Here is a 55,573-nt window from a genome sequence, read left to right on the forward strand (position 1 = left end):
GGAGCAACGCCATGATGGAACACACTACCGTGCCTGCTGCCACAAGAGGCGCCACCCCGCATTCGCCGGCCCGACTGCAATACTGGCCGCCCTCCCACGATGTCCACGCCCCCGACAACTGGCCGGACAGCCTCGAATTCGAGAGCGTGGAAGATGCGGTCGCCTTCGCCATGACGCAGGCTCCGGCGGGGCGCGAGGTTGCGTGGTTGCGGACGCCCGACGGCGAAATCCTGAGGGCGGCGCAGATCCGCCGGCTCTGGGAATTGCGCCGGGAAAGCTGAAAGCGCACGGCGAAATGGCTTTTGCGCGGTGTCGGCGTTGCCTTTGAAGGCTTTCTGAGTATAGTGCGCCGCAAAATTCTGGTGCGGGTCCGAGGCCTTTCGGGCCCGCTTTTTGGTGTTGATCCTTATGAAGCTTCGCAATATCGCCATCATCGCCCACGTCGACCACGGCAAGACCACGCTGGTGGACGAGCTGCTGAAGCAGTCCGGCTCCTATCGTGAGAACCAGCGTGTCGCCGAGCGCGTGATGGATTCGAACGATCTCGAAAAGGAGCGCGGCATCACCATCCTCGCCAAGGCCACCTCGGTGGTCTGGAGGGATACCCGGATCAACATCGTCGACACCCCCGGCCATGCCGATTTCGGCGGCGAGGTGGAGCGCATCCTCAACATGGTGGACGGTGCCATCGTGCTGGTCGACGCCGCTGAGGGCCCGATGCCGCAGACCAAATTCGTGGTGGGCAAGGCGCTGAAGGTCGGCCTCAAGCCGATCGTTGCCATCAACAAGGTCGACCGCTCGGACGCCCGCTCGCAGGAAGTCATCAACGAGGTGTTCGACCTGTTCGCCGCGCTGGACGCCACCGACGATCAGCTCGACTTTCCCATCCTCTACGGGTCCGGCCGCAATGGCTGGATGAATACCTCGGCCGACGGTTCGCAGGACGAGGGCATGGCGCCGCTGTTCGATCTCGTGCTCAAGCATGTGCCCGAGCCCACCGTCGATGACGGCCCGTTCCGCATGATCGGCACGCTGCTGGAAGCCAACCCGTTCCTCGGCCGCATGATTACCGGACGCATCACCTCCGGCTCGATCAAGCCGAACCAGTCGATCAAGGTGCTGGCGCAGGACGGCTCGCTGGTCGAACAGGGCCGCGTCTCCAAGATCCTCGCCTTCCGCGGCATCGAGCGTCAGCCGATCGAAGAGGGCGTGCAGGGCGACATCATCGCCATTGCCGGCCTGTCCAAGGGCACCGTGGCCGACACGTTCTGCGACCTTTCGGTGGACACGCCGCTGAAGGCGCAGCCGATCGACCCGCCGACGGTCACCATGACCTTCATCGTCAACGATTCCCCGCTCGCCGGCACCGAGGGCGACAAGGTCACCAGCCGCGTGATTCGCGATCGTCTGCTGCGCGAGGCCGAGGGCAATGTGGCGCTGAAGATCGAGGAATCCGCCGACAAGGATTCGTTCTTCGTCTCCGGCCGCGGCGAACTCCAGCTCGCGGTGCTGATCGAGACCATGCGCCGCGAAGGCTTCGAGATCGCCGTCTCCCGCCCGCGCGTCGTGTTCTCCAAGAGCGAGAGCGGCGAAATCCTCGAGCCGATCGAGGAAGTGCTGATCGACGTTGACGAGGAATATTCCGGCGTCGTCGTTCAGAAGATGAGCGAGCGCCGCGCCGAGATGGTGGAGATGAAGCCCTCCGGCGGCACCCGCCAGCGCCTGGTGTTCTACGCCCCCACCCGCGGCCTGATCGGCTATCAGGGCGAGTTGATGACCGATACGCGCGGCACCGCGATCATGAACCGGCTGTTCCACGCCTATCAGCCGCATCGTGGCGAGATTCCCGGCCGCCGCAACGGCGTGCTGATCTCGAACGAGGCCGGCGAGGCGGTGGCCTATGCGCTGTGGAACCTCGAAGATCGCGGCCCGATGATGATCGAGCCGGGCTGGAAGGTCTATCAGGGCATGATCGTTGGCGAGCACAACCGCGAGAACGATCTCGAGGTGAACGTGCTCAAGGGCAAGAAGCTCACCAATATCCGCACCACCTCCAAGGATGAGGCGGTTCGCCTCACCCCGCCTATCCGCATGACGCTGGAGCGTTCGCTGGCCTGGATTCAGGACGACGAACTGGTCGAGGTGACGCCGAAGTCGATTCGCATCCGCAAGCGCTTCCTCGACCCCAACGAGCGCAAGCGCGAGGAGCGCCGCAAGGAAGCCGAGGGCGTCTGATCCCCCGGCCGAACGGCGTCGGCGTGGCATTGCGGCCACGCCTGCGCTGCGCTTGCGAAACGTGATCGAGGATTCCTCTTGATCCCGTCGTGCGGTTTTGCTCCCATCAGGGGCATGAGCACGCTTCTTATCGAGACGCGCCGGGCTCGCCCGGCAGACGCAGTCGACGTCGCCGATATCCATGATACGGCATGGCGTGCGGCGTATCGTGGCCTTATTCCCGGCGCCGAGCTTGAGAAGATGATCCAGCGGCGCGGTCCGGGCTGGTGGGAGACGGCGCTCAAGCGCGGCTCGCGGGTTCTGGTGCTGACCTTCGGGGATTCCGTGGCCGGCTACGCCAATCTCGGTCGCAACCGCGCCAGGGGGCTGCCCTATGAGGGCGAGATCTACGAACTTTATCTGCGCCCGGAATATCAGGGTCTCGGCTTCGGTCGACGGCTGTTCGCCGATTCCCGCAAGGAACTGACCAATGCCGGCTTCGAGGGCGTGGCGGTGTGGGCGCTCGCGGCGAACGAGCAGGCGCTCGGCTTCTATCGCGCGCTCGGCGGCATGGGCGTCGCCCGCTCTTCGGAAACCTTCGGCGGCAGCACGCTGGAGAAACTGGCTTTCGGCTGGAGCGCCTGAGGCGTAACCTCAGCCGCCCAGAGCCGCGAACCGTGTCGCCAGCGCGGCCGGATCTCCCTTGACCCGGAACGTCTTGAGCCGCGCCGTGACCCTGCTCAGCAACTCGACGCTCGACGGCGCGACGCCCGCCGCCTTGGCGATCAACCCTGCCAGCGCGGCATTGGCCTTGCCGTCCTCCGCCGCCACGCTCACCCGCGCCTTGAGGGCCTGGCATCCATCGGCAAGCTCGACCAGCCCGTCAATGGCGTCGCGCCCGCCGCGCGGCGTGGCCCGCACGGTCAGCACGAGGCCGTCCGGCGCGCGAGTCCAAGCCGGCACCCGGCTCAGGCCAGGATTTCAAAGACGAGGTTGCGGATGAAATACAGCCCGATGATCAGGATCACCGGCGAGACGTCGATGCCGCCGAGATTGGGCAGGATACGGCGAATCGGCGCCAGCACGGGCTCGGTGACGCGCCACAGGAACTCGCCGAGATTGCGCACGAACTGGTTGCTGGGATTGACGACATTGAACGCCACCAGCCACGACAGGATGGCCGAGGCGATGAGAACCCAGACATAGAGCGTGATCAGCGTGTCGAACAACCAGAGAATGGAATACATCGGGAGCCTCGACGGAAACCCCGGCACGATGCCGGCCTTGAAGGATGCTTAATGGCGCCGCTGCGTTGCGGCAACCCTGTTTCGCGCCGCCGGGCCGCGCCCGGCCGAAACCGGGCCGGCCGCCGCGATCCCTCAGCGGCGCAGCAGTGCGCCGAGTTCGGAAATCGCACTGAGCTCCGGCAGCTTGAGCACCATATCGACCAGCCGCCGCGTCTTCTCGTCGCCGAAAAGCGGCGCGATCAAATCTTGCGCCTTAGCGACGACTTCAGCGCGCGGCATAGGATTGTCGGAGGTGCCGCGCACCGCGGTAATGTGTTTGAAAAGCCGACGGCCGTCCGCCAGCTCGATGGTCAGCTTGGCCTCGCGACGCGGCAGCGCCCGGCCCAGTTCCTCGCTCGCGATAAGCTCGACTTTCGAACGCAGCGCCAGCACCTCAGGGTCCTTCATGCGCTCTTCGTCATGGATCGAGGCGAACGTGGCCGTGCGGTCGATCAGCATGATCGCCAGCATGTGCTGGACGCACACACCGGGCATGCCTCGATTATCGACCACCTTGGCCTCGCGGTCGCCGATCTCGACGACGAGGCGCGTGACGTCGGCGGCGGTGAAGGCATGGTCGCGTAGCAAATCTTCGGCGGCGTCCAGCGGGGCCTGGATCGGGGAGCCGACGGTCCATTTCTTGATGTTGGAATGGGCGATCGCGAAATGCGTGCCGAGCCCGTCGACCAGCCCGGCCGGGTCGCAGTCGGGTCCATAGGCGAGGAAATAATTGTCGGCGCCGGCGAAGGGGTCCTCCACGGCGGTGAAGCCAGCATCGACCATCAGCGCGGCGGCTGCGCCATTGCGCGCGGGCATGCCGCCGAACACGAAGGCCTTCACGATGTGGTCGGGGTCGCGCTGCCAGGCCGCAATGCCGGAGGATTGCTGCGCGGCATAGTCCAGCGCCCAGCGCATCTTGCGGTCGTCGAAGCCGGCAAGGCTCGCCGCTGCCGCCGTCGCACCGAACAGGCCGGCGACGCTGTGCGTGCTCTTGTGTTCCTGCGCGAAGAAGCGGCGTATGCCGAGCGTCATGGTCACCCGCGAGCCGACATCGTAGCCGAGCGCCACCGCACGCAGCAAGGCTGCGCCACTGGCTCCCTTCCATTCCCCGATCGCCAGAGCCGCCGGCACCACGGCGCAGCCGGGATGCGACAGCGAAGGCGCATGGGAATCGTCGGTCTCGTCGGCATGGGCCAGCATGCCATTGGTCAGCGCCGCCTCCAGTGGCCCGACCTTGGTCGCATAGCCGGCTACGGAGCATAGGGGTGTGCCGGGCACGGCGTCGAGATAGGCAAAGCCGCGCTCGCCGGCGGGAAGCTCGCCGCCGGAGATCATCGAGGCGAGGGTGTCGAGCGTGTGCAGTATGGCGCGCTCGCTCACGTCCGGCGGGAGCGGCCGCGATGCGGCCTCAGCCATGTAGCGGCTCAATTCGTAGGTAACGGGGCTGACGATCGCGCGTTTGGTGTCGTTGCTCATGGCGTTTCCTCGGGGTGTCTGTCGGCGCCGGGCACGGTGGCGATGGTTTGATCGTCCGTTGTGGCAAGGCAGTGCCCGGTGCGGGGGGGGGGGCGTGCGGTCAGGACACGAGAAAATCCTCGATCCTGCGGGCGTGGGAGATGACGGTCTGTGCGAGATGGGGTGCGGTGTCGGGCAGGAAGCGGAATTGGGGAATGGTGAGCAGAAGCGAACCGAATCCAAAGCCGGCGCGCGTGCGCAGTGGCACGGCAAGCCCAACGGCGCCGGCGAGACGCTCGCCATAGGACAAGGCGAAGCCCTCCCGGCGTATGGCGGTGAGTTGCGCGTGGAGCCGGTCAGGGTCGACCACAGTGGCGTCGGTGATGGGGTTCAGGGCGTGATCGGCAAGGATCTGCCGCGCCTCGGCGTCATCCAGCGCGGCCAGCGCGGCTTTACCGCTGGCGCCGGCGTGGAGCGGTGAGGTCTCGCCCGGGAGTAGCCGGTAGCTCAGCGGGCGTCGCGGCTCCTCCACCGCGACCACCACGAGGCTGGCGCTGCGCCGGTCGATCATGTTGAGGCAGACCGTTTCGCCGGTCGCCTCCATCAGTTCCCGCATCGAGGCGCGCAGGCCCGCGGAGAACCCGTCCCGGCTGGCAACCAACGCCATGGTCATCAGCATTTCCGGGCCGGCGACCACGCCCCGCCCGCCGGGCGGACGGCTGACCCAGCCCAGCACTTCCAGCTCTGTGAGCACGCGATGGGTGGTGGGAATGCTCAGCCCCAGCTCGGCGGCAAGCGTGTTGGCGTGCACCGGGCCATTGGAGCGTGCCACCACGCGGGTGATGGCCAGCCCCTTGCCGAGCGCCGAAAGCTTGGCGTCGGGCTTATATCCCGGCGTGGCGACGTCGGGGTTTGCAGCTTTGGGCATAAATGAACCACATATCCCGGTAAACGAAATCCGCTCTCATAATAATCGCAGTTCGCTGCCGCAGAAGGATGTCGACGCTTGCTCGGCCGGAATTCAGAGCCATAAAATAATAACATATTCCGATAAACGGAATGAAGGCAAAGAGGCCAGCAGGCCCTTACGTAATGCTCTGGGAGGAGCGCCAGTCATGAAGCTGAAATCATTGGCCCGGCTCGGCGCCGTGGCCGCACTTGTCGCAGCCTTTGCCGCCCCCGTCACAGCCGCGGATTATCCCACCCGCCCGATCACCATGATCGTCGGCTCCGGCGCTGGCGGCATCAACGATCTCATCGCTCGCATCCTTGGTGAGCACATGTCCCGCACGCTCGGCCAGCCGGTCGTGGTGGAGAACCAGCCCGGCGGCGGCAGCACGATCGCCATCTCGCAGGTCGCGAAAGCCACGCCCGATGGCTATACGCTACTGGTCAACGGCTCGGTGCACAGCGTGGTTGGCGAGTTGTATCCGAAGTCGGGCATCGACGTTCAGAAGGACCTGGAGAGCGTATCGCTGCTCGCCGGCGTGCCGCTGATCCTCACCGTCGCGAAGGCCCTGCCGATCACCGATTTCGCGTCGCTGGTCGCTTATGCCAAGGAGCATCCCAACCAGCTCACCTTCGGCTCGAACGGCCGCGGCAGCGGTGCCCATCTCGCTGCCGAATTGGTGAAGAGCATGGCCGGCGTGCAGTTCAAGCACATTCCCTACCGTACGACCCCGCAGGCACTGAACGACCTGCTGACCGGGCGCATCTCGATCATGCTCGGCACGGTGACGATGTTCTCCCCGCATATCGATTCGGGCGAGGTCCGCCCGATCGCGGTCAGCACCGGCGAGCGCTCGGCCCTGGTGCCGAACGTACCGACTTTCGATGAGCTCGGCCTCAAGGGCTATGAGGCGTCGAGCTGGACCGCGCTCTACGCCCCCAAGGGCACGCCGCCCGAGATCATCGCCCGGATCAACACCGGCATCGCTGCGGCGCTTGCCGACGAGGAGGTCAAGAAGCGCTTCGTCCAGCTCGGGCTGATCGCGCCTCCCGAACTCGGCCCGAAATACCTGACCAGCTATCTCGACAAGGACATTGCCCGCTGGTCGACGGTGCTGCGCGCCAGCCAGGACTGAGTGGCCAGCTTGAGCGGGGACTGACGGCCGGCGCCCGCGCGGGTGCCGCCCCGGTCTCCTCCTTCACACGACGTTCGGGACGCTTGCCTATGTTCTCGCGGGATTTCCTCGCCGGTCTCATGATGCTGCTCGTGGCCGGCGCCTTGTTCTTCGACGGACGCGGACTTGAATTCGGGACGCCCGAAATGATGGGCCCCGGGTTCTTTCCCTTCCTCGCCGCCGGCGGTCTGGCGCTGCTCTCGACCATACTGATGGTGTCGGGCCTGGCGGCCGGCGCGCCCCGGCTGGAGCCGATGGGCGTGCGCGCGCCGGTCATGGTGATCCTCGCCGGCGTCGCCTTCGCCGTGTTGCTCGATCACGTCGGCGCGCTCGCGGCGACCGTGGCGGTCGTCGTGCTGTGCGCGCTCTCGATCCGCGATTTCCGCTGGAAGGAAGTTGCCCTGGTCGCCATCGGCATGGCGGCGCTGGTCGGCTTCCTCTTCGTCTATTTCCTCCAGCTACCGATGGCGATGTGATGTTCGATCTCCTGATCACCAATTTCTCGATCGGCATCTCGGCGGCCTTCTCGCCCGAGAACCTGCTGCTGTGCTTCGTCGGCGCGCTGCTCGGCACGCTGATCGGCGTTCTGCCCGGCATCGGCTCGGTGGCGACCATCGCCATGCTGCTGCCGATCACTTTCGGCCTGCCGCCGACCTCGGCCATGATCATGCTGGCGGGCATCTATTACGGCGCCCATTACGGCGGCTCGACCACCGCGATCCTGGTCAACCTGCCGGGCGAGGCGTCCTCGGTCATCACCTGTCTCGATGGCTACGCGCTGGCGCGGGCGGGGCGGGCAGGGGAAGCGCTGGCACTGGCGGCGATCGGCTCGTTCATCGCCGGCTGCGTCACAACCTTCGCTATCGCCTTCTTCGGCCCGGCGCTTACCGTCGCCACGCAATGGCTCGGCGCGCCGGACTATTTCGCGCTGATGGTGCTTGGCCTGCTCGCGGTGATCGTGCTGTCGCGCTGCTCGATGCTGAAAGCGTTGATCATGCTGATGGCAGGCTTCCTCCTCAGCATGGTCGGCACTGACCTCATCACCGCCGAGCCGCGCATGACCTTCGGCCTGCCGGAACTCTCCGACGGCATCAGCTTCGTGTCGATGTCGATGGGCCTGTTCGGCGTGTCGGAGATCATCGCCAACTATGCCCATGGCACGGAAGGCCGGATCATCACCCGCAAGATCGAGCGGCTGCTGCCGAGCCGCAAGGTGATGCGCGAGGCCCTGCCCTCCATGCTGCGCGGCACCGGCATCGGCATGTTCCTCGGCATGCTGCCGGGCGGGGGCGGCGTGCTGTCCTCGTTCTGCTCCTATGCGGTGGAGAAGAAGGTCTCCAAGCATCCCGAGCAGTTCGGTCGCGGCGCGGTCGCGGGCGTCGCCGGGCCGGAGGCGGCCAATAATGCCGGCGCGCAGGCGTCGTTCATTCCGCTGCTGAGCCTCGGCATCCCATCCAATGCGGTGATGGCGCTGATGGGCGGGGCGCTGCTGATCCAGGGCATCACGCCCGGCCCGCATGTCATCACCAGCCAGCCCGAGCTGTTCTGGGGCATCGTGGTCAGCATGTGGGTCGGCAATGTGATGCTGCTGATCATCAACCTGCCGCTGATCGGGCTTTGGGTGAAGCTGCTGGCGGTGCCGTACCGGGTGCTGGCGCCGATGATCCTGGTGTTCTGCTGCATCGGCGCGTTCAGCGTGCACAACTCGGTGTTCGACGTCCTGCTGATGATGGCTTTCGGCGTGCTCGGCTATCTGCTGATCAAGCTGGAATACGACCCGACTCCACTGCTGCTCGCTTTCATCCTCGGCCCGCTCATCGAGGAAAATCTGCGCCGGGCACTGCAGCTCTCGGACGGCAGCCCGGCCGTGTTCATCGAAAGCCCGATCAGCGCGGTGCTGCTCAGCCTGTCGGTTCTTCTCATCGTGGTCGCTCTCGCGCTGGACTTCCGGGCCCGCCGCGCGGCGGTGGCAGGCTAGGGGCGGGTCATGGAACTGAACCTTAAGGGCCGCCGCGCCCTCATTACCGGCGCTTCGCGCGGCATCGGTCGCGCCATCGCCGACGCGCTGGCGCGCGAGGGCTGCGATCTCGTACTCGCCGCGCGCTCCGCCGAGGCGCTGGAGGCGGCGCGGACCGAGATCCACGCGCGCCACGGCGTGCGTGTCGAGACCCGCGTGGTCGACCTGTCGCGGCTGGAGGATGTCGAAGCCGTCGGCGAGAGTGCCGGCGATATCGACATACTGGTCAACAATGCCGGCGCCGCCGCCCATGGCCATCTGCTCGATGTACCGGATGCGATGTGGCAGGAGGGCTGGGCGCTCAAGGTGCACGGCACGATCCGCATGTCGCGCGTGATCTATGCCGCGATGAAGGCGCGCGGCGGCGGCGTCATCGTCAACATCATCGGCTATGCCGGCGAGCGCGTGAATGGCCATTTTCTGGTCGGCAGCACCGGCAATGCCTCGCTGATCGCCTTCACCCGCGCGCTCGGCTCGGTCAGCCCGGCCGACAATATCCGCGTGGTGGGCATCAATCCCGGCCCGGTGCTGACCGACCGGCTGCGCACCCGGCTGGAAAAGAGCGCGGCCGAGAAGCTGGGCGACGCCACGCGCTGGCGCGAGCTGACGCGCAGCTACCCGTTCGGCCGTCCGGCGCTGCCCGAGGAAGTGGCCGATGCCGCCTGCTTCCTCGCCTCGCCGCGCGCCGCCTACGTCACCGGCACCACGCTCACCCTCGATGGTGGCCTGACCTATCGGCCGCCCACGGAATGAGGCCCGACGGGCCGCAGCTTCACACGAGACCCGCCTTCATGAGGATGCCGCTATGAATTCTCCTCCCCAGACCCGATCGATGTGGCTGCCCGGTGGGGCCGCCTCGGTGGACGCGCAGGGCCGGCCGGTGCTGGTCGGCGGCGAATGCCGTGCCTGCCACACCCGGATGTTCCCCAAGACCACCGTATGCTGCGCCTGCATGAGCGAGGACGTGGCCGACGCGCCGCTGCCCTCGGAAGGCACGCTCTACAGCTTCACCCAGGTTCATGTCGGCCCGGCGCAATGGAACAAGCCGCTGGTCGTCGGCTATGTCGACCTGCCCGACGGGGTGCGGCTGTTCTCCCACCTGCGCAACTCGGCGGCGCTGGCGATCGGCGGGCCGGTCCACCTCACCCTCGGCCAGGTCGGAACCTCCGCAGAGGGCGAAGCCATTACCACCTTCATGTTCGCAGCCGGGGAGCAGCCGCAATGAGCACCGCTTATGTGATCGGGATCGGCATGGTCCCGTTCGGCAAGTTCCCCCAGCGCACCGTGGTCGACTTGGCATGGCCGGCGGTCAAGGCGGCGATCACCGATTCCGGGATCGATCCGCGCAAGATCGAGGCGGCGTTCTGCGGCACCACCTTCGGCGGCATGATGACCGGCCAGCGCGTGCTCGGCCATATCGGCCTCTCCGGCATCCCCGTCACCAATATCGAGAATGCCTGTTCCTCGTCATCGACCGCGCTGCGGCAGGCGGTGACGGCAGTGCGCGCCGGACAGCATGACGTCGTGCTGGTGCTCGGCGTCGAGAAGCTGACCAAGTTCGGTGGCGGCGTGCTGCCGCTGGAACTGGAGGACTGGGATGTCAGCCAGGGCATGATGATGCCTGCTCTCTACGCCATGCGCGCCCAGCGCTACATGCACGATTACGAACTGACGCCGGAGCAACTCGCTGGAGTCTCGGTGAAGAACCGCAAGAACGGCGCGCTCAATCCCGACGCGCAGATGCGCGAACCGGTGACGGTCGAGCAGGTGCTGGCCTCGCGCCCGGTGGCCGATCCCTTCACCCTGCTGCAATGCTGCCCGACCGGCGACGGCGCGGCGGCGCTGCTGGTGGCGAGCGAGAAGGTCGCGGCCCAGCTCGGGAATCGCGCCATCAAGGTTCTCGCCTCCGACCTGACCTCCGGCCGCTACACGCCCGGCTATCGCGACATGACGATCCCCGAAATCACCGTGCGTGGTGCCCATGAGGCCTATGAGGAAGCCGGTCTCGGCCCCGACGAGATCGACGTCGCCGAGGTGCACGACGCCTTCTCCATCGCTGAACTGCTCTATTACGAGGCCTTCGGTTTTTGCGGGCGCGGCGAGGCCGGGCGGATGATCAGCGAGGGCGAGACCGCGATCGGCGGGCGCATTCCGGTCAACCCGTCCGGCGGGCTGCTGGCCAAGGGGCATCCGATCGGCGCCACCGGCGCGGCGCAGGCGGTGGAGATCGTGCGCCAACTCCGCGGCGAGGCCGGAGCCCGGCAGGTCGAGAGCGCGCGGATCGGGCTGAGCCATGCCACCGGCGGCGGCATCACCGGCTTCGACCATGGCGCTTGCGCCATCCATATCTTCGCGCGGGCCTGAACCATGGCGCGCCCGAAGATGGAACTCGTTCACGACCAGCCGCTCTCGGCCTCGCGGCTCGACGCCAGCGGCACCGTTGCGCGCGCGCTCGCGGTGCTGCGCACCATCGCCGATGCCGGCGGCGAAGTGGGGGTGAAGCAGGTGTCGGACGCGCTTCACCTGCCGATGAGCACCGCTCACCGGCTGCTCGACCTGCTCAGCGCCGAGGGCTATGTCGAGCGCGATCCGGAGCGCCGGCGCTACCGCGCGGGGCTGGAATGGTTGCGGGTGTCGAACCGCATCCTCAGCCAGGAAAGCCTGCCGCGCCTCGCCGCGCCAATTCTCGCCGACCTCGCGCGCGAGAGCGACGAGACCGCGCTGCTGGCGCTGCACCAGCCCGCTTCCGGCGCGATGATCTTCGCGGCCAAGGCCGACAGCCCGCAGCCGCTGCGCTACGAGATCGACATGTATGTGCGCTTGCCGCTGGTGTGGGGCGCGTCGGGTCTGGCGATCCTAGCCTTTCTTGGCGTGCGCGAGCAGCAGGCGGTGATGGGCCAGCCGCAGCGGCGTTCGGCCTCCGACGGCTCTTTTGACGAGGCAAGCGTGCGCGAGCGCCTGACCGAGGTCGCCGCCAGGGGCTATGCGCTGACAAGGGGCGAGAAGGTCGCCGACGCGGTGGGCATCGCCGTGCCGCTGCGCGTCAGCGGTTCGGGCGTCGTCGGCTCGCTCGGCCTGACCATACCCGCGTCCCGCTACGAACCCCTGCACAAGGAAGTCTACGTCGCCAGCCTGAAGGCGGCGGCGTCCCGGCTGCTGGCGCGCGCCGGCTGACACGATTGAAACCCGCGACCGCGCCCGGCCCCAGGGCCGGGCGGTCCAGAAGCGAGAACGAGGCGCAAGGATGAAGGACGCACCGCTGGCGGGCATCAAGGTGCTCGACTTCACACAATTTCTCTCCGGCCCATACTGCACGCAAATCCTGGCCGATCTGGGCGCCGAGGTGATCAAGGCCGAAGCGCCGGAGGGCGATCTTGCCCGGCATATCCCGCCGCATTTCGTCGGGCGCGACAGCGTGTATTTCATCGCGGTCAACCGCTCGAAGAAAAGCCTGGCCGTCGACCTCAAGACGGCCGCCGGGCGCGAGGTCCTGAACGCGCTGGCGGCGTCCTGCGACGTGATCGTGGAGAACTTCCGCCCCGGCGTGGTCGCCAAGCTCGGCATCGACCAGGAGCGCCTGCGCGCCGAGCGGCCCGAACTGGTCTGGTGCTCGATCAGCGGCTTCGGGCAGGACGGGCCGTATCGCGACAAGCCGGCCTACGACATGATCGTGCAGGCCCTGTCCGGCGGCATGAGCCTGACCGGCGAGCCGAAAGGCCGCGCGGTGCGCTCGGGCATCCCGATCGGCGACATCGCCGCCGGCATGTACGCCGCCATCGGCATTCTCGGGGCGCTGTTCCGTCGCGAGCGGACCACGCGCGGCGACGCCATCGACATCGCCATGCTGGATTGCCAAGCGGCGATGCTCTCCTATCAGGGCGCCTATTTCCTGCATTCCGGGCATGTGCCCGGCCGGCAGGGCAGCGGGCACGATTCGATTCCGACCTATCGCTCCTTCACCGCCGCTGACGGCCAAGAGGTGGTCATCACCGCCAATACCGAGCGCATGTGGCAGGGGCTGTGCCGGGTGCTGGGGCTCTCCGAACTGACCGAGGACCCGCGCTTTCGCACCAATCGCGAGCGCTTCGTCCATCGCGAGGCGCTGTGGGCACTGCTGGAGCCGGCCTTCGCCAGCGCCACGGCCGCCGAATGGGTGACACGGCTGGAGGGTGAAGCGGTGCCGGCCAGCGTGGTGAAGACGCTCGACGCGGTGATGGACGACCCGCAGATCCTCCATCGCGGCATGATCCGCATAATTGAGGACGGCGGGCGCTCCGTCCGGGTGATGGGCGATCCGCTCCGCTTCGCCGAGGCGCAAAGCCCCGAGCCGGGCTACCCGCCGCAGCTCGGCGAGCACACGCATGAGGTGCTCAAGGGCATTCTCGGTCTGAGCGATGCCGCCATCGACCGCCTGGTGGATAGCCGCGCGGTGGCACTGTCCCACGCCACGCCGGTCGAGGCCTGAACCATGCGCGCGGTGTGGTATTGCCGGCAGGGCCCGGCCCGCGAGGTGCTGGAGTATGGCGAGACCGACCCGCCAACACCCGGGTCGGGCGACGTTCTGGTCCGTGTCAATGCATCCGGGGTCAACCCGTCCGATGTGAAGCAGCGCGCCGGCGCGCCAGGCCGGGTGCAGCCCTATCCCCGCATCATCCCGCACAGCGACGGGGCGGGGATCATCGTCGGCGTCGGGCCTGGCGTGGCGGATGAGCGCGTCGGACAAAGGGTCCTCCTGTACCGGGCGCAGCAGGAGCGCGCCTTCGGCACCGCCGCACAGTTCGTCGCCCTGCCGCAGGAATTCGCCGTCGAGATGCCGGCCGGCCTGTCCTTCGTCGAGGCCGCGACCGTCGGCGTGCCCGGCGTCACCGCCGCCCATGCGGTTGGCGGTTATGGCGACATTGCCGGGCGCAACGTGCTGATCACCGGGGCAGGCGGGGCGGTGGGGTCCTATGCCGTCGCGCTGGCGGCACTCGCCGGGGCGAACGTGTTCGCCCTGGTGCGCGCCCCGTCCCGCCGCGAGCGCGTGCGCGCGATCGGCGCGTGCCATATCCTCGCCGATAGCGGGGCGGAAGCGGCGACGGAGCTGGCGCGGGCGACCGGCGGTCGGGGCATCGATCTGTCCATCGATGTCGATTTCTCCGCTCTCGGCGGGTTCCTGGTCGCGGTGGCGGCGTCCGAGGGCACCATCGTCACCTATGGCTCGGCGCGAAACGAGGCACAGGTGCCGATTCGCGATGTCCGGCAGAAGGGGCTGGCGATCCACGGCTTCAACGTCTACCGCCTGTCTCCGGCGCGCAATGCGGCGGCGCTGGAGCGGGTGACGAGATTGTTGACGCAGACCGAGTTCCGCCCGGCGATCGGGTGCGTGCTACCGCTGGAGCGCTGCCCCGAAGCGCATGAGGCGGTCGAGGCTGGCAGTCACGGCAAGGTCGTGCTGGAACTGAAGGATTAAGCGCGCGAGCGCTTCCGCGAGGCCCGGCATTGGCGGATTCGCGGCAGTCGCAACAGGATGTGGGCGGCCCTTTAAGGCGCCTTGACAGCAAGGCCGCCGCCCTCGTACAAGGCGCGGCCTGAAGCGTGGGGCCGTAGCTCAGTTGGGAGAGCGCTGCAATCGCACTGCAGAGGTCAGGGGTTCAAATCCCCTCGGCTCCACCAAGCTTCCGGCACGAAATATCCCAAATGCATAGGTTCAAGCCTCCCGGAACGCGCAAAGGCGCAGGCCGCGCGATGCGTGTCCACGTAAGCAGGTTCAGGCGTCGCGTCGGACTTCAGATGTCCGAGGGCTTCTGCATGGTCTCGACCATTTCCCTGAGATCGCGCAGCATGGCGGGGACCTTGGAGCCGAGGGCCGTGCCCGGCGGTTCGTTCTCGGTCTGCACCAACCGGTGGCGCGCGGCGACGATGTGCCGGCGCATGAGGATTTCCGCCATCTGGCCATCGCCCTCGGCGATCGCCTCGATGATGCGGATGTGGTCGCGATAGGCCGGAACCTGGTCTGGCCCGGTGGTGCGGTAGCGGCACAGGCGGATCAGCGAATAGAGGTCGCCGCACAGCAGTCGCTTGAGCAGATAGGACTTTGCGCCCTTGGCGATGCGGTAATGGATGTCCTCGTCGCCGAAAGCCTGCGGATAGATTGTGCCCTCGTGATTGGCGAGGTCGAGATGCTCCTGCAGCAGCGTCTTGAGGGCCGCGCGCTCTTCCTCGGTCATCCGCTCGGCGGCGAGCCGCGCGGCCAGCCCTTCCAGCACTTCGCGAATCTCGTAGATCTCGGCAAGGTCCATGGTGGAGAGTTGCACCACGCGCACCCCCAGATGCGGCAGGCGCACCACGAGGCCGCCGCCTTCGAGCCGGCGTAGCGCCTCGCGCAGCGGCCCCCGGCTGACGCCGAACCGGGCCGCCAGAGTTTCCTCGCCGAGCTTGGTTCCCATCGACAGCTTGCCGCTGACGATCTCGAACTCCAACTCGCGAAAGATGCGGTCGGCCCGCGTCATGCTCTCGGTCGTCAACATGCGTATCGTGTCCGAAACTGCCTCCCTCAGTATAGAGTCCTGCTCGGATCGATGAAACCGCCCCTTGGGCGGTTGTGCATGCGTCGTCACGTGACGAGGTTCCGCGGAGTGCCAGCCCAAAACATTTCAATGTTTTCAACGAGCTGGTTTGCGAGGCTCTGGATCGCTTCGCGGCTCGACCACGCGACATGGGGCGTCAGGATGACATTCTCTCGCTCGAGCAGCCGCATCATGACATGCGCGCGCGGAGGCGGTTCCACCGTTGCCACGTCGAAGCCGGCGCCTGCCACCTGGCCCGCCTCCAGCGCCTCGGCGAGCGCTTCCTCGTCGACCAGCCCGCCGCGCGCGGTGTTGATGATCAGCGGTCGGCGCTCCATCAGCGCGAATTCCGCGCGCCCGACCATGTTGCGCGTCGAGGGCATCAAGGGGGCGTGCAGGGTTAGGACGTCGCTGCGGCGCAGCACCTCCTCGAACGGCGTGTAGAGCGGGCCCATGCCCTCGACGCCCTTATAGGCGGAGAACAGCGGCGTCATGCCGAAGGCGCGCCCGATGGTCGCCACCGCCTGACCTATCACGCCGTCGCCAATGATGCCGAGCACCGAGCCGGACAGGTCGTGGACCGGATAGTCGAAATAGGAAAACTGGTTGGTCTCGATCCAGCGGCCGCTCGCCACCGAGGCGCGATAGGGAATGAGGCTTCGGCGCAGCGCCAGAATCAGCGCGAAAGTGTGCTCGGGAACGGTGTTGGCGGCGTAATTGCGGATGTTCGACACCTTGATGCCTGCCACCCGGCACGCCTCGACATCGGCAATATCGTAGCCGGTCGCGGCAATCGCGATGAAGGACAGGTTCGGCGCACGTGCGATGACGTCGGCACGGAGCGGCACCTTGTTGGTCACCACGATATGCGCGCCCGCAATGCGCTCGGCGACCTGATCGGCCGAGGTCGCCGCGTAGACCTTCAGTTCGTGATCGAATCCGGGAGCAGGGACGCAAATGTCGTCGGGCAGCGTTTCCCGATCGAGGAAGACAATCAGCGGCTTTTCGGGGCGTGACACGGCGGGCTCCAAAAAAGGCGCGGCGGAAAGAGAGGCAAGCCGCCGCGCGAGGCTCCTGGGATGCGGGTCGGCTGCGTCAGTTCACGGCTTCGCCGAGCTCGGCGAGCTTTTCGCGGCCGTCGATCATGTCCTGCAGTGTGCCGAAGGCGTTCATGTAGTGGCCCTCGAAGCCGAGCTGGTCCAGCCGGCGGAACAGATGAGGGAAGTCGAAATCGCCCTTGCCGGGAAGGAGGTGCTCCTCCTTGCCGTTGCGCCAGCAATCGGCGAGGCGGACCTCGTCGCAGCGGCGGATGTCGAAGGCTTCGAGGAAGGCATCCACCCCGTCTTCCACGATGTGGGCATGATTGGCGGTGAAGGCCCACCGCAGCTTCGGCGAGTCGAGACGGTCGAAATAATACCGGGCCTCCTCGACATTATGCGCGAGGTAGTGGACCTCGGCGTCGTCGGGCTCCCAGTTCATATTTTCGAGCAGCAGTGTGAGGTCGATCTTCTCGGCATAGTCGACAAGGCGCTTGATACGCTCCAGGCCGGCTTCCATGCGCAGCTTCACGTCGGAGGTGAAGTGGTAGCCGGCATGGATCACCATCCATTCGCCGCCGAGCTTCTTGCAGGCGTCCATATGTCCTGTGAGGTAGCGCTCCACGCCGTCGCGCACATGGGGGGCGTATTCGGCCATGTTGACGGCCGACATGGTGTGGATGCCGACATGGATGCCATGAGCGTCGCAGACGTCGCGAATGCCCCTGATGCGCTCGGGTGTCAGGGTTTCGATGGCGTTGGGCGCCACGTCGATCTTGAGGTCCAGGTACTTGATGCCGTGCGCGACCGCAGCCGCTAGCCCGTCCTCGATCTTGTTGCGCTGGCCGAGGTCGACGCCGATGCGATCCCGCAAGCTCATGTTCCGTCTCCCGAATTGGGCCGAGGGGTGCTCCTGCCGGCCCATTGTTGACAATGCCGCGGCGAAAAGAGCACCGGAAATTCGATATGTCAACAATCTCATCGTGAAATGACCAATAACGAACCTGAAATAGACGATATGATTGAAATTTGCCCGGCATCGTAAAAATCATTGTTGACAATAAAGTATCGTCGGGAGAGGGTAAGCGTGAGGAAACGATGCGCACGGCGGGAAACGCCGGCGCGGTCATGCGGAGCAGAAAGCGGCTCAGTTCGCTTCGGCCCGGGAGGGACTATGAAGGTCGGTTTCGTCGGCCTCGGCGCCATGGGTGCGCCGATGGCGAACAATCTTATTGCCGCGGGTTATCCCATCTTCGTGCACTCGCGGCGCCGTGCATCGGCCGAGGCGATGCTCGCCAAGGGCGCCGTCTGGAGCGAGGCCCCGCGCGAACTCGCCGCGCAATGCGACGTGGTGCTGGGCAGCCTGCCCGATCCTCCTACGGTGGAGGCGGTCATGGCCGGCGGGGACGGCCTGCTCGCCGGGCTGCGGCCCGGAAGCTGCTTCATCGACCTCTCGACCAATTCACCGACTGTCGTGCGCCGCCTGTTCGACACGCTGGCGGATCGGGGCGTCGACATGCTTGACGCGCCGGTCAGCGGAGGGCCTAAGGGCGCGGCCTCGCGCAAGCTCGCCATCTGGACCAGCGGCAGCCGCACCGCGTTCGACGCCAGCCTGCCGGTGCTGGAGGCCATGGGCGACCAGGTGCGCTTTCTGGGCGCCATCGGAAGCGCCACCGTCGCCAAGTTGGTCCACAACTGCGCGAACTACACGATGAACATTGTGCTCGCCGAGGTGTTCTCGCTCGGCGTCAAGGCTGGCGTGCCGCCGCTCGACCTGTTCGCGGCGGTGCGACAGGGGTCGCTCGGCCGCCAGAGTACCATTGACCGCCTTGCCGACCAGTTCCTCCCGGCCCGCTTCGAGACGCCTTCCTTCGCGTTGAACCTCGCGCACAAGGATGTCGCGCTCGCCACGGAACTCGCGCGCGAACTCGGCGTGCCGATGCGGCTCGCCAATCTCGCCTTCGCCGAAATGACCGAAGCGCTCAATCGCGGCTGGGGTGCCGATGATTCCCGATCCCCCATGAGGCTGCAGACCGAGCGTGCGGGGGTCACCATCCAGGTGCCGCAGGAAGAACTGCAGGTGCTGAGGGAGAAGGAACCGCTGAACCGGGGCTAAGCGCCGGACAGTGAAAAAGACCGGCAAGAAACAATAGCCGGGTTTAGAGGAGGAAGAAGCAATGACGACCAAGACGCTCTGCAAGACGACGTGGAAGTTGGCGGCGCTGGCCTCGTTTGCCGCCGTGGCGATGAACGGTGCGGCGCTCGCCCAGGACAAGATTCCCTACCCGGTCTCCACCAGCACCATGGTAATGCAATCAAGTCCCGGTTCCGGTGGCGACCTGTTTCTGCGTGCGGTCGCTGATGCCGCCAACCGGCATATCGCTGCAAACTTCGCGGTTGAAAACGTGACGGGCGGTTCGGGCGCCAAGGCTATGGCGCTGCTCGGCAAGAGCCGGGGCGACGGCAGCATGCTGATGGGCGTGTCGCCGACCTATGTGAACACGTCCCTGCTGAGCAAGCCGCCGGTCGGCTATAGCGATTTGCAGCCGATCGTTCGCCTGTTTCTGGACTCGGTGATCGTGGTGGTGCGCGAGGACAGTCCCTACAAGACCCTCAAGGATGTCGTCGAGGCGGCGAAGAAGGCGCCGAATTCGGTCAAGGTGGCGGTGGGTGAGCCCGGCGGGCTGGAAACCCAGACCATGATCGAACTGATGCAGAAGACTGGCACCACGATCACGGTCATCAGCCATGACGGCGGCGGCGATGCCCTCCTGAGCGTGCTGAACGGTACCGCGGACTTCGCCATCGGCGAAGCGGCAGAACTGCGCGGCCAGCTCGATGCCAGGCAGATCCGCCCCATCGCTGCCTATACCGAGAAGCGCATCAACGGCTTCCCCGACCTGCCGACCGCCCGCGAGCAGGGCATCGACATGGTGGTCCAGAAGTTCCGCGGCATCATCGGCCCTAGGAATGTCTCCCCCGAAGTCATCAAGGCGTGGGAAGACGCGGTACCGAAGATGCTCGCCGACCCTGCGTTCAAGAAGTGGTACGAAGAGGGTGCGCTGATCCCCGCCTTCCAGAACCACACGGATTTCGAGGCGTTCATCAACAATTTCGGCACTCAGCAGAAAGAATTCTTCCTGGCCAACAACCTGATCAAGGGGTGACGAGATAGCCAAGGGAGGATGACGACATGCCCACGCAGATCATATCTGGCGTTGTACTTGTCGCATTGGCCGGAATCTACTGGTTCCAGGCCGATGTCATACCCAAGAGCCCGATGAGCGGCAGCGTCGGAGCTGACGGACTTCCGAAATTGCTGGCGTTCGCTCTGGGTGGGCTGTCGCTTCTCCTGATCGCGCAGGGCGTGCTGTCCCGCTCGTCCAGCCCGCCGGCCGACATCTTCGAGGAGACCGAGGCCGACCGGGTCACCGAGCGGCGCGGTCATCTGATGGCAGCAGCCCTGCTGGTGGTGACGATCCTCTACACCGTGCTGCTGCCCTATGTCGGCTACACGGTGGCCATGGGGCTGCTGCTGATCACGGTCGGCGTCTTCTACAATCGCCGGCTGACCCTCGGCATCGGAATGTTCGCCGTCATCGGCGCCGTCGTTTTCCATCTCATTTTCATCACGCTGCTCGGGGTGCGGATGCCGGAAGGGATCTGGCCCGATCTCTTCGCCGCTCTCCACACGTCGCGGCCGTGATCCGTCGGGAATTGGATCGAGCATGACCAATCTTTATTATGTTTGGGAGGGGATGACCTCCCCCTCCATTCTGCTCGCCGCAGTCGCCGGCGTGCTGTGGGGCATGTGCGGCGGCGCGCTGCCGGGCATCTCCACCGCCATCGCCATGTCGCTGGTCCTGCCCTTTACCTACGGCATGGAGCCGTCGGCGGCGCTGGTACTGCTCGGCGCCATCTACATCGGCTCCGAATATGGCGGTTCGATCCCGGCGATCCTGATCCGCACGCCCGCCTCGGGCTCGTCAGCGGCGACGGTGGTCGACGGCTACGCCATGCAGTGCCAGGGACGCGGCGGCGAGGCGCTCGGCCTCTCGCTGGTTGGCGGCACGATCGGCGGGTTCGTCGGCCTGCTGCTGCTCAGCGTGCTGACGCAGCAATTGTCCAAGGTCGCGCTCTGGTTCACGCCGCCGGCCTATTTCGCGCTCGGCATTCTCGGCATCAGCGTGATCGCCTCGCTCTCCGAGGGGCAGGTGATCAAGGGCCTGATCGCCGGTGTGCTCGGCCTCATGGTCGCGACCATCGGCACCGATCCGGTTTCCGGGGTGATGCGCTTCACCTTCGGCTTTCCCGAGTTGATGGGCGGCGTCCCGGTGATCATCGTCATGATGGGCGTGTTCGCCGTGACCGAATTGCTGATGCAGGCCCGAGAACGCGACTATCCCGAGGACATCACGGAACGCTCCTCGCGGCTGAAGCTGCCAAGCCTCAAGAAGCTGTGGCAACTGCGCGTGCCGCAGATCATCGCCATCATCTTCGGCACCATCGAAGGCCTGACGCCGGGCGGCGGCGGCTCCATCGCGGCCTTCATCTCCTATAATGAGGCCAAGCGCTGGTCGAAAGAGCCCGAGAAGTTCGGCAAGGGTTCCGAGGAAGGCGTGATCGCGCCGGAGACCGCGAACAATGTGGTGGCGCTCACCGCGCTGATCCCGACGCTCAGCTTCGGCATTCCGGGCACGGCCACGGCGGCGATCCTGCTCGCGGCGCTGCTGATCCACGGCCTGCATCCGGGTCCGAACCTGTTCTCGGCTCACCCCGATGTGGTGTACCAGCTGTTCGGCGGCTTGTTCGTCGCCAATCTTGGCATGTTCGTCTTCGGCCTGGTCATCCTCAGCCCGATCATCTGGCTGGTAAACCGCCCGCGCGCCTATCTGCGCGCCGGCATTTTCGGCCTCATCTTCTCGGGGATCTATTCGGTCAACGGCAGCGAGTTCGACCTCTATCTCGTGCTGGCGATCGGCGTGATCGGCTATCTGCTGAGGGCCTTGCGGTTTCCGTTCCTGCCCTTCGTGCTGGCCGTGGTGCTGGGCTACATGATCGAGGCCAATTACCGGCGCTCGCTGCTCATCACCAATGGCGACCACATGGTGTTCTTCCAGAACCCCATCAGCCTCGGGCTGCTCACCATCTCGGCGATCTTCATCCTCCATCCCCTCTACCGGCAGTTCCGGCAGCGTCGCGACGGCTCGCAGGTCTCGCGCCCTCAGGAATCGTGACTTAACGAAAGGAAGTAACCAACATGATCCCCGCGATTTCCAAGAAGAAGTTCATCATCCTCGCCCGGGTGAACGAGTACAAGATGCGGGACAAGAACCCGAATATACCGTTCACACCCGACGAGATCGCCGATGCGGCGGTGGAGTGCGAGGCCGCGGGCGCGGCGATCATTCACTTCCACGCCCGCAATCCCGATGGCGGCAGATGCTACGATCCCGAAGTCTACCTCGATATCGTCCGCAAGATCCGCGAGCGTACCGACCTGATCATCGACTCGACGCTGGGCCAGAACACGATCAAGGGCGACGAGGCGCGCTCGGCACATATCGTGAAGATGGGCGAGGACCCCAATGCCCGCGCCGACATGGCGGCGATCGACGTAGGCAGCACCAATCTCGACGTCTACGACTATGACCGCAAGCAGTTCGAGACCACCGATCATACCTATGTGAACACGGTGAAGACCACCATGTTCCTGGCCGAGCGCATGCACGAGAACGGCATCCGCCCGCATCTGTCGTGCTGGACAATCCCGTTCCTGCGTCAGACCGATGCGCTGCTCGACATGGGGGTGTTCAAGGAGCCGGGCTTCATCCAGCTCTGCTTCTGCGAAGGCGGCATCGTCGGCGGCCATCGCTGCACTACGGACGAGGCGATGGCCTATATCCGCGCCATGCCGACGAGCAAGCAGGTCGAATGGACCTGCAACTGCAAGGAGGGCAACCTGCTGCCCGCCGCGACGCTTGCCATGGAACTGGGTGGCCACATCTCGATCGGCATCGGCGATTATGAATATCCCGAGCTCGGCTACCCGACCAATGGCCAGTTGGTGAAGTTCTTCGCCGACCTCGCGCGTGGCTATGGCCGCCCGATCGCGACGCCGGCGGAAGCCCGGCAAATGCTGGGTCTGCCCGCGCGGGAGAAGCGCGTCACACAAGCTGCCTGAGGGCCTACTGCCGGAGTGCGCGGCGCTCCGGCTTTTTTCTTCAAAGAGCCATCGCCCGGATCACACGATCGGAGGTCGGGCGCGGCACCATGAACACGGTGTCGCTGATGATCAGCGGCCCTGGTGGGCATCTGTTCTGCCGATGCCGAGTGAGCGCGACCCCTCCGGCTCGCGCTCTCGGGTGCGCGCCAGAGCGCGCGCAGTTCCATGAACAGCCATGGCAGAGATTGGCAAGGTAGTTCAGGTCGCCATCGGCGAAGGAGCGCCGCATCCATGGCCGGGACACAGCGCACAGCTCTTCGCAAGAGCGGCAGGAATTGCAGGTCGTCATTAGCCGGTCGGCTTCGGTGAGCGCATTAGTGGCGTGCATTGTCGGCGGCCTCCCGTCCCGCGATCCGGCCGGAGACGCTGCCGATGGTCACGCCGATGCCGGCGGCGTAGCCCCTGCCGAGCACGTTGCCGGCCGTGATCTCGCCGGCGGCGAACATGTTCTGTCCCGGCTCGCCTCCGGCCATGAACATCTGGGCTCTCGGTTCACCCGCGTGCCCAGATAGGTGAAGGTGATGCCTCGCCGCACCGAATAGGCGTAGAACGGGTTCTGCTCCATACGCCGCGCCCAATGGTTCTTGGGCGGTGACACCCCCGCGATCCGGCATTCGTCGAGGATATTGTCGTTGAAGGTGCCGGCTGCATGGCGGCGTTGAAGCCGTCCACGGTCGCGCGCAGCTTCGCCGGATCGAGGTTCAGCTTGCCCGCCAGTTCCTTGATGCCGGCGCCGGTGACCGGCGGGAACTGCCAGACCACCCCAGATGGCATAGCGCGTGGGCCAGATGTCCTCGCCCTCATTGGAGAAGCGCTCGCAGTTCTGGTTCACGACGATGCCGAACACCACGCGGTCCAGGTGGGCGATGATGCCGCCATTGAATTTCGGCGCGCGGGCATCGGCACGGCGTGGCACTGCGCCGGGTCGCCGATCGTATCGACGCCGGCGCCCATCAGCATTTTCAGCACCGTGCCGCGATTATAGGGGGCGCGTGGATCAGGAAGTTTTCGGCGATGTCGCCCCAGCCTTCCTTCAGCCATTCGATATTGGCCTCGAAGCCTCCGGCGGCTGCGACCAGCGCGCCGGCCGCGACGCGCATCGTACCCTTCCTGATGGACGGGGGCTACGCGGAAGCGACCGTTCTGGACATCGAGTTCTACGCCGAGACCCTCCGCCGTGCGGTAGAGCGCGTTGAGCATGGCGTGCCCGCCGCCAAGGACGAACGAGTTGGTGCGCCCGAGGCTGAGCGTGCCGCCGAGAGAGGCTGGAAGCGCACGTCCTGTTCCACGATCCAGTGCGGCATCTCCTTGGATTCGTGGATCAGATCATGTGGCGCGCCAACTCCTCATTGGTCTGGCCGCCGATGACGCGCAGCAGATCGTCGAAGAACGCCTCCTCGCTGTCGGGGCCGGTGAGGATCTCGGTCGCCGTGCTGGGCGCACAGCGCATGTTGCGGGTGTGACGAGTATGGCGGCGCACAGTGCGGCTTTGCCCCCGGCAATCGCCAGCGCGTCGTAGGGCCCGCCCGCTCCGCGCCGGGAATGAACGACCGACACCTCTCGCTTCCCTTGGCCGAGACGAAGCGACGTCAGTGCCGCGCTCATTCGGGTGGCGTCATGGCGCTGGTGCTGCTCGGCCTGCGTCCGGCGCTGAACCGGCCCGGGGCCGCCCGCCGTAGCGCGTTCCTGAACGATGTCTTCGCCGGCTACCGTTATATCGCCCATACGCCGCCGGTGGCGACCATCTTCTTGATGGTGCTGGCGTTCTCGCTGCTCGGCCGCCCCTTCACCGAGCTGTTCCCCGCCATTGCCGGCAAGATGCTCGGCGGAGGGCCGGCCATGCTGTCGCTGCTGATGAGTGCGCAGGGCATCGGCGCGCTGGCGGGCGGGGCGTGGATGCTGCGCCGGCGCCCGATTCCCGCGCTGGCCCGCGTCACCTATGGCGCGGGCATCGGCATGGCGCTGGCGCTGGTCGGATTCTGCCTCGCCGGAAGTGGCCAGCTCGCCATCGTCCTGATCGCACTGGCGGGCCTTGGCCATGTGATGTGCAATATCGGCATGCAGTCGCTGGCGCAGCTCTTCGCCGTGCGGGAATTCCGCGGCCGGACCATGGCGCTGTACGGGCTGATCTTCCGGATCGGACCGGCCGCGAGCGCGGCGCTGATCGGCATGCTGGCGGAATGGCTGGGGCTGGCACCGTTGATCGGCGCGGCGGCGGTGGCCTGCGCGCTGTGCCTGATCGCCGTCGCCATCACCCGGCGCGGAGTGTTCACGCGCGAGCCGACCGCCACGGTCGCGCCGCCTTCGCGCTCGGCAGATTAGCCGCAGGACGAGCGTGCGGCCGGCGCGGCGCAGCAGGCGGGTGCCGGCGCCGCGAGCGCCTCCCGGTGCCGGGGCTTGCAGATGGCCGCGCGCGGCACCAGACGAAGCGTCACGCGCTCGTCCCCGATCTCCAGCCGGCCGGCATCGAACACCTGCATCGCCGCACCGGGTGGGCCGACCTCGAAGGTCAGCCGCGCCTCGGGATCGAGTGCGATGCGCCGGCCGACCTGATCGAGGATCGCGCGGAACTTTCCAACGCTCATGAAGGCCGTCTCTCCCCCGGGCGCGAGGTCCTCGACCTGCAGCACGGTTTCGCGCCATGAATCGGGATTGCCGCCGCAGTCCAGCGTGACGAAGCTGCCGGCCTTGACCTCGGTCAGGTGATAGCCGGGCCGAATGATGCGCCCGCCATATTCCATGACCAGCGCCTTGCCGTCATGCGGCGCCAGCGCGGCCAGGATGCCGCCGGTGGAGGCGTCGCCGTTAAAAAAATCCATATGGGAGGGGCTGGCGTTCGGCTGCATGATCGATTATCCATTGTCTCAATAAGTCTTGAGATATTGAGGTATCCATGAACGAAGCGCAAGCCCTCGATGCCTTCGCGGCGCTCTCGCAGGAAACCCGCCTGCGGATCGTGCGGCTTCTGGTGACCGCCGGCCCCGAAGGGCTGCCCGCCGGCGTCATCGGCGAGGCGATGGGCGGGGCCTCGTCCTCGCGCATGTCGTTTCACCTCGGCCAGCTTGAACAGGCCGGCCTTGTGGCCTCCCGCCGAGACGGGCGCTCGGTCATCTACAACGCCGCTTATCCCGCGCTGTCCGGCCTCATCGAATTCCTGATGCGCGACTGCTGCCAGGGGCATCCGGAGGTGTGCACTCCGGCCGTCACCGCGCTTTCCTCCTGCTGCCCGCCCACCAAAGGAACCGCCAATGCCTGAGGCCAGCCCCGCCGATCGCGTCTACAACGTGCTGTTCCTCTGCACCGGCAACTCCGCCCGTTCGATCCTCGCCGAGAGCATCCTGAGGCGGGACGGGCAGGGCCGGTTTCGCGCCTTCTCCGCCGGCAGCCAGCCCAAGGGCATCGTGAACCCCTTCGCGTTGAAGGTGCTGAAGGCGTGCGACTACCCGGCCGAGGACTTGCGCTCCAAGAGCTGGGAGGAGTTCGCGCAGCCCGGTGCCCCGGTCATGGACTTCGTGTTCACTGTCTGCGACAGCGCTGCCGGCGAAATCTGCCCGGTCTGGCCGGGGCAGCCGATGACCGCGCATTGGGGCATCGAGGATCCCGCGGCGGTCGAGGGCATGGACATCCAGAAGGAAGCCGCCTTCACCGATGCGTTCCGCTATCTCAAGAACCGGATCGCCGTGTTCGCGGCGCTGCCAATCACCAGCCTCGACCGCATGACGCTGGGCGCCCGGCTGGCCGAGATCGGGCAGCTCCACGGCACCACGAAGCCGCGCCCGAGCGCCGCATGAGGCCGCAGATGGACGTCAGCATCTATCACAACCCGGCTTGCGGCACCTCGCGCAACACGCTGGCGCTGCTGCGCCATGCCGGCGCCGACCCGCGGGTGATCGAGTATCTGACGACGCCGCCCTCGCGCGCCGAGCTGGACGATCTGGCCCGCCGTATCGGCCTGCCGCTGCATGACCTCATCCGGCAGAAGGGCACGCCCTATGCGGAGCTGGGCCTCGGCGCGCCGGGGATCGACGAGGAACGGCTCCATGCCGCCATCGCCGCGCATCCCATCCTGATCAACCGGCCGATCGTGGTAGCGCCCGGCGGCGTGAAGCTGTGCCGACCCTCGGATGTCGTGCTCGACCTGCTGCCCGTCGCGCCTCCGGACGGGCTGCTCAAGGAGGAGGGCGTGCCGTTCCTGAAGGACACGCGCCTTGCGGGCAACGATGCCGGCCTGCGTGCCGCGCTGGAGGCGGAGGGGCTGCCGGTGGACGATCTCGGCGAGCCGTGGGCGGCGCTGTTCCGCTATGACACGCTCGAGGGCGAGAGCGTCGGCTATGGCGGCTTCGAACTGCACGGACCCGACGCGCTGGTGCGCTCGGTGGTGGTCTCGCCGGGCGCGCGCGGCGCCGGCATCGGCCGCAACATCGTGCCGCTGCTGCTGTTTCGCGCTTATGAGGCCGGCGCGCGCCGGGCCTTCCTGCTCACCACCTCGGCCGCGCCGTTCTTCGGCAAGCTCGGCTTCCGCGACATGGCGCGCGACGCGGCGCCGAATGCGATCCGCGCCAGCCGCCAGTTCGCGGCGCTGTGCCCGGCGAGTGCTTCCCTCATGACCCGCAAGCTCGGCTTTTAAACCCATGAACAGCTTCGAACGTTATCTCACCCTCTGGGTCGCGCTGTGCATCGTGGTCGGCATCGCGCTCGGCCATGTCCTGCCCGGCGCGTTCCAGGCGATCGGCGCGATCGAGGTGGCGAAGGTCAACCTCCCGGTCGCGGTGCTGATCTGGCTGATGGTCATTCCAATGCTGCTCAGGATCGACTTCGCCGCGCTGGGCGAGGTCGGCCGCCACTGGCGCGGCATCGGCGTCACCCTGTTCGTGAACTGGGCGGTGAAGCCGTTCTCCATGGCGTTGCTGGGTTGGCTGTTCATTGGCTGGCTGTTCCGTCCGCTGCTGCCGGCCGACCAGATCGACAGCTATATCGCCGGGCTGATCATCCTCGCCGCCGCGCCCTGCACCGCCATGGTGTTCGTCTGGTCGAACCTGACCAAGGGCGAGCCGCATTTCACCCTGAGCCAGGTGGCACTCAACGACGCGATCATGGTGGTGGCCTTCGCGCCCATCGTCGGTCTGTTGCTGGGCCTGTCCGCCATCACCGTGCCATGGGGCACGCTGGTGCTGTCGGTGGTGCTCTACATCGTGATCCCGGTGATCGTCGCACAATTGCTGCGCCGCCGCCTGCTGGCGCGCGGGGGGCAGCCGGCGCTCGACCGGCTGCTGGCCCGGCTCGGGCCGGCCTCGCTGGTGGCGCTGCTGGCGACGCTGGTGCTGCTGTTCGGCTTTCAGGGCGAGGCGATCCTGGCGCAGCCCATGGTGATCGCGCTGCTGGCCGTGCCGATCCTGATCCAGGTCTATTTCAATGCCGGGCTCGCCTATCTGCTGAACCGGGCGAGCGGGGAGGCGCATTGCGTCGCCGGCCCGTCCGCGCTGATCGGGGCGTCCAACTTCTTCGAGCTGGCAGTCGCCGCCGCCATCAGCCTGTTCGGTTTCCACTCCGGCGCGGCGCTGGCCACCGTCGTCGGCGTGCTGATCGAGGTGCCGGTGATGCTCTCCGTGGTGTGGATCGTGAACCGATCCAAGGGGTGGTACGAGCGCGGCGGTACGGCGAAGGTGCCGACCAAGGTGTCCGGGTAGGGCCCGCGGGCGGGCCTGAGCCGCCTCGCGCCGCCGGGTGCCGCACCGATGGGCTGATCGGCCGGGTCGACACTGAGCGGTTCGCCGTGCTGTCGGACGCGGTGTTCGACCAGATGGAGCCGGACGGCCGGTGATGTGCGGCGGGAGCCTCCCGAGGGCGAGGCCTCCGCCGCGGCTCAGCCGGCCGGGACGGGCTCTGTCGCGGGGTGCGCGGTGGAGGCGCTGCCCGGCCGGATGCGGAACCAGATGGCGTAGAGCGCCGGCAGAAACACGAGGATGAGCACGGTTCCCGCCGCCGTGCCGCCGATCAGCGTGTAGGCGAGCGATCCCCAGAACACCGACAGGGTGAGCGGGGCGAAGGCCAGCACCGCCGCCAGCGCGGTGAGCACCACGGGCCGCGCCCGCTGCACCGTCGCCTCCACCACGGCCTCATAGGGGCTCAGTCCGGCGTCCTCGTTGACGTGGATCTGGTCGATCAGGATCAGGGTGTTGCGCATCAATATGCCGGACAGGCCGATCAGCCCGAGTATGCCATTGAAGCCGAACGGCACCTGGAACGCCAGCAGCATCGGCACGACGCCGACCAGACCCAACGGCGCGGTGAGGAACACCATGAACATGGCCGAGAACGAGCGGACTTGCAGGATGATCACCAGCAAAGTGAGCCCGATCATGATCGGGAAAATCGGCGCCAGCGCATCGTTCGCCTTCTTCGATTCCTCGGCATTGCCGCCGATCTCGATCCGGTAGCCGGGCGGGAGCGCGGCGATCACCGGCTGGAGCGCGGTCCAGATGGCGGCGGTGACCTGCGGCGGCTGAAGCTCCTCATTATAGTCCGCCTGCACGCTGATGGTGGGGATACGGTTGCGCCGGCGCAGCACCGGGTCCTCGGGGCGTACCTCGACATGGCCGATCTGGCTGAGCGGGATCGGCTGGCCGTCGCTGTTCACCAGTGTGAGGTCGTCCAGTCGGCTGAGGTCGGGCTTTTCGCCGAGATCGCTGCGGGCCACGAGATCGACGGTGCGGATATCCTCGCGGACCTGACTGATGGTCACGCCGCGCAGCAGCACCTGCAATTGTTCGGCGGCATCGGTCGTGGTCAGGCCGATCGCCTGCAGCCGGTCCTGGTCCAGCACGAAATGCGCGGTCGGCACCCTCTCGCCCCAGTCGCGGTTGACCATGCGGGTATTGGGATCGGCGCGCATCACCGCTTCCACCTTGTCGGCGATGGTGCCGAGCGTGGCGGCATCCGGCCCCATCACCCGGAACACCACCGGGAAATGCGAATAGGGGCCGAAGGTGAGCTGGGTGACACGCACGCGCGCTTCCGGCGCGAGGCCGTCGGCAACCGCCTGACGGGTGCGCAGCTTGAGGATGTCGCGTGCTTCCTGGCTGCCCGTGAGCACGATGATCTTGGCGAAGGAAGGGTCCGGAAGCTCCGGGTTGTAGGCGAGCCAGAAGCGCGGGGCGCCGGCGCCGACATAGCTGGTCACCACCTCCGATTCCGGCTGCTGGCGCAGCCAGTCCTCGACGCGGCGGGCGACGATCCCGGTGGCGTTGATGCCGGTGCCTTCCGGCATCTGCACCTCGACGAACACCTCGCGGCGGTCGGATGTCGGGAAGAATTGCTGCTTGAGGGCGCCCATGCCGGCGAGGGATGCCAGGAAGATCACGAACACGGCGGCGGCGACGAAGAACTTGCGCCGGATCGACCAGCTCACCAGCCGCCGGAAGCGGTTGTAGTTCGGCGTGTTGTAGATGTGCTCATAGGCGCCGCCCTCGATCTTCTTGATCTCCGGCAGCAGCTTCACGCCGAGATAGGGCGTGAAATAGACCGCCACCACCCAGGAGGTGATGAGCGAGAAGCCGGTGATCCAGAAGATGTTGCCGGCATATTCGCCGGCGGTGGAGCGGGCGAAGCCGACCGGCAGGAAGCCGATGATGGTCACCACCGTGCCCGCCAGCATCGGCGCGGCGGTGTGCGACCAGGCATAGGAGGCGGCCTCGACGCGGCTCCATCCCTCCTCCAGCTTCACCACCATGATCTCGATGGCGATGATCGCATCGTCCACCAAGAGGCCGAGCGACAGGATCAGCGCGCCGAGCGTGATGCGGTCGAGCATGCGGCCGGTCACCATCATGATCACGAGGACGGCTGCGAGGGTGAGGGGTACGGCGGCGGCGACCACGATGCCGACGCGCCAGCCGAGGCTGAGGAGGGAGACCAGCATCACCACGCCGAGCGCCACGAAGAACTTCAGCGTGAACTCGCCGATGGCCTCCTCGATATTGATCGCCTGATCGGTGACCTTCGAGAGGGTCACGCCCACGGGAAGGTCGTCGCCGAGCGTCTTCTCCGCCTGCGCCAGCGCCTCGCCCAAATCGAGACCGTTCCAACGCTCTTTCATCACCACATTGATGATCAACGCCTCCTGCCCGTCATTGCGGATCAGGAAGCTCGGCGGGTCCTCATAGCCGCGCTCGACGGTCGCGATGTCCGAGAGCTTGATAACGCGGCCATTGGAGACGATCGGCGTCTCGCGGATCTTCGCGAGGTCGTCCAGCGCCCCGTCGAGCCGCAGGAACACTTCGGGGCCGGCGGTCTCCACCGAGCCGGCCGGCACCACGGCGTTCTGCCGCTGGAGCGCCGCGAAGACGTCGTTCGGGCTGACGCCGAGTGTGGCGAGACGCGAATAGGAGAAGTTGACGAAAATCCGCTCCGGCCGCTCGCCGAGCAGGGTGACCTTCTTGACGCCCGGGACATGCAGCAGGCGCTGGCGGATGGTCTCGGCGTGGCGCACCAATTGGCGCTGCGGCAGGCCGGCGCCCTTCAGCGCGTAGACCGCGAACACGACGTCGGAGTACTCGTCATTGACGAAGGGGCCGATCGTGCCCTGGGGCAACTTGCTCTTGAGGTCTCCCAGCTCCAGCTTCTTGCGCGCCTCGTAGAACTGGCCCGGCACCGCGTCGGGCGGGGTGGAGTCGCCGAGGAACACCGTGGTGAGCGCGAGGCCGGGGCGCGCCAGCGTCTCCACGCGATCGTAATAATCCAGCTCCTGCATCCGCTTCTCGATCGGGTCGGCGACGAGGTCCTGCATCTCCTGCGCGGTGGCGCCCGGCCAGATCGCGGTCACGGTCAGCGCCTTGACGGTGAAGGGCGGATCCTCGGCGCGCCCGAGCCAGAGATACGCCACCAGCCCGGCGACGATGATGGCGATGATCAGGAACAGCGTGATGCTGCCCTGGCGGACCGCGATGGCGGACAGGTTGAACCGGTTCACTGCATGGCCGCCTTCTGTTCGGCGACGCGGATTTCCTCGTCGGCATGCAGGAAATGCCCGCCTGTGGCGACGATGGTCTCGCCCGCGGTGACGCCGGAAGACAGGGTGACACGCTCGGCGCCGAGCTTGCGGACCTCGACGGCGCGGCGCTCCAGCCTGCCGCCCTCCAGCACGACCCAGACAAAGAAGCCGCCGCCCTCGTCGTTCAGTGCGGCGATCGGGATCGAGGTGAGGGCGGCCGGGTCGCCGAGCGGGACATTGATGGTGATGGTGGCGCCGAGCGGGGCGCGAGCGGCGTCGCCCTCCAGCACATAGCGTGCGTCATAGGTCCGGGTGCGCGGGTCGGCGGAATCCGAAAGCTGGCGCAGTCGGGCGCTGGCTGTGACGTCGCCACCATAGAGGCTGGCCCGCGCCACCGAGCCGATGACGGGGCGAACCGATTCCGGCAGGCTGACCGATGCCTCGCGCGCCCCGGCATGGGCGAGCCGCACCACGGCCTGACCGGCCGACACCACCTGTCCGGGCTCGGCCAGCGTTTCCACGATCACGCCGTCCTGGTCTGCCAGCAATTGCGCATAGGAACTCTGGTTGCGCGCCACCTGCGCCTCGGCCTTGGCAGCCTCGAGATTGGCGTTGGCTGTGTCGAGCGCGGCGCGCGCCTGTTCGTAGCGCTGCTGGGTCGCCCAGCCATTGGCGCGCAATTCGCGATAGCGCACCTCGTCGGCCGCCGCCTGCGTGCGCAGCGCCTCCGCCGCCGCGACCGCGCGCTCCTGCGCGGCGATCTGGAGGTCGAGATCGGTGCGGTCGATGCGCAGCAGCGGCTGGCCGGCCGCGACGGTCTGTCCGGTATCGACCAGCCGCTCGGTGATCTTGCCCGGCACCCGGAAGCCGAGATTGCTCTCGACACGGGCGGCGATCACGCCGGTGAAGGCGCGCAGCGGCGGCTCGGCCGGCTGGACGTTCGCGGTCTGGACCAGGCGGGGCGCCTGACGAGGATCGGCCTGAACCTCCGGCTTGCAGCCGGCGGCAAGGAGGGCCGCGAGCGCCGCCGCGGCGAAGGCGATGCGTTGGGAGGCGATCATGGGTCCCTCGGTAAATTTAGGGGTGCATTTTTAAATTATGATTATAATATAAAGAGACGGACGACATTTGCGCAAGGCGGAAAATGATGATCGTCATTTTAAATGATCGTCCCGTCGATGCCCGGGGCGCCGTCAGGACCGCCGGGTCGCGCCTGCGCCGGCCGCTGTTTCGGCATGGAAAGATCCCGGTCATTTGATATTATGATCATAATTAAACATCGCGGCGCAGGCTGCCGCCGCAGAAGGAGCGCAACATGCCTCTCAGCAAGGAACACAAGGCGGAGACGCGCGAGCGCATTCTGGAGAAGGCCAGTGCGCTGTTCCGGCGCGACGGCATTGATGGAGTGAGCGTGCCGGCGCTGATGAAGGAGGCCGGCCTTACCCATGGCGGCTTCTACGCGCATTTTGGGTCGAAGGACGAACTGGTCGCCGAGATCATCGAGCGCGCGCTCGGCGAGACCTCTAACTATCTGGACGCGGCGGCGCGGCAGTCGGACACGCCGGTCGCCGCCATTGTCGATACCTATGTCGCCGCCTCGCATCGCGACCATCCCGAGATCGGCTGCGCCGTCGCGGCGCTTGGCGCGGAGGCGGCGCGGGGCGCGCCGGTGGTTCGCGCGGCACTGGCCCGGGGCGTGCGCCGCGCGGCCGAGCGCCTCGGCAAGACGATGGGGCTGGACGGCGCCGACGAGGACGAGGCGCTCGCGCTCTATTCGAGCCTGATCGGCGCGATCGTGCTGGCGCGTGCCTGCGGCGACGATCCCGAACTCTCCAACCGCATCATCGACATCTGCCGGAAGCGGCTCAAGGCGAACTAAGGGCGGGCGACGCCACTATTCCACGAACATCTCGTCGTGCGTCCGGCGGATCGAGGCGGGGGTAAATCCGCACTCGGTCACCGGCCGCGTCGCCCTCGTCACCGGCTCGTCCGGGAGGGCGCATCTGGCGATATCCCTCCACGGCGCGGCGCGCCCCTCGGAGGGGATGCCCGATCAGACGTAGCAGGGGCCGTCGATCAGCGGGTAGCGGGCGAGGAAGGCCTCATTGACCTCAATCCCGATGCCGGGAAACTCGAGCGGCATGACGCAGCCCTCCGCATCAATCTTGAAGGCGTCGCGGCCCATCTCGTCGCGGAACGGGTTATGGCGGGTCAGATCGGCCTCGAAAAAGCCCGGCTGGTCGACGGAAGCGAGCAGGTGGACGCTGGCGGCCATGTTGAGGCCGGTGAGCGAGGTGTGCGGGTTCAGGCTGAGCTTCCAGCCCGAGGCCATGGCGGCGATGCGCAGCGTCTCGGTGATGCCGCCGGCCTTCGACAGGTCGGGCTGGATGAAGCCGACCGCGCCATCCTCGATGAGCGGAACGAAATCGAACCGCGTGAAATGGTTTTCGCCCGCTGCCAGCGGCACGCGCGCAAAGCCCGCCGCTTCGCGGTACAGCCGTCGATCGTGCGGGGGGAACGGCTCCTCCAGCCAGTCGACGCCCATTTCCTCGAAGGCAGGCATTGCGCGGCGGGCATCGGCGAGGGTGTAGCCGGTATTGGCGTCGACCAGAATGGTCGCGTCATCGCCGAGCGCGGCGCGCACCGCGGTCACGCGCGCAATGTCGCGTGCCGGGTTGTCGCCGACCCGCAGCTTGAGCGCGCGGTAGCCCTGCTCGACATAGCCCTGCGCCTCCTCCACCAGGGCCGCGGCGGGCTGGAAGCCGAGCGTGATGCCGCCGGCATAGGCCTTGATCGGCTTGGCTCGCCCGCCGAGCAGGCGATGCAGCGGCCATCCGGTCGCCTTGCCGCGAATGTCCCACAGCGCCATGTCGAGCCCGCTCAGCGCCATCGAGGCCGCTGCGCCCATGCCGTGGCTCGCGAGTTGCATGCGGTAGACGCGCTCCCAGATGCCCACGACATCGAGCGCGTCCATGCCGGTGACGAGTTCGGCCAGCGTGGTGTCGATGAGCCGTGCGATGGCGCCGGGCGCGCGGCCGTGATGAGCCTCGCCCCAGCCGGTCAGCCCTTCGTCGGTCTCGACCTTCACCAGCACGGCGTCGCGCTTCACCGCGCGGCCGATGCCGAGCCTAACGTTCTGGCCCTCGGGCACCCGGAAGGAGATCGGGAAGGCGGAGATGTGGCGTATGCGCATGGAAGACCTGATCACTTCGAGAGACGGATGGGATTGCGCGGCGGTTGGCCCGCCAGCACGCGCTGCATTTCGTCGACGGCGGCCAGACTGAGATCGCGCACGACGCTAGGCACCGAGCCGGCGCAATGGGGCGTGAGCAGCAGATGGGGGCAGTCCCGCAACGGACTGTCCGCCGGCAGCGGCTGCACGTCGTAGACATCGGTGGAGGCGCCGGCGATGCGCCCTTGCGTCAGTGCCTCGATCAGGGCCGCGGTATCGACCACCGGCCCGCGCGCCACATTGATGAGCACGCCGGTCGGCTTCATCCGCTGCAGCCGGTCCCGCGAGACCAGGCCCAGCGTTTCCGCGTTCAGCGGGCAGCTGAGGACTATGTGGTCGCTGGCGGCGAACAGCGCGTCGAGGTCGATGGCGTCCACCCCCTCGGGCAGCGGGCGCGCGCGCTGCGGCGAAACCACCTTCATGCCGAAGCCGTTGGCAATTCGCGCCACCTGCACGCCGACGCTGCCAAGGCCGACAATGCCGAGCGTGGTGCCCTCCAGCAGCGAGAAGCCACCGGACAGCGCGCGCGCCTCGTCCCAGCTGCTCTGGCGCAACCGCGCGTCGAGCGCGGCGACCGGCCGGCGCAGATGCTGGAGGCAGGCAATGGCGAATTCCGCGACCGCGCGGGCATTGATGCCCGGCACATTGGCGACGGTGACGCCGGCGGCATGGGCGCCGTCCAGCGGAATCATGTCGACGCCCGCGCCATGGCGCACGGCGGCCTTGACCCGCGGCGCACGGGCGAAGATGTCGTCCGGCAGGTTGCGGCGCACGATGATGCCGTCGGTTTCGGCGGCGAGCCGGTACAGCGTCGCGTGGTCGGCGTCCGGCAGCAGCACCGGCTCGGCGAAGCCGCGCAGCAGGATTTCCGCGTCCGGATGGATCGGATCGGTGAGAAGTACCCGGTGCATGACGATCCAGTCCTTTCAGATGACGGGGTTTTCAAGGACGCCCAGCCCTTCGACATGCGCGCGCATCACAGTGCCGCGCTTCAGCCAGGCGGGTGGGATGTGGGCAATGGCGACGCCGGCCGGCGTGCCGGTGGCGATCATGTCGCCGGGGCGCAGGTCGTGGAGCCGCGAGACCCGCGCGATGAGCTCGGCCACGCCGAACAGCATGTCGTCGGTCGAGCCGCGCTGGCGTTCGAGGCCGTCGACATGCAGCGTGACCTCGAGCCGCTCGGGGTCGGCAATGTCGTCGGCGCTGGCCAGGAACGGCCCCAGCGGCCCGAAGGTCGCGAAATTCTTGCCGCGCCGGAAATTTCCGTCGGCGCGGACGCATTCGGTTGCCGTCACGTCGTTGAAGATCGTGTAGCCGGCGACGTGTTCGAGGGCGTGGCCGGCATCGAGGCCGGAGGCCGGTCGGCCGATGATCACCGCCAGCTCCGCCTCATAGGTGATGCCCCCGGCCTCCGGCGGCAGCACCACGGGCTCGCCGGGCGCGATCACGGTGCGGGTTTCCTTCAGGAACATCACGGGTTCCGCCGGTAGCGGCAGGCCGCGCTCGGCGATCGCCCGGCGATAATTATAGGCTGCCGCGAAGATGCGGTGCGGGCGCAGCGGCGCGTGCAGCTTCACCTCGGTGAGCAGAAGCCACGCCTCGGCGGGAAGGTCGGTGGCGGCGATCTTGGCGGCGATCCGGGCCGCAATGTCCGCAAGCCCCGCCTCGACGAACTCCATGACATCGGCGGGAGTGTCGCCCCGCGCGGCGGCGACGGCCAGATGGCCGAGGTCGAGCACCCGCGCGCCGTCCCGGCTCAGCATGCCGGCGCGCGTGACGCCGACATGCTCGAAAGTGACGAACCGCATCGGCTTACTCCGCCGAGGACAGCGCGCCTTCGCCATCCGGCTCCTGCGGAGGCCGGCGGCGCAGGCCGTTCAGCACGAACCAGACTACCAGCGCCAGCGCGAGGGCGAGCAGGCAACCGCTGATCGGCGAGAGGATGAAGATGCTGAAGTCCCCGCCGCCGAGCAGGAGCGCGCGGCGGAAGTTCTCCTCCATCATCGGGCCGAGAATGAAGGCGATCAGCAGCGGCGCGGGCGGAAAGCCGAGCAGGCGCATGCCGTAGCCGAACAGGCCGAACGCCAGGATGAGCCAGATATCGAACACGGACAGGTTCATGCTGTAGGCGCCGATCGCCATGAACATGACGATCATCGGGTAGAGGAAGCGGTAGGGGATTTGCAGCAGGCGCACCCAGACCCCGATCATCGGAATGTTGAGCACCAGCAGCATCACGTTGCCGATCCAGAAGCTGGCCACCAGCCCCCAGAAGATATCCGGGTGCTTGACGATGAAATTGGGGCCGGGCGCGATGCCGTGGATCATCAGGGCCCCCATCATCACCGCCATGGTGGCGCTGCCGGGAACGCCGAGCGCCAGCGTCGGGATGAAGGCGGTCTGCACCGCGGCATTGTTGGCGGCCTCGGGCGAGGCGATGCCCTCGACGGCGCCTTTGCCGAAGCGGCTCGGATCGCGCGCCACGCGCTTTTCCAGCGCATAGGACACGAAGGAGGCCAGCGCCGGCCCGACGCCGGGCAGCGGTCCAGCGAGGCAGCCGATCATGGTGCCGCGCAGGGTGGGAAACACCGAGCGGCGGACCTCGTTGCGGTTCGGGATCATCGACGACAGGCGAATCTTGCCGGCGATCATCTGGCCCTTGGGAGTGAGCACGGAATCGATGATCTCGGTCACGCCGAACACGCCCATGGCGAGGGTCACGATGCTCACGCCGTCGAACAGGTCGCTCAGATTCAGCGTGTAGCGCATGACGCCGGAATTGATGTCGGTGCCGACGAAGCCGAGCAGCAGGCCCATCACCACCATGCCGATGCCTTTCAGCGGCGAGTCGGACGAGATGGACGCGGCGGCGAGCAGGCCCAGCACCATGACCGAAACATATTCCGCCGGCCCGAAGGCCAGCCCGACGGCGAGCACCAGCGGCGTCAGCAGCGTCAGGATGATGATGCCGATCGAGCCGCCGACGAAGGAGGCAATGGTGGTGACGAACAGCGCGACCCCGGCCTTGCCCTGCCGCGCCAGCGGATAGCCATCGAGGCACGTCACCGCGCTCGCGGTTCCCCCGGGCAGGTTGATGAGGATTGAGGTGATCGAGCCGCCATATTCGGCGCCGTAATAGACGCCGGCCAGCATGATCAGCGCCGTGGTTGGATCGAGATAGAAGGTGACCGGCAGCAGCATCGAGATCGACGCCAGCGGACCGATGCCCGGCAGCACGCCGACAAAGGTGCCCAGCGTCACGCCGAGCAGGCAGTAGCTGAGATTTTCCAGCGTCGCGGCGTGGATGAACCCTTGCAGGATCAGATCCATGACAGCACTCCCGCGAAGGACGGCACCGGAACCGACAGGCCGACGATGAAGATGAGCCAGGCCAGCACCGTACCCGCCACCGCGAGGCCGAGCACGGCGCCCAGCCGGTTCTCGGGATTGCCGACCGCGGAAATCGCGATCAGCAGCACGGTCGCCGGCAGCAGGCCGAGCGAGGTGACGGTGAGGCCGAAGGCGATGAGCCCGGCGCTCACGGTGAGTGCCGGGCGCCAGGCGACGCGGGGCAGGGGGGCCTCGAAGCGCAGGCCGGAAGCGATGAGGGCGATCCCGATTAGGACGCCGAGGCTGGAAACCACCAGAGGGAAATAGCCCGGCCCCATGCGGCGGGAGGTGCCGATCTCATAGCCGAAGGAAAACCAGAGGAAGAAGGCCGACACGAGGATCACGACGGACCCTCCGACCGTATCGCGAACATTCATCCGCATGAGGAGCAACTCCTTGAGCGACAGGCTGGGCGGGCGCGTGCGGGGCGATCCGCCGTGAGGACAGAACCGGGTCGGCTCCCGCCGAGGCGAGGCCGGCCCGGTTACCCGCGATCAGTCGATGGTGGCGCCGGACGCCTTGATCACCGGCTGCCAAAGGTTCTTCTGGTCGACGATGAAGGCTCCGAACTCCTCCGGCGTGGTGATCCAGGCGGTGGCATCGAGCGGATCGAGCAGGTTGGCGGTCGCCTTGCTCTCCAGCACGGCGTTGATCTCGCGGTTCAGCTTGTCGATGATCGGCTTGGGCGTGCCCGCCGGCGCCGAGATGCCGAACCAGACGCTCATCGTCATGTCGAGGCCGGCTTCCTTGAAGGTCGGCACGTTCGGCAGCAGCTTGCTGCGTTCGGCGCCGGTGACGGCGATCGGCTTGAAGTCGCCGCTTTCGATGGCCGAGATCAGGTTCGGGATATTGCCGAACTGCATGCTGACGCGGCCGGCAAGCACATCGGTCTGCGCGGCGCCGGCGCTCTTATAGGGAATATGGACCGCCTCGATTCCTGCTTTTTGCTTGAGAAGCTCGCCGGAGATGTGCGGGCTGGTGCCGTTGCCCGACGAGGCGAAGGTCAGCTTGCCGGGGTTCTGCTTGGCATAGGCGATCAGCTCGGCGAGGTTGTTGACCGGCAGGTTCTTGTTGACGACCAGAACATTGTTGACCTGGGCGGTGCCGGCGACCGGGGCGAGGTCCTTGAGTACGTCGAAGTTCATCCGGGCGTAAAGCGCCGGATTGATCGCCAGAATGCTCAGATTGACGGCGGTGATCACGTAGCCGTCGGGCGGCGACTTGGCGACATAGTCACCGGCGATGTTGCCATTGGCGCCCGCCCGGTTTTCCGCCACCACGGGCTGGCCAAGGCGCTCGGACAGCCCGTTCGCGACATGCCGCGCCACGACGTCGTTGAAGCCGCCCGGCGGGAACGGGATGATCAGCCGGATCGGTTTGGTCGGGTAGCTGTCCTGCGCCTGCGCCATGGTGAGCGGGGTGCAGAACGCGGCGAGGGCCAGAGTAGCGGCCAGCGCCGCCTTCACCTTGGTCATGTGTCTTCTCCCTAGGTCTCTTTTTCTTCTGGTAGCGTGAACTCAGATGTAGGCCGGACCCGAAATCGCCGGGAACCGGGCGAAGGCGGTCTCGTCGATCTCGATGCCGAAGCCGTTTCCGGGGGGCGGCACGACGAACCCTTCCTGGTCGACTTGGATCGGGGCGCTGCCGAGAAGATCGCGCAGGTCGTTGGTCTCGGCCGCGTCGGCTTCAAAATAGCCGCCATTATCGATCGAGCAGAGCAGATGGATCGCCGCCGAATGGTTAAGGGTGGTGATCGAGGAGTGCGGGTTGACCTTGAACTTCCAGGTAGACAGCAGATGCGAGATGCGCAGCACCTCGGTCGGCCCGCCGGACTTGGAGAGGTCGGGCTGCATGACGGTGACGGAGCCGTCCTCGATCAGGCGATTGAATTCAAAGCGGCCATAATGGTTCTCGCCGGCGGCGAGGGGCGTGCGCACGATGGCCTTGGCCTCGCGATAGCTGCGGTAATCCTGCGCCGGGAACGGCTCCTCGAACCAGGTGACGCGGTTTTCGGCCAGCACCGGGGCGGCGTAGCGCACGTCGTCCAGCGAATAGCTCGAATTCGCGTCGACCATGATCGCGATGTCCGGGTATTTCTCGCGCACCGCGCACAGGCGCTTGAGGTCCATGTGGCGCGCATCGCCGAAGCGCAGCTTCACGGCCCGGTAGCCCTTCTCATAGAGCGCGGTGATCTCCTCCATATATTCCGGCAGTTCCTTGAAGCCGAGGCTGACGCCGCCGGCATAGGCTGGAACCTTCTTGGCCGTGCCGCCCATCAGCGCGTAGACCGGCACGCCCAGATATTTGGCGCGCGCATCCCAGAGCGCCATGTCGATGCCGCTGAGCGCGATATAGGAGCCGGCCCCGAGCCCATGCGTCGCGATCTGGCCGCGATAGCAGGCGTCCCAGACCGCGACCGTGGATGCCGCGCTGTGGCCCTCGGCGAGGAAGCTCATCGTGGTGTTGACGAGCGTGGCGACCGTGGTGGGCGAACGGCCGTGATGGGCCTCGCCATAACCGACGACGCCGCATTCCGTGGTGACCTTGACGATCACGCAGTCCCGCTTGATCGGGCGCCCGATGCCGCGGCGGATCACATGCTTTTCGGGAAGCCTATAGGAAAGCGGAATCGCTTCGATCGTGTGGATCTTGAGATCCTTGAACATGTCCCGGTCCTGTTCCACCGGCGCGATCTGGGCTGACGAACGAGTCACAAGTCTTCTCCATGCGTGGAACGGCATGGTGCCGTCACGCTCTTCTGGTGCTGCGAATGAACTGGCGTTGACGGTTGGCTATCCGGCCGGCCGCACTGCGCGGTGTGCGAGAGGCCTCATGGCGTGAGCCATGCCCTTATCGCGGCTGACCGTTTCTCCCCGACATCCTTGTTGTTGAGGGAAATGATAGTGACAAAGATCATTCCTACAAATGAATAGTCGGGGGGCGTCCATAACTACAGTTATGGGCCGACCGGATTTCCGCCCGAGCGCTCCAACTCCTTGCGCATGTGGTCGATGAAGGAGGTTCCAAGCCGCGACAGGCGCTCCGCGCGATAGATGGCGTGAAGCCGGATCGACACCCTCGGCGCGAAGCGCAGCCGTTTCACTCCCGGATAATCCTGCAGGCGCAGGAAGGCGCCCGGCAGCAGCGCGATACCCACCCCCGCCTCCACCAGCGACATGGCGATCGAGGGATGGTTGCATTCCACGCCGATATGGAAGGTCGAGCCCGACTGCTCGAACGCGGTCGCCACGCGCGCGGCCCAAGGCGAGGTCAGGTTGAAGGAGATCAGCCGCTCACCGGCGATGTCGCGCGGGGTGATTTCCGGGCGGTTCGCCAACGGCGAGGTTGCGGGGACCGCACAAATCACCTCGACCTCCACGAGGTCCAGCGCATGCAGGGAGGCGTCAGGTATCGGTCCGTAGAGCACGCCGAGATCGACCTGGTTGCGCGCGACCCGCGCCACCACTTCATGGGAGGTCAATATCTTGAGTGAAAAGTTCACCTGCGGGCGCTCGGCCAGAAAATCGGAGATCGGGTCCGGCAGGAAGGTGGTGGCGAGGCTGGGCAGCACCCCGACCTGCAGCCGCCCGGTATGGCCGCGCTGGAGGTCCTGAACCGCGCGCTGCATCTGTTCCACGGTGTCGAAGATGCTCTCCGACAGCGCGAACAGGTCCTCGGCCTCGCGTGTCGGAAACAGCTTGCCGCCGCGCCGCTTGAACAGCGCCATGCCGATGAGGTCCTCGGTGTGCTGCAATATCTTGCTCACCGCCGGCTGCGAGAGTCCCAGAAACTTCGCCGCCCCGGTGACCGTCCCGGTACGCATTACCGCCCAGAACACCTCCATCTGGCGAACATTCATCACGCTCACGGGCGAACCATCCGTTTTCTGGACATTGCGGGGCATGAGGATAGGGCGACACGGCCGGCATGGCCAATACGCCCTGCCATATCCGGGGGTTATACTGGGCCCTGCATTTGGAATTGGACACCCGCGGGCCGGACGTGTTTGTGCACGGAACCACTTTAGACCTGTCCGCCACTGATGGTTCAAGTCCTTGCACGCCCCAACACCCGGCCGGAGTCAGTTCCTCACCGTCTTTCCGGCCATCATGCTCCCGATGTTCCTCGGCATCGTCGACCAGACGATCGTCGCCACGGCGTTGCCGAGCATCGGCCAGGACCTCGGAAGCGTTGAACGGCTTTCCTGGATCATGGTGGCCTATCTGGTGGCCATCACGATCTCGGCACCCGTGTTCGGTCTTCTGGGCGATTCGTTCGGGCGCAAGCGGCTGCTTCTGGTGGCGCTCGGCTCCGTGTCCTTCTTCTCCGTCCTGTGCGCCTTCGCCACCAGCGTGGAGATGCTGGCGCTCGGGCGCTTCGCGCAGGGGCTGGGCGGCGGCGGGCTGATGACGCTCTCGCACGCCCTGATCGGCGAATCCGTGCCGCCCCGCCAGCGCGGCCACTTCCAGAGCTACACGGCCTCGGTGGCGGTGACCGCGAGCACCATCGGCCCCGTGCTCGGCGGCGTGCTGGCCGAGGGCTTCGGATGGCAGGCGGTGTTCCTGGTCAACCTGCCGGTGGCGGCGGCGGCGGCTTTTCTGGTCGGTCGCCTGCCGGCGCATCGCGCGCCCGCCGAGAATTTCCGTTTCGACTATGCCGGGGTGATCCTGTTCGCGCTCACCGTCACCAGCGCGCTGATCGCGATGGAACAGCTACAGGATCTCGCCTCGCTGTCGATCCCGCGTTTCATGACGCTGATCGGCGTGTCGCTGGTGCTCCTGCCGCTGCTGATCTGGCGGGAGCAGCGGGCGAGCCAGCCGCTGCTGCCCCTCACCCTGCTCGGTACCCCGGCGATCTGGCGCAGCGATGCGCTGGCCTTCCTGCATGGGGCCTGCATGGTGTCCCTGATCACGTTCATCCCGATCTATCTGTGCGTCGTGCACGGCACCTCGGCGGCGAAAGCGGGACTGGTGATGCTGCCCATGACCGCGTGCATCGGCCTGGGCTCGATTCTTACCGGGCGACTGGTGAGCGAGACCGGGCGCACCGCTATCTTTCCCTCGATCGGGCTGACGCTGGCGGCGCTGAGCATGCTGACCTTCGCCTGGCTGTCGCCGAGCCTGTCCACCCTGGCCGCCTCTATCATGCTCGGCGTCACCTCCTTCTTCATGGGCAGCGTGATGGCGGTGGTTCAGATCACCGTGCAATGGGCGGCGGGTACGCATCATCTGGGGCGGGCGGCGGCGTCGGTGCAGCTGTCGCGCTCGCTCGGCGCCGCCTTCGGCACCGCATTGATCGGCACCGTGATCTTCATGATAATCAATCTCGCCGGCAGCGATGCCGCCAGCATGCTGAGCGATCTGCTGGGGCGCGAGGAAGCGGCGCTGGCGGCGGTCACGCCGGCGATCCGGGCGGACATCGCCCAGGCGTTCCGCGCCGGTTTCCTGCTGATCGGCGCCCTGGCGGCGCTGGCGGCGGCGCTGGCCTGCACGTTGCCGCTGCGGCGGGTCTGACGCCGTCGGGCGACGCGAGAAACGCCACCGGGGCGCGCACCTCTTCCCATGGCTCGAAACAAAGCATGGCATTCGGCTGCTTCCGGCGATCCCTTAAGGTCGGCCCCGGATCGCCTTTTCATGACCTCGTGCTGTCGCCGGAGCCCGCCATGTCCCGTTTGAAGGATGTCGTCATCGAGGCCCATGGAGGGCTGCCGCTGTGGGAGCAGTTCGAGCAGGTGCCGGCGGTGCTGGTTCAGGGGGGCGCATTGTGGGGCCTGAAGGGGCATCCGCAGACGCCGGAGCACACAACCGTCACCGTCGGCCTGAAGCAGCTGTGGGCGTCCCACGCCCCCTGTCGGGCCAGCCGGCCGCGTTGCGCTGGAAGGCGATGACGGTACGGTCCTTGATGAGCTTGCCGAGCCGAGGCGGAGCTTTGACGGCCATGCGCTCCAGACCCCGTGGACCGAGCTGCAACTTGCCTATTTCGCCGGTTGCGCGATGTGGACCTCTCACCATGCCGTTCCTGCTCGCCTGGCCGGGCATGGAATCCGAGGACTGGAGCCCTGGCCGACCGACACCGGCGACTGGCGTCGCCTCGCGGTCCGCTTCCCGGCGAGCATCGCCGCGCACAGCACCTTCCAAACGCTCTACTTCGACGGCGACGGCCTGCTGAGGCATCACGACTACAATGTGGAGATCGCCGGAAGCACGCCCGGCGCGCATTTCGTCAGTGATTATGTCGAGGTCTCGGGCATCCGCTTTCCGACCCGGCGGCGCATCTTCGCCCGGCAGCCGGATGGCAGTTTCAGCCCCGAGCCGCTGGTCGTGTTGATCGACCTTTCCAACCTTCGGCTTGGCTAGCGCGTCGCGCTATCGGGTCGCGAGGGGGGCGGCGTCGCTTCGGACCGATCGGGGTATCTCGCCAATGCATGCGGCTGAAGGCGAGCCGCATCCGCTCCCTGTTCTCGACCCCCACCTCGCGCGCGATTTCCTCGATCGGCAGGCGAGACTGCTCCAGCATCGATTTCGCCGCTTCCGCACGCCGCATCTCGACGGCCTTGGCGGGCGTGGTGCCCGTCTCGTCCCTGAACAACCGGGCGAACTGGCGAGGACTGAGGCTCGCCGCATCGGCAGTTCCTCGAAGCCTGGTCCTCAGATTTGCGCGGGCGTGATTCATGGCCCGCTGCACCCTGTCCTCGCGCGCGTTGGAGTCGAGAAGAGCGGAATGCTGGGATTGTCCGCCCGACCGGCGATGATACATCACCATGCTTTTCGCGACCGTGCGCGCCAGTTCATTGCCGTGATCACGCTCGATCATGCCGATGACGAGGTCGATTCCCGCTGTCATCCCGGCCGAGGTCCAGATCGTGCCGTCCTCGATGAATATCTTGTCCATATCGACACGGCAGCTCGGGAAACGCTCCTGCAGCGCCTTCGCATAACGCCAGTGCGTGGTTGCCCGCCGGCCGCTCAAAAACCCCGCATCTCCCAGGACGAAGGCGCCGAGGCAAATGGCGGCGACCCGTCGGGCATTTTCGTCGGAGGACCGCAGCAGTCTGACCAGACCCGGCGATGCGGTCGGTATCTCCAGTCCGGCGCCGACGATCAATGTATCGTAGACATCGGCATAGAGCCCCTTCGTGAGTGCCGACATGCCGGATGAGGACATGATCGGTCCTCCCTCCTCCGACAGCACGTCGAGCTGATAGATGGTTTCGCCCATCCTCTTATTGGCCACTTCGAACGCCGCGAACGCCACGAGCCCGATGACCTGAAAGTCCGGGCAGACACCAGACCGATCTTCATGCTCCCTTCTCTTCATGCCCGCGGCCGAAGATGGTTGCGTTCCGGGCTTGTCACCACCCGCGTGGCGGGAATGATGACATCTATGTCCTGCAGGCACGAGGCGCGCTGCTAGTCATCCTGCAATCCCGCGCAGCACGGCGGGATCTCGCATGAAATCCGCCATCGTCAATGATTTCAGCGACATCCTCCTGATTGAAGCTATCGAGATCGGCAACGCGCTCGGAGGGCGCGGAATGACCCATCGCATGTGAAGAGCGGTGTGCGGGCACGCCGCATCACCTCGTCCTGAAGCCCTTACGTCCTCGACCGTGCGGATCGAAAACTTCTGGGTCAATTTACATTGGAATGATCTGAAATCACGGCATCATGACGTTGTCGGTCTCATGCGCCGGGCTACGCCTCGGGCGGCCAATCTTGAGGACGTCGCTTCAGTATGACGCTCCCCCGTGGGGCGACTGGCCGTCACTTCCCCGATGAATAGCGTCTTCGGCGCGCCTTACATTCCTTGAAGAGGGCTCTATGACAGACCTCACCATCAATGGTTCCCGCCGCAGCGTCGATGTCCCGGATGAGACCCCGCTGCTGTGGGTGCTGCGCGACGTGCTGGGCATGACCGGTACCAAGTTCGGCTGCGGTATCGCCCAGTGCGGGGCGTGCACCGTGCATCTCGATGGCGTGGCGGTGCGCTCGTGCCAGCTTGCCGTCGGCGATGTGGGCACGCAGGCAATCACCACTATCGAGGGCGTCGGTGCCACCCCGGAGGGCGCGAAGGTCCAGAAAGCCTGGCTCGACCTCGAAGTGATCCAGTGCGGCTACTGCCAGCCGGGGCAGATCATGTCGGCGGCGGCGCTGCTCGCGGCCAATCCCGCCCCGAACGATGCCGCCATCGATGCGGCGATGGCCGGCAATCTGTGCCGCTGCGGCACGTATGTACGCATCCGCGAGGGGATCAAGCATGCTGCGCGATCTTGAGGACAATCACGGCCCGGCGCTGTCGCGGCGCGCCCTGCTGCGCGGCGGCGCGGCGGTTCTCGGCGGGCTGATGATCGGCATCGAACTGCCGGTGCGTCGCGCCCGGGCCGACGAGCCGGCTTCCACCGGCGCGCCGCTCAATGCCTTCGTGCATGTGCCGCCCGAGGGGCGCGTCGAGCTGATCATGCCGTCGGTCGAGATGGGGCAGGGCGCCTATACCTCGCAGGCCATGTGCCTTGCGGAGGAACTCGACATCGGCCTTGACCAGATCATCGCGATCCATGCCCCGCCGGACCAGCCGAAATACGGCAACCCGCTCTTCGTGGTGCAGGCCACCGGCGGGTCGACCACCACAATGGCGTGGACCGAGCCGCTGCGCAAAGCCGGCGCGACGGCGCGGGCGATGCTGGTGGCCGCTGCCGCCGCCGAATGGGGCGTCGATCCGGCCACGCTGACCACGGAAAAGGGCATGGTCTCGGACCCCGGCAGCGGGCGGACGCTCGCCTACGGCGCGCTCGCCGACCGGGCGGCCACCGTGCCGCCGGCGGCGGAGGTCACGCTCAAGGATCCCGCGCAGTTCCGTCTCATCGGGACGCCGGCTCACCGCATCGACACGCCGGACAAAGCCGTCGGCAAGACGGTCTATGGCATAGACGTCATCCGTCCGGGCATGAAATTCGCGGCGCTCATGGCCTCGCCGGTGATCGGCGGCACCGTGGCCCGTGTCGACGACGCGCCGGCCCTCGCCCAGCCCGGCGTGCGGCAGGTGGTGGTGCTGGACGATCTGGTCGCGGTGGTCGCCGACAACACATGGGCGGCCCAGCAGGGGCTCGCCGCGCTGGTCGTCGACTGGACGGCCGGCCCGCATGCCGGGCTCGATCAGGCGCAGCTCTGGGCCGACATCGAGAAGGCCTCGCAGGGCCCCGGCGTCGTCGCGCAGAAGGAGGGCGAGGCTCTGGCCGCGCTGAATGGCGGCACGCTGTTCGAGGCGAGCTATGAACTGCCCTTCCTCGCCCATACGCCGATGGAGCCGCTGAACTGCACCGTGCATGTGCATGACGGGCAATGCGAGATCTGGGTCGGCACCCAGGTGCCGGGCTTCTGCCAGATGGGCGCCGCCAAGGCGCTAGGCATCGATCCGTCAAAGGTGAGCGTCAACAACCACATCATCGGCGGCGGATTCGGCCGACGGCTGGAGGCGGATTACGCCAAGATCGCCGCCCGCATCGCCGCGAAGGTCGACGGGCCGGTGAAGGTCACTTGGTCGCGCGAGGAGGATATCAAGCAGGATATCCTGCGCCCGCTCTATCACGACCGGCTGAAGGCGCGCGTCGAGAACGGCAAGGTGACGGCGTGGCATCATCGCGTGACCGGCGCCTCGATCCTCGCGCGCTGGCTGCCGCCCGCGTTCAAGAACGGCATCGACGGCGACGCCGTCGACGGGGCGGTGGATTCGCCCTACGGCTTCGACAGCGTGCTCGTCGAATATATTCGCCACGAATCCCCGGTTCCGGTCGGCTTCTGGCGGGGTGTCGGGCCGAACAGCAGCGTGTTCTCGGCCGAGAGCTTCCTCGACCTGATCGCGAAGCAGACCGGCGTCGATCCGGTCGACTTCCGGCGCGGCATGCTGGACAAGACGCCGCGCGCGCTCGCCGTGCTGAACGCGGCGGCTGCGAAGGCGCGCTGGGGCACGCCGGCGCCGGCCTCGCCGTCTGGTGCGCGGGTCGGGCGGGGCGTCGCGCTGATGCACGCTTTCGGCAGTTTCCTCGCCTGCGTCGCCGATGTGGCGATCGCCGATAGCGGCGATGTGCGCGTGACCCGCGTGGTCATCGCCGCCGATGTCGGGCGCGTCATCAATCCCGATATCGTGGTCGCGCAGATCCAGGGCGGCGCGACCTTCGGCATCACCACCGTGCTGCACGACGCCATCACCATCGAGGGCGGCAGCATCCAGCAGAGCAACTTTCATGACTATCGGCTGATCCGCATCGACGAGATGCCGGCTATCGAGGTGGAGATCATCGGCAGCACGGAAAAGCCCGGCGGCATCGGCGAGCCGGGCACGGTGATCGTGCAGCCGGCGGTCGCGAACGCCATCTTCGCCGCGACGGGCGTGCAGCTGACGCGGATGCCGGTCGACCCGGCCCGCATTGCCAAGGCGGTGTGAACCATGCGCGCGAAAACACTGGTCTTCTCGGTGGCGGGTGCCGCTGTCGTCATTGGCGTCGTCGCTCTCGGCGTGGTTGGCTGGATGGTGCTCCAGCCCGGCCCCTACGGCTTCGCCGGTGGCGACCCGGTGGCCCTGGCCGACTACAAGGGTGCCTCGCCGACCGGCCTCCCGGTCGAGCTTGCGAGTGCGGACCCGGCGACGACGCGCGAATACATCGCCCGCATGGGCGACTGCGAAGCCTGCCACACGGCCAAGGGCGGCCAGCCCTTCGCTGGCGGTCGGCCTTTCGTGCTGCCCTTCGGCACCATCTACACGCCGAACATCACGCCCGATCCCGAGACCGGCATCGGCACGTGGACCGACGCGCAGTTCCTTGATGCCGTCCATCGCGGCATCGCGCCGGATGGCTCGCGCTATTACCCGGCCTTCCCCTATCCCTCCTACACCCTCATGACCGACGAGGACGTGCTGGCCATCAAGGCGCATCTGTTCGCGCTGAAGCCGGTGAGGCAGGAAAACAAGCCGAACACCTTCGCCTTTCCCTTCAACCAGCGCTGGCTGATGGCGATCTGGGCGACGCTGTTCAATCCGGATGAACGCTTCCGGCCGGTGCCGGAGCAGAGCCCGGAATGGAATCGCGGGGCCTATCTGGTCGAGGCCACCGGCCATTGCGGGGAGTGTCACACCCCGCGCAACCTGATGCAGGCGCTCGACCAGCGCCGGAAATTCGGCGGCGGCGTCGCCGAAGGCTGGAGCGCCTACAACATCAGCGCCGACAAGGTCAGCGGCGTTGGCGACTGGTCGGCCGAGCAACTCGCCGCCTATCTCGCCGCCGGCCATGCGAAGGGGCGGGGAGCGGCCTCCGGCCCGATGGGCGAGGCGGTCGAGCTCAGCCTGTCGCACCTGACGCCCTCGGATATCGCCGCGATCGTCACCTATCTGAGGAGCGTGCCCCCGGTTGCCGGCGACCTGCCGGCGCTGGCGGGCGCCGCCCCGGCCACGCCGGTTCTCGCCAGCCTCGACAACCCGGTCGGTCAGCGCGTGTTTCAGGGCAATTGCGCGAGCTGCCATGACTGGACCGGCGCCGGCGCGGTCCGAAGCGAAGCGCAACTCACCGGCGTGCGCGGCGTCAACGATCCGAGCGGCACCAATGTCGCGCTGATGGTGCTGCACGGTTCCGGCCCGACCTGGCCCGGCCACCCCTACATGCCCGGCTTCGGCCACGCCTATTCCAACGCGGAAGTGGCCGCCGTCGCCAATTACGTCACCGCCCGCTTCGGTGCCGCGCCCTCTGGACTCACCGCCGCCGACATCGCAAGGCTACGGGAGATGGAGTGAGCAGGCTGGAGGCCGCCCATCCAGTGCCGCCTGCGGCCGCAGGTTCCGACCGCAGCGAGAGAGACGCCATGCCAACCCCACCCGCAGCCAGCCCCCGCATTCCTCTCGTGCCCGCCTCCTATTTCGGCATGGTTCTCGGTCTCGCCGGGCTCGGCGGGACGTGGCGCGCCGCCCATCTTGCCTGGGGCTTGCCCTCCCTCGTCGGCGAGGTGATCCTGCTGATCGCCGGGCTGGTCTGGGTCGTGGTCACCGCGCTCTATGCGTTGAAATGGATCGTGGCGCGGGAGGCGGCGCTGGTCGAGGCCGCCCATCCGATCCAGTGCTGCTTCATCGGCCTCGCGGGCGTGGCGACGATGCTGGTGGCCGGCGGGCTTATTCCCTATTCCCATGGTGCGGCCCTCGCGCTTTACATCGCGGGCGCTGTGTTCACGCTCGGCTTCGCCATCTGGCGCACCGGCGGGTTGTGGCTCGGTGAGCGCGACCACAGCCACACGACGGCGGTGCTCTATCTGCCGACGGTTGCCGGCAGTTTTGTCATCGGCACGGTGGGCGGCGCTCTGGGGCTCGCCGATCTCGGCCAGTTTTTCTTCGGCATGGGCTTCTTCGGCTGGCTCGCCATCGAATCCGTGCTGCTCCACCGGATGCTGACCGCGCCGAACATGGCGAGCGCGCTGCGGCCGACCCTCGGCATTCAGCTGGCGCCGCCCGTGGTGGGCGCGGTGTCGCTGATTGCGGTGGCCCCGCAGGCGCCGTTCCTGTTCGCCCATGCCATGATCGGCTATGGCGTGATGCAGGCGCTCATCATCCTGCGGCTGTTGCCGTGGATCCTGCGCGAGCCTTTCGCGCCGTCCTACTGGGCCTTCACCTTCGGCGTGACCGCTCTGGCCACCGCGCCGATCCGCCTCATCGCGCTCGGCGACGATGGCACGGTCCGCTATCTCGCCCCGGTGCTGTTCGTCTTCGCCAATGCCGTCGTGCTGATCGTGGCTCTGGGCACGCTCCACCGATTGGCCAACGGCCGTCTGCTGACCGCGCCGGCCCCGTCACCACTGCCGGCGCCACCCGCCCGCGCCGACGGCTGACGCCGGCCCGATCTCATCGCCATCCCCGCCCGCTCTGGCCGGGGGAGGTGGAGACGTACTGGATCGCCCTGCGGACCAGTTCCGGGAGCGTGGCGGCGTCGAGTTTCACCTTCAGCTGCGAGCAGGTATTGGCGACCGTCTTGTAGCTCAGGCCCAGTTCCTCGGCGATCTGGGTGTAATCCCGGCCCTCGGCCAGCAGCGAAAGGGTCTGCAACTCGCGGGGCGTGACATCCCCCAGCGGGGTGTCGCCGCGGGCATTCAGCATCGCCACCTGAACCGCGAGGTCGGGGCTGATATAAGGGTGGCCGCGCCTTATCCGGTCGAAGGCTTCCAGCAGGGCGCCCGGCGCGGTGTCCTTCAGCACATAGCCATTGGCCCCGGCCTCCAGCGCGCGGCTGGCGATCACCGGATCGCCATGCATGGAGAACACCAGGATCGGCATCCGCGAGCTCTGGGCGCGCAGGCGGCGCACCAGCAACAGCCCGCTCAGCCCGTTGCCCTGCAGGGACAGGTCGATGATCACCACATCGGGCTTCTCGCGGCGGAACAGGCGATAGCCCGCCAGCACCGTTCCCGCCTCCAGCACGCGCTCGACGCCGGCATCCTCCAGCAGGCGGCGGCATCCCTGCAGCACGATGGGATGGTCATCGATGACAAGGACGCTGGTCATCAGGCGGAGGCCCTTTTCCGGTTGGTCGCGCCGGCGTCGCCGGCAGGGGTGGGAATGCTGATCGAAACCCGGGTCCCGCGGGGCTGGTTCGGCGTGATACGCCAGTTGCCACCCAGCACGCTGATGCGTTCCTCAATGCCGATGAGGCCGTAACCCGGCAGCGCGCCGGGTTCAAAGCCGGAGCCGTCATCGGCAATGAGCAGGGCGATGCGCCCGTCCTCGCTCTTCGCTTCTATCGAGATGTTCCGCGCACCGCCATGGCGCAGGGCATTGGTCGCCGCCTCCTGAATGCAGCGATAGACCGTGAGGTCGATGCAATCGCCATAGCGCTCCACCAGGCCCTCGGTGGAAAGCTGGAACTGCCGGTCGGGGGCGTGGCTCTCAAAATCGGCGACAAGGTCGGCGATCACCGCGGCCAGCGGCACATGGCCGAGCGCCATGGGCCGGATGCGGCGCAGCAGGCGACGGTTCAGCCCCTGGATGCGATCGATGATCTCGACCATGGTCGCGCTCCGCTCCCCGATGCGGCGGGCGAGTTCCGGCTCGGCCCGCGCGGAGAGGCGGACCAGCGATTCCAGATTGGCGCGCAGGCCGAACACGCAGGGTCCGAGTTCGTCGTGCAACTCCGAGGCGATCTCGCGGCGCTCGTCGTCCTGCACCCGGATCAGCCGCTCGTTGAGCTGCGCGTTGTCGTCGCGCGCCAGCTTCAAGGCCGCTCCGAGCGCGTTGAAACGATCGGTTATCATGGCGAGTTCGCGCACGCTCGGCGTCGGCAGCCGATGCTCGAAGCGCCCGGCCTCCAGTTCGGAGAGCCCGGCGGACAGCGTCTTCAGCGGCATGAGCAACCGCCCCAGCACGACATAGAGCGCGGCAAGGATGGCGAGGTTGACGGCGACCGCCAGCAAGGCGAGCGCCGACATGTCCTCCCAGACCTCCTCGATCTCGTCGGAGGCCTCGCCCGCCACCACGACCCGGCCAAGCATCCGGCCATCCGCGACCACGGGAAAGGCGCGCTCGGGCCGCGCCACGGTGATGAGGGCGGTGAACCAGCCCGGCACCTCCCGTTCATCCGCCGCGTGTTCCCCCTCGTCGGCTGTGGAGGGGACATCGATCACCCGGCCATCGGCGGATTCGATGCGCAGGCGCACATGGCGCACACCCCCGAGATGCAGCGGCAGCCGAGCGAGAGCATCGGAGCCCGCGCCCTCCGAGGTGACGCGCTCCACCCGGTCCTGCACCAGACGCTCGGCGACGGCGAGCGAGGACAGGATTTCGGCTTCCGTGGCGCGCCGGGCATTGGCGATCACCACCACCAGGGCGACCAGCGCGGCGCACAGATTGATCGCGATCACCGCCGTCATCACCTGCCAGCGCAGCGAGCGGTGGCGCGGGAATCCCGAAGCCGGTCCCGGTACGAAGGCCATCACGGCGCGCCTCCCGGTTGCGCTTCGGCCTTCAAGGCGGCGAAGCTCGCCTCGCGGGAGAGGCCCTGGGCGCGCAGATTGTAATAGTGCTGGCACAGATCGCTGAAGCCGGCCCGCGCGCCCTTTCCGGCAAAGGCGGCAAAGCCCGCGATGATCTCTTCGGCGCTCTCCTTGATCCCGATCTCGCCGAGCATGGCTTCGAGTTGCACCGCGCGATTGGCGATCATCCGGTCCGTTTCGCCGAAGCGTTCATCGGCATCGGCAAGGCGCGCGTGCCAGCCGGCGACGGCGGGTGCGTCGGGCGAGAGATCGTGCCCTGAATCCCGGCTTGCGAGCCACAGCCCGGGCGGTGTTCCGTCGGTCGGCTGCAGCCAGGTCTTGCGGGCGATCTCATTGCTGGCCGACGCCGTGACGCGCTCGCGCGATTCCGGCTGCGCCTCGTCGGAGCAGCCGGCGAGGGCAAAAGCGGCGACCGCTCCAAGGACGGCGCCGGCAAGGCGAGGCGATCTGGCGTTCATTTATACTTATGATGTTCTTATAAATATTACTTGAGCGATCCTCATCTTTTACCTCGATGTCGGCCAGTCGCGCGATTCCGAGACGCGTGAGGAATCGAAGCGGCGGCGGTCGGTAAGGTTCAAGACTTTGGAATGGAAACATTTTTGCGAGGCGGCGGCAAGCGTTCCGGCCCGCTTCGGCGAAAACGCTCCTGACTCAGGGAAAAGTTCCCGGCCAGAATTTCCATCTTGCCTAAAGACACGAATGAACTTCGACGCGAACAATAACATCAGGATCGAACGAAATAATTAGAAGATCATAAGAAATTCACTTCCCCTTAGAAACAACGCCCAGCGGAAACGCCATACCCGCGGGGCGGGAAGAAGTGGATCGAAGAAATCCGTCCTCGCTCGCGGCAACGCGCCGGAGAAAGAGGCGGAACGGCCTGGGAAATGGAAACGCGAGGGAAGTCCAATGAGTCGACTGCACTCTTCAGTGTCGGCACTCTCCGTCGTCGCCGCTCTGGCGGCCGCTGTCAGCTTCGGCGCTTCGGTGCCTGCGGCTGCGAACGACAAATTGGTCGAGCTGTCGAAGAATACCGACAACTGGCCGATGACCGGCAAGAACTACAGCGCCAACAATTACAGCGAGGCCAATCAGGTCACCAAGGAGAACGTCAAGAACCTCAAGGCCGCCTGGTCGTTCTCCACCGGCGTGCTGAGCGGGCATGAAGGCACTCCGCTGGTCGTCGACGGCGTGATGTATATTCACTCGCCGTTCCCGAACACGACCTTCGCCGTCGGTCTCGACGATCCCGGCAAGATCCTGTGGCAGCACAAGCCCAAGCAGAACCCGACCGCCCGCGCGGTGGCCTGTTGCGACGTGGTCAATCGCGGCCTCGCCTATTGGCCCGGCAATGACAAGGTCGGCCCGCTGATCCTCAAGACCCAGCTCGACGGCAATGTCGTGGCGCTCAACGCCAAGACCGGCGAGGAGTACTGGAAGCTGGAGAATTCCGACATCAAGGTCGGCTCCACCCTCACCATCGCGCCTTACGTGGTGAAGGACACCGTGCTGATCGGCTCCTCGGGCGCCGAACTCGGCGTGCGCGGCTATGTCACCGCCTACGACATCCCGACCGGCGCCCAGAAGTGGCGCGCCTATGCCACCGGCCCGGATGAGGAAGTGCGGCTCAGCGACGACTTCAACAGTGCCAACCCGCATTACGGCCAGAAGGGCCTCGGCCAGGCGACCTGGGAAGGCGAGGCCTGGAAGATCGGCGGCGGCACCAACTGGGGCTGGTACGCCTTCGATCCGGGCACCAACCTGTTCTATTACGGCTCGGGCAACCCGGCGCCGTGGAACGAGACCATGCGGCCGGGCGACAACAAGTGGACCATGACCATCTGGGGTCGCGACATCGACACCGGCATGGCCAAGTTCGGCTACCAGAAGACCCCGCACGACGAATGGGACTATGCCGGCGTCAACGTCATGATGCTGTCCGAGCAGCAGGACAAGGAAGGGAAGATGCGCAAGCTTCTCACCCATCCCGACCGCAACGGCATCGTCTACACGCTCGATCGCGAGAATGGCGACCT

Annotated in this window: 53 protein-coding genes, 1 tRNA gene and 2 pseudogenes (1 of these 56 running past the window's edge); 32 read left to right on the forward strand and 24 right to left on the reverse strand. The window is 66.8% G+C overall.

Translation table 11 applies throughout. The features are described 5' to 3' along the window. Positions 1 to 11: 11 nt before the first annotated feature. The 3 genes from MKI84_RS13810 to MKI84_RS13820 all read left to right on the forward strand — a co-directional run bounded on the left by MKI84_RS13810 (position 12) and on the right by MKI84_RS13820 (position 2,859). Positions 12 to 281 carry a hypothetical protein gene (locus tag MKI84_RS13810; RefSeq protein ID WP_241620368.1) on the forward strand — a complete coding sequence of 90 codons (270 nt, stop codon included), beginning with the start codon at positions 12 to 14 and terminating at the stop codon, positions 279 to 281. Positions 282 to 408: 127 nt separating this feature from the next. Continuing rightward, complete coding sequence (gene typA / locus MKI84_RS13815) at positions 409 to 2,235, forward strand: translational GTPase TypA (protein WP_241620370.1); 1,827 nt, start codon at positions 409 to 411, stop codon at positions 2,233 to 2,235. Positions 2,236 to 2,349: 114 nt separating this feature from the next. Further along, complete coding sequence (locus tag MKI84_RS13820; RefSeq protein WP_241620372.1) at positions 2,350 to 2,859, forward strand: GNAT family N-acetyltransferase; 510 nt, start codon at positions 2,350 to 2,352, stop codon at positions 2,857 to 2,859. A gap of 9 nt (positions 2,860 to 2,868) precedes the next feature. On the opposite strand, the gene MKI84_RS13825 is transcribed toward MKI84_RS13820, so the two are convergent. From MKI84_RS13825 to MKI84_RS13840, 4 genes are all read right to left on the reverse strand, one after another. After that, positions 2,869 to 3,177, reverse strand: coding sequence for a DUF167 family protein (locus MKI84_RS13825; protein WP_241620374.1), 309 nt, complete (start codon positions 3,175 to 3,177; stop codon positions 2,869 to 2,871). A 5-nt stretch (positions 3,178 to 3,182) separates the two neighbouring features. Then, positions 3,183 to 3,461, reverse strand: a complete 279-nt coding sequence (locus MKI84_RS13830; protein WP_241620376.1) for a YggT family protein — start codon at positions 3,459 to 3,461, stop codon at positions 3,183 to 3,185. Positions 3,462 to 3,593: 132 nt separating this feature from the next. After that, positions 3,594 to 4,976: an MmgE/PrpD family protein gene (locus tag MKI84_RS13835; RefSeq protein ID WP_241620378.1), complete on the reverse strand. Its 1,383-nt coding sequence runs from the start codon at positions 4,974 to 4,976 to the stop codon at positions 3,594 to 3,596. Between the two features lie 100 nt (positions 4,977 to 5,076). After that, positions 5,077 to 5,883, reverse strand: a complete 807-nt coding sequence (locus MKI84_RS13840) for an IclR family transcriptional regulator (RefSeq protein WP_241620380.1) — start codon at positions 5,881 to 5,883, stop codon at positions 5,077 to 5,079. 187 nt (positions 5,884 to 6,070) lie between these two features. On the opposite strand from MKI84_RS13840, the gene MKI84_RS13845 reads away from it, so the two are divergent. From MKI84_RS13845 to MKI84_RS13890, 10 genes are all read left to right on the forward strand, one after another. Then, positions 6,071 to 7,039: a Bug family tripartite tricarboxylate transporter substrate binding protein gene (locus MKI84_RS13845; RefSeq protein ID WP_241620381.1), complete on the forward strand. Its 969-nt coding sequence runs from the start codon at positions 6,071 to 6,073 to the stop codon at positions 7,037 to 7,039. Between the two features lie 89 nt (positions 7,040 to 7,128). Continuing rightward, positions 7,129 to 7,554, forward strand: coding sequence for a tripartite tricarboxylate transporter TctB family protein (locus MKI84_RS13850; protein ID WP_241620383.1), 426 nt, complete (start codon positions 7,129 to 7,131; stop codon positions 7,552 to 7,554). Next, positions 7,554 to 9,056 carry a tripartite tricarboxylate transporter permease gene (locus MKI84_RS13855; RefSeq protein ID WP_241620385.1) on the forward strand — a complete coding sequence of 501 codons (1,503 nt, stop codon included), beginning with the start codon at positions 7,554 to 7,556 and terminating at the stop codon, positions 9,054 to 9,056. Before MKI84_RS13850 ends, MKI84_RS13855 begins: the two co-directional genes overlap by 1 nt. Positions 9,057 to 9,065: 9 nt before the next feature. After that, entirely contained in the window at positions 9,066 to 9,848 is a 783-nt protein-coding gene (locus tag MKI84_RS13860) for a short-chain dehydrogenase/reductase (protein WP_241620387.1), read from the forward strand. A gap of 52 nt (positions 9,849 to 9,900) precedes the next feature. Next, positions 9,901 to 10,320, forward strand: coding sequence for a Zn-ribbon domain-containing OB-fold protein (locus tag MKI84_RS13865; protein WP_241620389.1), 420 nt, complete (start codon positions 9,901 to 9,903; stop codon positions 10,318 to 10,320). Continuing rightward, a complete protein-coding gene (locus MKI84_RS13870; protein ID WP_241620391.1) occupies positions 10,317 to 11,459 on the forward strand; it encodes a thiolase family protein in 1,143 nt (380 codons plus the stop codon). Before MKI84_RS13865 ends, MKI84_RS13870 begins: the two co-directional genes overlap by 4 nt. A gap of 18 nt (positions 11,460 to 11,477) precedes the next feature. Continuing rightward, positions 11,478 to 12,269 (forward strand): IclR family transcriptional regulator, encoded by a 792-nt coding sequence (locus tag MKI84_RS13875; RefSeq protein WP_241620393.1) that lies wholly within the window; start codon positions 11,478 to 11,480, stop codon positions 12,267 to 12,269. 70 nt (positions 12,270 to 12,339) lie between these two features. Beyond that, positions 12,340 to 13,560, forward strand: a complete 1,221-nt coding sequence (locus MKI84_RS13880) for a CaiB/BaiF CoA transferase family protein (protein WP_241620395.1) — start codon at positions 12,340 to 12,342, stop codon at positions 13,558 to 13,560. A 3-nt stretch (positions 13,561 to 13,563) separates the two neighbouring features. Next, positions 13,564 to 14,547, forward strand: a complete 984-nt coding sequence (locus MKI84_RS13885) for an NADPH:quinone reductase (RefSeq protein ID WP_241620397.1) — start codon at positions 13,564 to 13,566, stop codon at positions 14,545 to 14,547. Between the two features lie 127 nt (positions 14,548 to 14,674). Further along, positions 14,675 to 14,750 (forward strand) — tRNA-Ala (locus tag MKI84_RS13890). Between the two features lie 113 nt (positions 14,751 to 14,863). Here the strand turns inward: MKI84_RS13890 and MKI84_RS13895 are convergent. The 3 genes from MKI84_RS13895 to MKI84_RS13905 all read right to left on the reverse strand — a co-directional run bounded on the left by MKI84_RS13895 (position 14,864) and on the right by MKI84_RS13905 (position 17,560). Next, positions 14,864 to 15,604: a GntR family transcriptional regulator gene (locus MKI84_RS13895; protein WP_241620399.1), complete on the reverse strand. Its 741-nt coding sequence runs from the start codon at positions 15,602 to 15,604 to the stop codon at positions 14,864 to 14,866. A gap of 86 nt (positions 15,605 to 15,690) precedes the next feature. Continuing rightward, entirely contained in the window at positions 15,691 to 16,662 is a 972-nt protein-coding gene (locus MKI84_RS13900) for a D-2-hydroxyacid dehydrogenase (RefSeq protein ID WP_241620401.1), read from the reverse strand. A 76-nt stretch (positions 16,663 to 16,738) separates the two neighbouring features. Continuing rightward, complete coding sequence (locus MKI84_RS13905) at positions 16,739 to 17,560, reverse strand: sugar phosphate isomerase/epimerase family protein (protein ID WP_241620404.1); 822 nt, start codon at positions 17,558 to 17,560, stop codon at positions 16,739 to 16,741. Positions 17,561 to 17,854: 294 nt separating this feature from the next. Between MKI84_RS13905 and MKI84_RS13910 the strand changes: the two genes are divergently transcribed. The 5 genes from MKI84_RS13910 (at position 17,855) to MKI84_RS13930 (ending at position 22,864) form a co-directional block, all read left to right on the forward strand. Then, positions 17,855 to 18,796, forward strand: a complete 942-nt coding sequence (locus MKI84_RS13910; RefSeq protein ID WP_241620405.1) for an NAD(P)-dependent oxidoreductase — start codon at positions 17,855 to 17,857, stop codon at positions 18,794 to 18,796. 97 nt (positions 18,797 to 18,893) lie between these two features. Then, positions 18,894 to 19,847, forward strand: a complete 954-nt coding sequence (locus tag MKI84_RS13915; RefSeq protein WP_241620407.1) for a tripartite tricarboxylate transporter substrate binding protein — start codon at positions 18,894 to 18,896, stop codon at positions 19,845 to 19,847. 26 nt (positions 19,848 to 19,873) lie between these two features. Then, entirely contained in the window at positions 19,874 to 20,386 is a 513-nt protein-coding gene (locus tag MKI84_RS13920; RefSeq protein WP_241620408.1) for a tripartite tricarboxylate transporter TctB family protein, read from the forward strand. A gap of 22 nt (positions 20,387 to 20,408) precedes the next feature. After that, a complete protein-coding gene (locus MKI84_RS13925) occupies positions 20,409 to 21,917 on the forward strand; it encodes a tripartite tricarboxylate transporter permease (protein WP_241620410.1) in 1,509 nt (502 codons plus the stop codon). A gap of 23 nt (positions 21,918 to 21,940) precedes the next feature. Then, the gene (locus tag MKI84_RS13930) at positions 21,941 to 22,864 is read left to right on the forward strand and encodes a beta-keto acid cleavage family enzyme (protein WP_241620413.1); all 924 of its coding nucleotides are present in this window, start codon (positions 21,941 to 21,943) and stop codon (positions 22,862 to 22,864) included. Between the two features lie 211 nt (positions 22,865 to 23,075). Here the strand turns inward: MKI84_RS13930 and tcuB are convergent. Beyond that, positions 23,076 to 23,234 (reverse strand): annotated as a pseudogene (gene tcuB, locus MKI84_RS13935) (tricarballylate utilization protein TcuB); the annotation flags it as partial. Next, a pseudogene (locus MKI84_RS13940) lies at positions 23,221 to 24,377 on the reverse strand (FAD-binding protein); the annotation flags it as partial. The pseudogenes tcuB and MKI84_RS13940, both read right to left, overlap by 14 nt. A gap of 146 nt (positions 24,378 to 24,523) precedes the next feature. On the opposite strand from MKI84_RS13940, the gene MKI84_RS13945 reads away from it, so the two are divergent. After that, a complete protein-coding gene (locus MKI84_RS13945; RefSeq protein ID WP_241620415.1) occupies positions 24,524 to 25,228 on the forward strand; it encodes an MFS transporter in 705 nt (234 codons plus the stop codon). Here MKI84_RS13945 and MKI84_RS13950 read toward each other — a convergent pair. Next, positions 25,225 to 25,752, reverse strand: a complete 528-nt coding sequence (locus MKI84_RS13950; protein ID WP_241620417.1) for a DUF6428 family protein — start codon at positions 25,750 to 25,752, stop codon at positions 25,225 to 25,227. The two genes, MKI84_RS13945 and MKI84_RS13950, sit on opposite strands and share 4 nt — an antisense overlap. A 47-nt stretch (positions 25,753 to 25,799) precedes the next feature. Here MKI84_RS13950 and MKI84_RS13955 point away from each other — a divergent pair, with 47 nt between their 5' ends. From MKI84_RS13955 to arsB, 4 genes are read left to right on the forward strand one after another with little or no spacing between them, the layout of a single operon-like run. Then, on the forward strand, positions 25,800 to 26,162 hold the full coding sequence (locus MKI84_RS13955) for an ArsR/SmtB family transcription factor (RefSeq protein ID WP_241620418.1): 363 nt from the start codon (positions 25,800 to 25,802) through the stop codon (positions 26,160 to 26,162). Continuing rightward, on the forward strand, positions 26,155 to 26,697 hold the full coding sequence (locus MKI84_RS13960; RefSeq protein WP_241620420.1) for an arsenate reductase ArsC: 543 nt from the start codon (positions 26,155 to 26,157) through the stop codon (positions 26,695 to 26,697). The genes MKI84_RS13955 and MKI84_RS13960 overlap by 8 nt, the downstream gene beginning before the upstream one ends. A gap of 8 nt (positions 26,698 to 26,705) precedes the next feature. Next, complete coding sequence (arsN2, locus tag MKI84_RS13965; protein ID WP_241620422.1) at positions 26,706 to 27,533, forward strand: arsenic resistance N-acetyltransferase ArsN2; 828 nt, start codon at positions 26,706 to 26,708, stop codon at positions 27,531 to 27,533. Positions 27,534 to 27,537: 4 nt separating this feature from the next. Beyond that, positions 27,538 to 28,593: an ACR3 family arsenite efflux transporter gene (gene arsB, locus MKI84_RS13970; RefSeq protein ID WP_241620424.1), complete on the forward strand. Its 1,056-nt coding sequence runs from the start codon at positions 27,538 to 27,540 to the stop codon at positions 28,591 to 28,593. Between the two features lie 176 nt (positions 28,594 to 28,769). On the opposite strand, the gene MKI84_RS13975 is transcribed toward arsB, so the two are convergent. Next, positions 28,770 to 31,874, reverse strand: coding sequence for an efflux RND transporter permease subunit (locus tag MKI84_RS13975; RefSeq protein ID WP_241620426.1), 3,105 nt, complete (start codon positions 31,872 to 31,874; stop codon positions 28,770 to 28,772). After that, a complete protein-coding gene (locus MKI84_RS13980; RefSeq protein WP_241620428.1) occupies positions 31,871 to 32,956 on the reverse strand; it encodes an efflux RND transporter periplasmic adaptor subunit in 1,086 nt (361 codons plus the stop codon). The genes MKI84_RS13975 and MKI84_RS13980 overlap by 4 nt, the downstream gene beginning before the upstream one ends. A 254-nt stretch (positions 32,957 to 33,210) precedes the next feature. Here MKI84_RS13980 and MKI84_RS13985 point away from each other — a divergent pair, with 254 nt between their 5' ends. Next, positions 33,211 to 33,774, forward strand: a complete 564-nt coding sequence (locus tag MKI84_RS13985) for a TetR/AcrR family transcriptional regulator (protein WP_241620430.1) — start codon at positions 33,211 to 33,213, stop codon at positions 33,772 to 33,774. A gap of 174 nt (positions 33,775 to 33,948) precedes the next feature. Here the strand turns inward: MKI84_RS13985 and MKI84_RS13990 are convergent, their stop codons facing one another. The 8 genes from MKI84_RS13990 to MKI84_RS14025 form a co-directional block, all read right to left on the reverse strand. Beyond that, complete coding sequence (locus MKI84_RS13990) at positions 33,949 to 35,088, reverse strand: mandelate racemase/muconate lactonizing enzyme family protein (RefSeq protein WP_241620431.1); 1,140 nt, start codon at positions 35,086 to 35,088, stop codon at positions 33,949 to 33,951. 11 nt (positions 35,089 to 35,099) lie between these two features. Next, positions 35,100 to 36,038 (reverse strand): NAD(P)-dependent oxidoreductase, encoded by a 939-nt coding sequence (locus tag MKI84_RS13995; protein ID WP_241620433.1) that lies wholly within the window; start codon positions 36,036 to 36,038, stop codon positions 35,100 to 35,102. A gap of 15 nt (positions 36,039 to 36,053) precedes the next feature. After that, complete coding sequence (locus tag MKI84_RS14000; protein ID WP_241620435.1) at positions 36,054 to 36,935, reverse strand: fumarylacetoacetate hydrolase family protein; 882 nt, start codon at positions 36,933 to 36,935, stop codon at positions 36,054 to 36,056. Between the two features lie 4 nt (positions 36,936 to 36,939). Next, entirely contained in the window at positions 36,940 to 38,457 is a 1,518-nt protein-coding gene (locus MKI84_RS14005; protein ID WP_241620436.1) for a tripartite tricarboxylate transporter permease, read from the reverse strand. Beyond that, on the reverse strand, positions 38,448 to 38,861 hold the full coding sequence (locus MKI84_RS14010; RefSeq protein ID WP_241620439.1) for a tripartite tricarboxylate transporter TctB family protein: 414 nt from the start codon (positions 38,859 to 38,861) through the stop codon (positions 38,448 to 38,450). Before MKI84_RS14010 ends, MKI84_RS14005 begins: the two co-directional genes overlap by 10 nt. A 150-nt stretch (positions 38,862 to 39,011) precedes the next feature. Then, entirely contained in the window at positions 39,012 to 39,992 is a 981-nt protein-coding gene (locus MKI84_RS14015) for a Bug family tripartite tricarboxylate transporter substrate binding protein (RefSeq protein WP_241620440.1), read from the reverse strand. Between the two features lie 42 nt (positions 39,993 to 40,034). Then, positions 40,035 to 41,231 (reverse strand): mandelate racemase/muconate lactonizing enzyme family protein, encoded by a 1,197-nt coding sequence (locus tag MKI84_RS14020; RefSeq protein WP_241620442.1) that lies wholly within the window; start codon positions 41,229 to 41,231, stop codon positions 40,035 to 40,037. 242 nt (positions 41,232 to 41,473) lie between these two features. Beyond that, entirely contained in the window at positions 41,474 to 42,376 is a 903-nt protein-coding gene (locus MKI84_RS14025) for a LysR family transcriptional regulator (protein WP_241620570.1), read from the reverse strand. Between the two features lie 250 nt (positions 42,377 to 42,626). On the opposite strand from MKI84_RS14025, the gene MKI84_RS14030 reads away from it, so the two are divergent. The 3 genes from MKI84_RS14030 to MKI84_RS14040 all read left to right on the forward strand — a co-directional run bounded on the left by MKI84_RS14030 (position 42,627) and on the right by MKI84_RS14040 (position 44,873). Beyond that, positions 42,627 to 44,030: an MFS transporter gene (locus tag MKI84_RS14030; protein WP_241620443.1), complete on the forward strand. Its 1,404-nt coding sequence runs from the start codon at positions 42,627 to 42,629 to the stop codon at positions 44,028 to 44,030. Between the two features lie 149 nt (positions 44,031 to 44,179). Then, a complete protein-coding gene (locus MKI84_RS14035) occupies positions 44,180 to 44,404 on the forward strand; it encodes a hypothetical protein (protein WP_241620444.1) in 225 nt (74 codons plus the stop codon). Positions 44,405 to 44,510: 106 nt separating this feature from the next. Continuing rightward, entirely contained in the window at positions 44,511 to 44,873 is a 363-nt protein-coding gene (locus tag MKI84_RS14040; RefSeq protein WP_241620445.1) for a hypothetical protein, read from the forward strand. Here MKI84_RS14040 and MKI84_RS14045 read toward each other — a convergent pair. After that, positions 44,818 to 45,834 (reverse strand): GlxA family transcriptional regulator, encoded by a 1,017-nt coding sequence (locus MKI84_RS14045; RefSeq protein ID WP_342593639.1) that lies wholly within the window; start codon positions 45,832 to 45,834, stop codon positions 44,818 to 44,820. The genes MKI84_RS14040 and MKI84_RS14045 overlap by 56 nt on opposite strands. Before the next feature lie 503 nt (positions 45,835 to 46,337). On the opposite strand from MKI84_RS14045, the gene MKI84_RS14050 reads away from it, so the two are divergent. The 4 genes from MKI84_RS14050 to tehA all read left to right on the forward strand — a co-directional run bounded on the left by MKI84_RS14050 (position 46,338) and on the right by tehA (position 51,380). Next, complete coding sequence (locus MKI84_RS14050; RefSeq protein ID WP_241620446.1) at positions 46,338 to 46,790, forward strand: (2Fe-2S)-binding protein; 453 nt, start codon at positions 46,338 to 46,340, stop codon at positions 46,788 to 46,790. Further along, entirely contained in the window at positions 46,774 to 48,957 is a 2,184-nt protein-coding gene (locus MKI84_RS14055; RefSeq protein ID WP_241620447.1) for a xanthine dehydrogenase family protein molybdopterin-binding subunit, read from the forward strand. Before MKI84_RS14050 ends, MKI84_RS14055 begins: the two co-directional genes overlap by 17 nt. Positions 48,958 to 48,960: 3 nt before the next feature. Then, entirely contained in the window at positions 48,961 to 50,298 is a 1,338-nt protein-coding gene (locus MKI84_RS14060) for a c-type cytochrome (protein ID WP_241620448.1), read from the forward strand. A gap of 68 nt (positions 50,299 to 50,366) precedes the next feature. After that, positions 50,367 to 51,380 carry a dicarboxylate transporter/tellurite-resistance protein TehA gene (tehA, locus tag MKI84_RS14065; RefSeq protein WP_241620450.1) on the forward strand — a complete coding sequence of 338 codons (1,014 nt, stop codon included), beginning with the start codon at positions 50,367 to 50,369 and terminating at the stop codon, positions 51,378 to 51,380. A gap of 13 nt (positions 51,381 to 51,393) precedes the next feature. On the opposite strand, the gene MKI84_RS14070 is transcribed toward tehA, so the two are convergent. From MKI84_RS14070 to MKI84_RS14080, 3 genes are read right to left on the reverse strand one after another with little or no spacing between them, the layout of a single operon-like run. After that, positions 51,394 to 52,050, reverse strand: coding sequence for a response regulator transcription factor (locus tag MKI84_RS14070; protein ID WP_241620452.1), 657 nt, complete (start codon positions 52,048 to 52,050; stop codon positions 51,394 to 51,396). Continuing rightward, positions 52,050 to 53,474 carry an ATP-binding protein gene (locus tag MKI84_RS14075; RefSeq protein ID WP_241620454.1) on the reverse strand — a complete coding sequence of 475 codons (1,425 nt, stop codon included), beginning with the start codon at positions 53,472 to 53,474 and terminating at the stop codon, positions 52,050 to 52,052. Before MKI84_RS14075 ends, MKI84_RS14070 begins: the two co-directional genes overlap by 1 nt. Then, positions 53,474 to 53,992 (reverse strand): hypothetical protein, encoded by a 519-nt coding sequence (locus MKI84_RS14080; protein WP_241620456.1) that lies wholly within the window; start codon positions 53,990 to 53,992, stop codon positions 53,474 to 53,476. Before MKI84_RS14080 ends, MKI84_RS14075 begins: the two co-directional genes overlap by 1 nt. Positions 53,993 to 54,446: 454 nt before the next feature. On the opposite strand from MKI84_RS14080, the gene MKI84_RS14085 reads away from it, so the two are divergent. Continuing rightward, a protein-coding gene (locus tag MKI84_RS14085) for a methanol/ethanol family PQQ-dependent dehydrogenase (RefSeq protein WP_241620458.1) crosses the window boundary here: on the forward strand, positions 54,447 to 55,573 show its 5' portion. 778 nt of this gene lie beyond the right edge of the window; 1,127 of the gene's 1,905 nt are visible here — the first part of the coding sequence; the start codon lies at positions 54,447 to 54,449; its stop codon lies off the right edge, out of view.

It is taken from the genome of Ancylobacter gelatini (assembly GCF_022601675.1).
In the GTDB taxonomy this organism is placed as follows: Bacteria; Pseudomonadota; Alphaproteobacteria; order Rhizobiales; family Xanthobacteraceae; genus Ancylobacter; species Ancylobacter gelatini.

What these genes read in the sequence shown, in the direction of transcription:
- MKI84_RS13810 (WP_241620368.1), top strand. Translation starts at nt 12, where the DNA reads ATGATGGAACACACTACCGTGCCTGCTGCCACAAGAGGCGCCACCCCG.
- typA (WP_241620370.1), top strand. Translation starts at nt 409, where the DNA reads ATGAAGCTTCGCAATATCGCCATCATCGCCCACGTCGACCACGGCAAG.
- MKI84_RS13820 (WP_241620372.1), top strand. Translation starts at nt 2,350, where the DNA reads ATGAGCACGCTTCTTATCGAGACGCGCCGGGCTCGCCCGGCAGACGCA.
- MKI84_RS13830 (WP_241620376.1), bottom strand. Translation starts at nt 3,461, where the DNA reads ATGTATTCCATTCTCTGGTTGTTCGACACGCTGATCACGCTCTATGTC.
- MKI84_RS13835 (WP_241620378.1), bottom strand. Translation starts at nt 4,976, where the DNA reads ATGAGCAACGACACCAAACGCGCGATCGTCAGCCCCGTTACCTACGAA.
- MKI84_RS13840 (WP_241620380.1), bottom strand. Translation starts at nt 5,883, where the DNA reads ATGCCCAAAGCTGCAAACCCCGACGTCGCCACGCCGGGATATAAGCCC.
- MKI84_RS13845 (WP_241620381.1), top strand. Translation starts at nt 6,071, where the DNA reads ATGAAGCTGAAATCATTGGCCCGGCTCGGCGCCGTGGCCGCACTTGTC.
- MKI84_RS13850 (WP_241620383.1), top strand. Translation starts at nt 7,129, where the DNA reads ATGTTCTCGCGGGATTTCCTCGCCGGTCTCATGATGCTGCTCGTGGCC.
- MKI84_RS13855 (WP_241620385.1), top strand. Translation starts at nt 7,554, where the DNA reads ATGTTCGATCTCCTGATCACCAATTTCTCGATCGGCATCTCGGCGGCC.
- MKI84_RS13860 (WP_241620387.1), top strand. Translation starts at nt 9,066, where the DNA reads ATGGAACTGAACCTTAAGGGCCGCCGCGCCCTCATTACCGGCGCTTCG.
- MKI84_RS13865 (WP_241620389.1), top strand. Translation starts at nt 9,901, where the DNA reads ATGAATTCTCCTCCCCAGACCCGATCGATGTGGCTGCCCGGTGGGGCC.
- MKI84_RS13870 (WP_241620391.1), top strand. Translation starts at nt 10,317, where the DNA reads ATGAGCACCGCTTATGTGATCGGGATCGGCATGGTCCCGTTCGGCAAG.
- MKI84_RS13875 (WP_241620393.1), top strand. Translation starts at nt 11,478, where the DNA reads ATGGAACTCGTTCACGACCAGCCGCTCTCGGCCTCGCGGCTCGACGCC.
- MKI84_RS13880 (WP_241620395.1), top strand. Translation starts at nt 12,340, where the DNA reads ATGAAGGACGCACCGCTGGCGGGCATCAAGGTGCTCGACTTCACACAA.
- MKI84_RS13885 (WP_241620397.1), top strand. Translation starts at nt 13,564, where the DNA reads ATGCGCGCGGTGTGGTATTGCCGGCAGGGCCCGGCCCGCGAGGTGCTG.
- MKI84_RS13895 (WP_241620399.1), bottom strand. Translation starts at nt 15,604, where the DNA reads ATGTTGACGACCGAGAGCATGACGCGGGCCGACCGCATCTTTCGCGAG.
- MKI84_RS13905 (WP_241620404.1), bottom strand. Translation starts at nt 17,560, where the DNA reads ATGAGCTTGCGGGATCGCATCGGCGTCGACCTCGGCCAGCGCAACAAG.
- MKI84_RS13910 (WP_241620405.1), top strand. Translation starts at nt 17,855, where the DNA reads ATGAAGGTCGGTTTCGTCGGCCTCGGCGCCATGGGTGCGCCGATGGCG.
- MKI84_RS13920 (WP_241620408.1), top strand. Translation starts at nt 19,874, where the DNA reads ATGCCCACGCAGATCATATCTGGCGTTGTACTTGTCGCATTGGCCGGA.
- MKI84_RS13925 (WP_241620410.1), top strand. Translation starts at nt 20,409, where the DNA reads ATGACCAATCTTTATTATGTTTGGGAGGGGATGACCTCCCCCTCCATT.
- MKI84_RS13930 (WP_241620413.1), top strand. Translation starts at nt 21,941, where the DNA reads ATGATCCCCGCGATTTCCAAGAAGAAGTTCATCATCCTCGCCCGGGTG.
- MKI84_RS13945 (WP_241620415.1), top strand. Translation starts at nt 24,524, where the DNA reads ATGGCGCTGGTGCTGCTCGGCCTGCGTCCGGCGCTGAACCGGCCCGGG.
- MKI84_RS13950 (WP_241620417.1), bottom strand. Translation starts at nt 25,752, where the DNA reads ATGCAGCCGAACGCCAGCCCCTCCCATATGGATTTTTTTAACGGCGAC.
- MKI84_RS13955 (WP_241620418.1), top strand. Translation starts at nt 25,800, where the DNA reads ATGAACGAAGCGCAAGCCCTCGATGCCTTCGCGGCGCTCTCGCAGGAA.
- MKI84_RS13960 (WP_241620420.1), top strand. Translation starts at nt 26,155, where the DNA reads ATGCCTGAGGCCAGCCCCGCCGATCGCGTCTACAACGTGCTGTTCCTC.
- arsN2 (WP_241620422.1), top strand. Translation starts at nt 26,706, where the DNA reads ATGGACGTCAGCATCTATCACAACCCGGCTTGCGGCACCTCGCGCAAC.
- arsB (WP_241620424.1), top strand. Translation starts at nt 27,538, where the DNA reads ATGAACAGCTTCGAACGTTATCTCACCCTCTGGGTCGCGCTGTGCATC.
- MKI84_RS13980 (WP_241620428.1), bottom strand. Translation starts at nt 32,956, where the DNA reads ATGATCGCCTCCCAACGCATCGCCTTCGCCGCGGCGGCGCTCGCGGCC.
- MKI84_RS13985 (WP_241620430.1), top strand. Translation starts at nt 33,211, where the DNA reads ATGCCTCTCAGCAAGGAACACAAGGCGGAGACGCGCGAGCGCATTCTG.
- MKI84_RS13990 (WP_241620431.1), bottom strand. Translation starts at nt 35,088, where the DNA reads ATGCGCATACGCCACATCTCCGCCTTCCCGATCTCCTTCCGGGTGCCC.
- MKI84_RS13995 (WP_241620433.1), bottom strand. Translation starts at nt 36,038, where the DNA reads ATGCACCGGGTACTTCTCACCGATCCGATCCATCCGGACGCGGAAATC.
- MKI84_RS14000 (WP_241620435.1), bottom strand. Translation starts at nt 36,935, where the DNA reads ATGCGGTTCGTCACTTTCGAGCATGTCGGCGTCACGCGCGCCGGCATG.
- MKI84_RS14005 (WP_241620436.1), bottom strand. Translation starts at nt 38,457, where the DNA reads ATGGATCTGATCCTGCAAGGGTTCATCCACGCCGCGACGCTGGAAAAT.
- MKI84_RS14015 (WP_241620440.1), bottom strand. Translation starts at nt 39,992, where the DNA reads ATGACCAAGGTGAAGGCGGCGCTGGCCGCTACTCTGGCCCTCGCCGCG.
- MKI84_RS14025 (WP_241620570.1), bottom strand. Translation starts at nt 42,376, where the DNA reads ATGAATGTTCGCCAGATGGAGGTGTTCTGGGCGGTAATGCGTACCGGG.
- MKI84_RS14030 (WP_241620443.1), top strand. Translation starts at nt 42,627, where the DNA reads ATGCTCCCGATGTTCCTCGGCATCGTCGACCAGACGATCGTCGCCACG.
- MKI84_RS14035 (WP_241620444.1), top strand. Translation starts at nt 44,180, where the DNA reads ATGTCCCGTTTGAAGGATGTCGTCATCGAGGCCCATGGAGGGCTGCCG.
- MKI84_RS14040 (WP_241620445.1), top strand. Translation starts at nt 44,511, where the DNA reads ATGTGGACCTCTCACCATGCCGTTCCTGCTCGCCTGGCCGGGCATGGA.
- MKI84_RS14045 (WP_342593639.1), bottom strand. Translation starts at nt 45,834, where the DNA reads ATGAAGAGAAGGGAGCATGAAGATCGGTCTGGTGTCTGCCCGGACTTT.
- MKI84_RS14050 (WP_241620446.1), top strand. Translation starts at nt 46,338, where the DNA reads ATGACAGACCTCACCATCAATGGTTCCCGCCGCAGCGTCGATGTCCCG.
- MKI84_RS14055 (WP_241620447.1), top strand. Translation starts at nt 46,774, where the DNA reads ATGCTGCGCGATCTTGAGGACAATCACGGCCCGGCGCTGTCGCGGCGC.
- MKI84_RS14060 (WP_241620448.1), top strand. Translation starts at nt 48,961, where the DNA reads ATGCGCGCGAAAACACTGGTCTTCTCGGTGGCGGGTGCCGCTGTCGTC.
- tehA (WP_241620450.1), top strand. Translation starts at nt 50,367, where the DNA reads ATGCCAACCCCACCCGCAGCCAGCCCCCGCATTCCTCTCGTGCCCGCC.
- MKI84_RS14070 (WP_241620452.1), bottom strand. Translation starts at nt 52,050, where the DNA reads ATGACCAGCGTCCTTGTCATCGATGACCATCCCATCGTGCTGCAGGGA.
- MKI84_RS14075 (WP_241620454.1), bottom strand. Translation starts at nt 53,474, where the DNA reads ATGGCCTTCGTACCGGGACCGGCTTCGGGATTCCCGCGCCACCGCTCG.
- MKI84_RS14080 (WP_241620456.1), bottom strand. Translation starts at nt 53,992, where the DNA reads ATGAACGCCAGATCGCCTCGCCTTGCCGGCGCCGTCCTTGGAGCGGTC.